The sequence below is a fragment of the Streptomyces sp. Ag82_O1-12 genome, from assembly GCF_900182715.1.
Lineage (GTDB): Bacteria > Actinomycetota > Actinomycetes > Streptomycetales > Streptomycetaceae > Streptomyces > Streptomyces massasporeus.
In genome coordinates, this window is record NZ_FXUW01000001.1 from 8,169,156 (window position 1) to 8,224,739 (window position 55,584).

53 protein-coding genes and 4 pseudogenes (1 of these 57 cut by a window edge) are annotated in these 55,584 nt (G+C 70.6%); 26 read left to right on the forward strand and 31 right to left on the reverse strand.

Features of this window, described 5'->3' with window-relative positions:
• Positions 1-47 precede the first annotated feature (47 nt).
• The 5 genes from QOL88_RS37230 to QOL88_RS37250 all read left to right on the forward strand — a co-directional run bounded on the left by QOL88_RS37230 (position 48) and on the right by QOL88_RS37250 (position 3,930).
• Positions 48-482, forward strand: a complete 435-nt coding sequence (locus tag QOL88_RS37230) for a hypothetical protein (RefSeq protein ID WP_097222596.1) — start codon at positions 48-50, stop codon at positions 480-482.
• Entirely contained in the window at positions 479-1,315 is an 837-nt protein-coding gene (locus tag QOL88_RS37235) for a hypothetical protein (RefSeq protein WP_283445919.1), read from the forward strand. The genes QOL88_RS37230 and QOL88_RS37235 overlap by 4 nt, the downstream gene beginning before the upstream one ends.
• Positions 1,316-1,353: 38 nt before the next feature.
• Positions 1,354-1,875: a roadblock/LC7 domain-containing protein gene (locus tag QOL88_RS37240; RefSeq protein WP_097222597.1), complete on the forward strand. Its 522-nt coding sequence runs from the start codon at positions 1,354-1,356 to the stop codon at positions 1,873-1,875.
• 57 nt (positions 1,876-1,932) lie between these two features.
• The gene (locus QOL88_RS37245) at positions 1,933-2,307 is read left to right on the forward strand and encodes a roadblock/LC7 domain-containing protein (RefSeq protein WP_031110827.1); all 375 of its coding nucleotides are present in this window, start codon (positions 1,933-1,935) and stop codon (positions 2,305-2,307) included.
• 108 nt (positions 2,308-2,415) lie between these two features.
• Positions 2,416-3,930, forward strand: coding sequence for an FAD-dependent monooxygenase (locus QOL88_RS37250; RefSeq protein WP_097222598.1), 1,515 nt, complete (start codon positions 2,416-2,418; stop codon positions 3,928-3,930).
• Between the two features lie 32 nt (positions 3,931-3,962).
• Here QOL88_RS37250 and QOL88_RS37255 read toward each other — a convergent pair whose 3' ends face one another.
• The 5 genes from QOL88_RS37255 to QOL88_RS37275 all read right to left on the reverse strand — a co-directional run bounded on the left by QOL88_RS37255 (position 3,963) and on the right by QOL88_RS37275 (position 10,250).
• Positions 3,963-4,457 carry a lamin tail domain-containing protein gene (locus QOL88_RS37255; RefSeq protein WP_097222599.1) on the reverse strand — a complete coding sequence of 165 codons (495 nt, stop codon included), beginning with the start codon at positions 4,455-4,457 and terminating at the stop codon, positions 3,963-3,965.
• Positions 4,458-4,614: 157 nt separating this feature from the next.
• Entirely contained in the window at positions 4,615-5,979 is a 1,365-nt protein-coding gene (locus tag QOL88_RS37260) for an FAD-dependent oxidoreductase (protein ID WP_097222600.1), read from the reverse strand.
• Between the two features lie 128 nt (positions 5,980-6,107).
• Positions 6,108-8,843 carry a SpoIIE family protein phosphatase gene (locus QOL88_RS37265; protein WP_179879068.1) on the reverse strand — a complete coding sequence of 912 codons (2,736 nt, stop codon included), beginning with the start codon at positions 8,841-8,843 and terminating at the stop codon, positions 6,108-6,110.
• Between the two features lie 248 nt (positions 8,844-9,091).
• Entirely contained in the window at positions 9,092-9,637 is a 546-nt protein-coding gene (locus tag QOL88_RS37270) for a hypothetical protein (protein ID WP_097222601.1), read from the reverse strand.
• Between the two features lie 28 nt (positions 9,638-9,665).
• A complete protein-coding gene (locus QOL88_RS37275; protein WP_097222602.1) occupies positions 9,666-10,250 on the reverse strand; it encodes an ATP-binding protein in 585 nt (194 codons plus the stop codon).
• Between the two features lie 229 nt (positions 10,251-10,479).
• Between QOL88_RS37275 and QOL88_RS37280 the strand changes: the two genes are divergently transcribed.
• Positions 10,480-10,710 carry a DUF397 domain-containing protein gene (locus QOL88_RS37280; protein WP_097222603.1) on the forward strand — a complete coding sequence of 77 codons (231 nt, stop codon included), beginning with the start codon at positions 10,480-10,482 and terminating at the stop codon, positions 10,708-10,710.
• Positions 10,711-10,863: 153 nt separating this feature from the next.
• On the forward strand, positions 10,864-11,778 hold the full coding sequence (locus QOL88_RS37285) for a helix-turn-helix domain-containing protein (RefSeq protein ID WP_097222604.1): 915 nt from the start codon (positions 10,864-10,866) through the stop codon (positions 11,776-11,778).
• 54 nt (positions 11,779-11,832) lie between these two features.
• On the opposite strand, the gene QOL88_RS37290 is transcribed toward QOL88_RS37285, so the two are convergent.
• From QOL88_RS37290 to QOL88_RS37300, 3 genes and pseudogenes are all read right to left on the reverse strand, one after another.
• Positions 11,833-12,660, reverse strand: a complete 828-nt coding sequence (locus QOL88_RS37290) for an SAM-dependent methyltransferase (protein ID WP_097222605.1) — start codon at positions 12,658-12,660, stop codon at positions 11,833-11,835.
• Positions 12,661-12,874: 214 nt separating this feature from the next.
• The gene (locus tag QOL88_RS37295) at positions 12,875-12,964 is read right to left on the reverse strand and encodes a hypothetical protein (protein ID WP_257028108.1); all 90 of its coding nucleotides are present in this window, start codon (positions 12,962-12,964) and stop codon (positions 12,875-12,877) included.
• A pseudogene (locus QOL88_RS37300) lies at positions 12,956-13,245 on the reverse strand (family 1 glycosylhydrolase); the annotation flags it as partial. The pseudogene QOL88_RS37300 and the gene QOL88_RS37295, both read right to left, overlap by 9 nt.
• Before the next feature lie 119 nt (positions 13,246-13,364).
• Here QOL88_RS37300 and QOL88_RS37305 point away from each other — a divergent pair.
• From QOL88_RS37305 to QOL88_RS37315, 3 genes are all read left to right on the forward strand, one after another.
• Positions 13,365-15,047 carry a tetratricopeptide repeat protein gene (locus QOL88_RS37305; RefSeq protein ID WP_097222606.1) on the forward strand — a complete coding sequence of 561 codons (1,683 nt, stop codon included), beginning with the start codon at positions 13,365-13,367 and terminating at the stop codon, positions 15,045-15,047.
• Between the two features lie 237 nt (positions 15,048-15,284).
• A complete protein-coding gene (locus QOL88_RS37310; protein WP_097222607.1) occupies positions 15,285-15,458 on the forward strand; it encodes a CsbD family protein in 174 nt (57 codons plus the stop codon).
• A 505-nt stretch (positions 15,459-15,963) separates the two neighbouring features.
• The gene (locus QOL88_RS37315; protein WP_097222608.1) at positions 15,964-19,140 is read left to right on the forward strand and encodes a glycoside hydrolase; all 3,177 of its coding nucleotides are present in this window, start codon (positions 15,964-15,966) and stop codon (positions 19,138-19,140) included.
• 48 nt (positions 19,141-19,188) lie between these two features.
• Here the strand turns inward: QOL88_RS37315 and QOL88_RS37320 are convergent, their stop codons facing one another.
• Positions 19,189-20,634, reverse strand: coding sequence for a glyceraldehyde-3-phosphate dehydrogenase (locus QOL88_RS37320; protein ID WP_097222609.1), 1,446 nt, complete (start codon positions 20,632-20,634; stop codon positions 19,189-19,191).
• A 160-nt stretch (positions 20,635-20,794) separates the two neighbouring features.
• On the opposite strand from QOL88_RS37320, the gene QOL88_RS37325 reads away from it, so the two are divergent.
• The 4 genes from QOL88_RS37325 to QOL88_RS37340 all read left to right on the forward strand — a co-directional run bounded on the left by QOL88_RS37325 (position 20,795) and on the right by QOL88_RS37340 (position 25,566).
• On the forward strand, positions 20,795-21,673 hold the full coding sequence (locus QOL88_RS37325) for a hypothetical protein (RefSeq protein ID WP_097222610.1): 879 nt from the start codon (positions 20,795-20,797) through the stop codon (positions 21,671-21,673).
• Positions 21,674-21,852: 179 nt separating this feature from the next.
• Positions 21,853-22,290, forward strand: coding sequence for a Fur family transcriptional regulator (locus QOL88_RS37330; RefSeq protein WP_031111199.1), 438 nt, complete (start codon positions 21,853-21,855; stop codon positions 22,288-22,290).
• 106 nt (positions 22,291-22,396) lie between these two features.
• Positions 22,397-24,616 carry a catalase/peroxidase HPI gene (gene katG, locus QOL88_RS37335; protein ID WP_097222611.1) on the forward strand — a complete coding sequence of 740 codons (2,220 nt, stop codon included), beginning with the start codon at positions 22,397-22,399 and terminating at the stop codon, positions 24,614-24,616.
• A 164-nt stretch (positions 24,617-24,780) separates the two neighbouring features.
• Positions 24,781-25,566: a carbonic anhydrase gene (locus QOL88_RS37340; protein ID WP_097222612.1), complete on the forward strand. Its 786-nt coding sequence runs from the start codon at positions 24,781-24,783 to the stop codon at positions 25,564-25,566.
• Between the two features lie 45 nt (positions 25,567-25,611).
• Here QOL88_RS37340 and QOL88_RS37345 read toward each other — a convergent pair whose 3' ends face one another.
• Both QOL88_RS37345 and QOL88_RS37350 read right to left on the reverse strand, forming a co-directional pair.
• A complete protein-coding gene (locus QOL88_RS37345; RefSeq protein ID WP_097222613.1) occupies positions 25,612-27,009 on the reverse strand; it encodes a Tat pathway signal sequence domain protein in 1,398 nt (465 codons plus the stop codon).
• Between the two features lie 116 nt (positions 27,010-27,125).
• Positions 27,126-28,844 carry a VanW family protein gene (locus QOL88_RS37350; RefSeq protein ID WP_097222614.1) on the reverse strand — a complete coding sequence of 573 codons (1,719 nt, stop codon included), beginning with the start codon at positions 28,842-28,844 and terminating at the stop codon, positions 27,126-27,128.
• Positions 28,845-29,061: 217 nt separating this feature from the next.
• On the opposite strand from QOL88_RS37350, the gene QOL88_RS37355 reads away from it, so the two are divergent.
• The 3 genes from QOL88_RS37355 (at position 29,062) to QOL88_RS37365 (ending at position 32,091) form a co-directional block, all read left to right on the forward strand.
• A complete protein-coding gene (locus tag QOL88_RS37355) occupies positions 29,062-30,327 on the forward strand; it encodes a glycosyltransferase family 4 protein (protein WP_097222615.1) in 1,266 nt (421 codons plus the stop codon).
• Positions 30,328-30,344: 17 nt separating this feature from the next.
• On the forward strand, positions 30,345-31,241 hold the full coding sequence (locus QOL88_RS37360) for a transferase (protein WP_257027998.1): 897 nt from the start codon (positions 30,345-30,347) through the stop codon (positions 31,239-31,241).
• A 190-nt stretch (positions 31,242-31,431) separates the two neighbouring features.
• Complete coding sequence (locus tag QOL88_RS37365; protein WP_097222616.1) at positions 31,432-32,091, forward strand: YceI family protein; 660 nt, start codon at positions 31,432-31,434, stop codon at positions 32,089-32,091.
• A 15-nt stretch (positions 32,092-32,106) separates the two neighbouring features.
• Here the strand turns inward: QOL88_RS37365 and QOL88_RS37370 are convergent, their stop codons facing one another.
• The 6 genes from QOL88_RS37370 to QOL88_RS37395 form a co-directional block, all read right to left on the reverse strand.
• On the reverse strand, positions 32,107-32,604 hold the full coding sequence (locus QOL88_RS37370) for a molybdenum cofactor biosysynthesis protein (protein WP_097222617.1): 498 nt from the start codon (positions 32,602-32,604) through the stop codon (positions 32,107-32,109).
• 37 nt (positions 32,605-32,641) lie between these two features.
• Entirely contained in the window at positions 32,642-33,640 is a 999-nt protein-coding gene (locus tag QOL88_RS37375) for an MASE1 domain-containing protein (RefSeq protein WP_097222618.1), read from the reverse strand.
• Between the two features lie 60 nt (positions 33,641-33,700).
• Positions 33,701-34,531, reverse strand: a complete 831-nt coding sequence (locus QOL88_RS37380) for a PP2C family protein-serine/threonine phosphatase (RefSeq protein ID WP_097222619.1) — start codon at positions 34,529-34,531, stop codon at positions 33,701-33,703.
• Positions 34,532-34,636: 105 nt separating this feature from the next.
• Positions 34,637-35,461: a DUF817 domain-containing protein gene (locus tag QOL88_RS37385; protein WP_179879070.1), complete on the reverse strand. Its 825-nt coding sequence runs from the start codon at positions 35,459-35,461 to the stop codon at positions 34,637-34,639.
• A 27-nt stretch (positions 35,462-35,488) separates the two neighbouring features.
• A complete protein-coding gene (locus QOL88_RS37390) occupies positions 35,489-36,103 on the reverse strand; it encodes a hypothetical protein (RefSeq protein ID WP_097222620.1) in 615 nt (204 codons plus the stop codon).
• Between the two features lie 19 nt (positions 36,104-36,122).
• On the reverse strand, positions 36,123-37,121 hold the full coding sequence (locus tag QOL88_RS37395) for an inorganic phosphate transporter (protein ID WP_097222621.1): 999 nt from the start codon (positions 37,119-37,121) through the stop codon (positions 36,123-36,125).
• Positions 37,122-37,259: 138 nt separating this feature from the next.
• Here QOL88_RS37395 and QOL88_RS37400 point away from each other — a divergent pair, with 138 nt between their 5' ends.
• The 3 genes from QOL88_RS37400 (at position 37,260) to QOL88_RS37410 (ending at position 40,111) form a co-directional block, all read left to right on the forward strand.
• On the forward strand, positions 37,260-37,859 hold the full coding sequence (locus tag QOL88_RS37400) for a DUF998 domain-containing protein (RefSeq protein WP_097222622.1): 600 nt from the start codon (positions 37,260-37,262) through the stop codon (positions 37,857-37,859).
• Between the two features lie 92 nt (positions 37,860-37,951).
• Positions 37,952-39,169 carry a glycoside hydrolase family 64 protein gene (locus QOL88_RS37405; protein ID WP_257027999.1) on the forward strand — a complete coding sequence of 406 codons (1,218 nt, stop codon included), beginning with the start codon at positions 37,952-37,954 and terminating at the stop codon, positions 39,167-39,169.
• A 270-nt stretch (positions 39,170-39,439) separates the two neighbouring features.
• Positions 39,440-40,111, forward strand: a complete 672-nt coding sequence (locus QOL88_RS37410) for a hypothetical protein (protein ID WP_097223367.1) — start codon at positions 39,440-39,442, stop codon at positions 40,109-40,111.
• Between the two features lie 34 nt (positions 40,112-40,145).
• On the opposite strand, the gene QOL88_RS37415 is transcribed toward QOL88_RS37410, so the two are convergent.
• The 7 genes from QOL88_RS37415 to QOL88_RS37445 form a co-directional block, all read right to left on the reverse strand.
• On the reverse strand, positions 40,146-40,937 hold the full coding sequence (locus tag QOL88_RS37415) for an ABC transporter permease (RefSeq protein WP_097222624.1): 792 nt from the start codon (positions 40,935-40,937) through the stop codon (positions 40,146-40,148).
• Positions 40,934-41,950 (reverse strand): ATP-binding cassette domain-containing protein, encoded by a 1,017-nt coding sequence (locus tag QOL88_RS37420; protein WP_097222625.1) that lies wholly within the window; start codon positions 41,948-41,950, stop codon positions 40,934-40,936. Before QOL88_RS37420 ends, QOL88_RS37415 begins: the two co-directional genes overlap by 4 nt.
• Positions 41,951-42,039: 89 nt before the next feature.
• A complete protein-coding gene (locus QOL88_RS37425; protein ID WP_097222626.1) occupies positions 42,040-42,882 on the reverse strand; it encodes a DUF4097 family beta strand repeat-containing protein in 843 nt (280 codons plus the stop codon).
• Positions 42,883-42,979: 97 nt separating this feature from the next.
• Entirely contained in the window at positions 42,980-43,498 is a 519-nt protein-coding gene (locus QOL88_RS37430; protein ID WP_097222627.1) for a toxin-antitoxin system HicB family antitoxin, read from the reverse strand.
• Between the two features lie 290 nt (positions 43,499-43,788).
• Positions 43,789-44,214, reverse strand: coding sequence for a DUF6003 family protein (locus QOL88_RS37435; protein WP_097222628.1), 426 nt, complete (start codon positions 44,212-44,214; stop codon positions 43,789-43,791).
• Between the two features lie 69 nt (positions 44,215-44,283).
• Positions 44,284-45,663: a Fic family protein gene (locus tag QOL88_RS37440; RefSeq protein WP_097222629.1), complete on the reverse strand. Its 1,380-nt coding sequence runs from the start codon at positions 45,661-45,663 to the stop codon at positions 44,284-44,286.
• A gap of 70 nt (positions 45,664-45,733) precedes the next feature.
• Positions 45,734-46,573, reverse strand: coding sequence for a restriction endonuclease (locus QOL88_RS37445; RefSeq protein WP_097222630.1), 840 nt, complete (start codon positions 46,571-46,573; stop codon positions 45,734-45,736).
• 583 nt (positions 46,574-47,156) lie between these two features.
• Between QOL88_RS37445 and QOL88_RS39060 the strand changes: the two are divergent.
• Positions 47,157-47,309, forward strand: a pseudogene (locus tag QOL88_RS39060) (phosphatase); the annotation flags it as partial.
• Between the two features lie 288 nt (positions 47,310-47,597).
• On the opposite strand, the pseudogene QOL88_RS37455 reads toward QOL88_RS39060, so the two are convergent.
• From QOL88_RS37455 to QOL88_RS37470, 4 genes and pseudogenes are all read right to left on the reverse strand, one after another.
• Positions 47,598-47,843: pseudogene (locus QOL88_RS37455) on the reverse strand (hypothetical protein); the annotation flags it as partial.
• A gap of 307 nt (positions 47,844-48,150) precedes the next feature.
• Positions 48,151-48,690, reverse strand: coding sequence for a DUF4232 domain-containing protein (locus QOL88_RS37460; RefSeq protein WP_179879071.1), 540 nt, complete (start codon positions 48,688-48,690; stop codon positions 48,151-48,153).
• Between the two features lie 215 nt (positions 48,691-48,905).
• Positions 48,906-49,737, reverse strand: a pseudogene (locus QOL88_RS37465) (hypothetical protein); the annotation flags it as partial.
• Complete coding sequence (locus QOL88_RS37470) at positions 49,629-50,792, reverse strand: epoxide hydrolase family protein (protein ID WP_097222632.1); 1,164 nt, start codon at positions 50,790-50,792, stop codon at positions 49,629-49,631. The gene QOL88_RS37470 and the pseudogene QOL88_RS37465, both read right to left, overlap by 109 nt.
• Positions 50,793-50,895: 103 nt before the next feature.
• Here QOL88_RS37470 and QOL88_RS37475 point away from each other — a divergent pair, with 103 nt between their 5' ends.
• Complete coding sequence (locus QOL88_RS37475; RefSeq protein WP_097222633.1) at positions 50,896-51,453, forward strand: CGNR zinc finger domain-containing protein; 558 nt, start codon at positions 50,896-50,898, stop codon at positions 51,451-51,453.
• Positions 51,454-51,492: 39 nt separating this feature from the next.
• Here QOL88_RS37475 and QOL88_RS37480 read toward each other — a convergent pair whose 3' ends face one another.
• Positions 51,493-51,621, reverse strand: coding sequence for a hypothetical protein (locus tag QOL88_RS37480; protein ID WP_257028001.1), 129 nt, complete (start codon positions 51,619-51,621; stop codon positions 51,493-51,495).
• 42 nt (positions 51,622-51,663) lie between these two features.
• Complete coding sequence (locus QOL88_RS37485; protein WP_097222634.1) at positions 51,664-52,635, reverse strand: helix-turn-helix transcriptional regulator; 972 nt, start codon at positions 52,633-52,635, stop codon at positions 51,664-51,666.
• Positions 52,636-52,773: 138 nt separating this feature from the next.
• Between QOL88_RS37485 and QOL88_RS37490 the strand changes: the two genes are divergently transcribed.
• The 4 genes from QOL88_RS37490 (at position 52,774) to QOL88_RS37505 (ending at position 55,441) form a co-directional block, all read left to right on the forward strand.
• Positions 52,774-53,169 carry a RidA family protein gene (locus QOL88_RS37490; RefSeq protein WP_097222635.1) on the forward strand — a complete coding sequence of 132 codons (396 nt, stop codon included), beginning with the start codon at positions 52,774-52,776 and terminating at the stop codon, positions 53,167-53,169.
• 71 nt (positions 53,170-53,240) lie between these two features.
• Positions 53,241-53,726, forward strand: a complete 486-nt coding sequence (locus tag QOL88_RS37495) for a DUF488 domain-containing protein (protein WP_097222636.1) — start codon at positions 53,241-53,243, stop codon at positions 53,724-53,726.
• Between the two features lie 153 nt (positions 53,727-53,879).
• Positions 53,880-54,629: an SDR family oxidoreductase gene (locus QOL88_RS37500; protein WP_097222637.1), complete on the forward strand. Its 750-nt coding sequence runs from the start codon at positions 53,880-53,882 to the stop codon at positions 54,627-54,629.
• A gap of 200 nt (positions 54,630-54,829) precedes the next feature.
• A complete protein-coding gene (locus QOL88_RS37505; RefSeq protein ID WP_097222638.1) occupies positions 54,830-55,441 on the forward strand; it encodes a TetR/AcrR family transcriptional regulator in 612 nt (203 codons plus the stop codon).
• A gap of 30 nt (positions 55,442-55,471) precedes the next feature.
• Here QOL88_RS37505 and QOL88_RS37510 read toward each other — a convergent pair whose 3' ends face one another.
• On the reverse strand, positions 55,472-55,584 hold the final stretch of the coding sequence (locus tag QOL88_RS37510; protein ID WP_097222639.1) for a nuclear transport factor 2 family protein. The gene runs 286 nt beyond the window's last position; 113 of the gene's 399 nt are visible here — the last part of the coding sequence; the start codon falls outside the window, past its right edge — the gene reads right to left on this strand; it ends in the stop codon at positions 55,472-55,474.

Consider the following 55,584-nt stretch of genomic DNA (forward strand, 5'->3'; position numbering starts at 1 on the left):
CGTGCTCACGTTCGCGGGAACGGCCGTGCAGGGGGAGGGGGTTCGGCGTGCCCGGAATCGACGAGAGCCTGCTGGAGGCCATGCGGCTGCCAGGTGCTCGAGGGGCGTCGGTGGTCGACTGGATCAGTGGTCTTGCGCTGGGCGCGGTGGGCGACGCACCCGGTGGTGACGCGGAGGCGACGGCGGCCGAAACCGCCGAACTCGCCCGGCTCGCCACCGAGAGCGGCGTCCTCGCCCTCACCGGCGGCGACGACGCCACGGGGGAGACCGCCGGCGGCGGCCTCGGCGGGCCGTCCGGCAAGGAACCCCCCGTACAGGACCTGATCATCACGAACGCCGACTCGTACCACCTGCTCAGGTTCGTCACCACGACCTTCGACAGCACCGTGTTCGTGCACTTATGGCTCGACCGCGGCGAAGGGAACCTCGCCCTGGCCCGCATACGGCTGGCCGAGATGGCGGACCGGCTGGTGCTCGGATGACCCTGTCGACCCCGGCGTTGCGCACGGACGAACCCGCCTCGGCCCTGCTCGGCACACTCGCCGCACAAGGCGCCACCGGTGCCCTGTCCACCGAGACGGGCATCGTCTACCTCGCCGAGGGACGCGTCGTCCATGTGGAGTCCGCCGTCACGCCCGACCTCGGCGACCTGCTCACCCACAGCGGTGCGCTCGCCCCGGACGGCTGGTGGGAGGCGATCGACCAGGCCGGCCGCCGCTGCCGTGTCGGACGGCAGTTGGTGGACAGCGGCCACCTCGCCGCCGGCGCGCTGGAACTGTGCCACTTGGGCACCCTCTTCGACGCGGCGTACTTCGTCCTCGCCCACGACGGGCCGGCGCTCCGGTTCCGTCCCGGAGCCGCACACTGGCTCGGCGCGGTCCGGTCCGTGCCGGTGGACACGGTCCTGCGCGAGTCCAGACGCCGCCGCGAACTGCTGCACCGCATATGGCCCGAACCCGCCGTCGACCGGGCGCCGCTCGCCCGGGTGCCCGGGCCGGACGCCACGGATCTGCCGGCCCGCCGCGGCCGGACCCTCGCCCAGGTCGACGGTGTCCGCACCGCCGCCCAGATCGCGACGGCCCTCGCCTGCCGCACCTTCCACACCCTCGTGGAACTCCGCCGCCTGGCCGCGGCCGGGCTGGTGGCTCCCGTGGCCCCGCGCCTGCCTGGCCCCTCCTCAGCCCCGTCCCCAGCCCCAGCGTCCGCCCCCGCCATCGTGTCCGCCGAGCCGGGCCCCACCCCTCGTCCCCCCGCGCCGGACGAGCCCGACACCGCACTGCTGCGACGGCTCCTGCACGCCTTGGAGGCACTGTGATCCGCGCGCGAAGACAGCGTGCCGAAAGGAGACTGCTCATGGCCGTCGAGACCGACGTCCTGGACGAACTGCGTCGGCTCCGCACCCGCATACCCAGGCTGACGGGCTCCCTCGCGGCCACCGTCGACGGACTCGTCCTCGCCCACGACGTGCCGGACACCGAGCCCGAGGGACTCGCGGCGCTCACCGCCGCCGCGCTCGGCGTCGCCTACCGCATGACCGACGCCGCCTCTCGCGGAGACTTCCGCGAACTGCTGGTGCGGGGCTCCGGAGGCTACGTCGCGACCTACGCCGCCGGAACCACCGCCGTGCTCACCCTCCTGGCCGAGGACCGGGTCAACGTCGGCCGCCTCCACCTCGAAGGCCGTCGCAGCGGAGCCCGGATCGCCGACCTGCTGGCCACGCGCGTGGGCCCGGGCACCGGCCGCCACGCCGACCGGCCGGCGCCCGAAGAACACCTCGCCACGGTGGCCCCGGCCACGGACCGGCCCATCGGCACCCTCCCGGTACGCACCCCGCAGCGGCCCACGCACCAGCCACGCCCGCAGACCGGCAGCTGAGCCACCCGAACGTCCTGACCCACCGAAGCAGAAGACCGAAGGAAAGGAACCGAGCGCATGGCCAACACGGAGACCGCGCTGAAGGAATGCCTGAGCTCCATCGACGGAGCGACGGCCGCCGCACTCGTCGACTACACCAGCGGCATGGCCCTCGGCACCCTCGGCGGCACCAAGGACTTCAACCTCGAAGTCGCCGCCGCGGGCAACACCGACGTCGTGCGGTCCAAGCTGCGCACCATGGAGCACCTGGGACTGAAGGAGGAGATCGAGGACATCCTGATCACCCTGAACACCCAGTACCACCTCATCCGTCTCCTGAAGGGGCGCGGAGGCAGCGGACTCTTCCTCTACCTCGTGCTCGACGGGAGCCGGGCCAACCTCGCGATGGCCCGCCACCAACTGCGCCGGATCGAAGCCGACCTGGAGGTCTGAGACCAGTACACCGGACGGGGGCCCTCCGCCACGCACGCGTCGCGGAGGGCCCCGGCACGCCGCACGGCGACGACATGCGCGCGACCGGCCGCGTCTACGGTGTGTGTCATGACGGCACCCCTGGATGTGCTTGTGGTGGGCGCGGGCCCCACCGGGCTCGCACTCGCGGCCCAACTGCGTTCCTACGCGACTCCGTTCCGGATCGTGGACCGCTCGCCGGCCCGGGCCCGGGAGTCGCGCGCCCCGGCGATCCAGCCCCGCACCCTGGAGATGCTGACCCCGTTCGGCGTGACGGACGACCTCGTCGACCGGGGCAACGCGACGGTCGGACTGCACCTGCACCTGCCCCGACGGGTGTTGCGCGTGCCGGTGTTCGACGTCGGCTGCGACGACACGCCGTACCCCTACCTGCTGTTCCTCCCGCAGTCGGAGACGGAAGCCGTGCTGTCGGCTCATCTGGCCGCCCGGGACGTGACGGTGGAGCGGGGCACGGAGCTGCTGACCGCCGAACCGGAGGGCGACCTCGTCTCCTGCCGTCTGCGACACGAGGACGGCACCGAGGAGACCGTGGCTGCCCGCTATGTCGTCGGCTGCGACGGCGCACACAGCACCGTGCGTACCCGGGCGGGTATCCCCTTCGAGGGGTACGCCTATCCGCAGACGTTCCTGCTGGCGGATCTGGAGGCCGACGGACTGGAGCCGGGTGCCGCGCACACGTACATGACCGCGGCCGGGCTGCTGTTCTTCTTCCCGCTGGGCACTCCGGCCACCTGGCGGATGATCGCGATGCACCCGCCGGGCGCTCGCGTCGGCGAGGTGACGCTGGACCTTCTCCAGCGGATCGCCGACGACTGGACACCCGACAAGCCGGTCCTGCGCGATCCGGTCTCGATGACGAGCTTCCGCATTCACAACCGCGGCGCCGCCCACTACCGCAAGGGTCCGTTCTTCCTCGCCGGCGACGCGGCGCACATCCACAGTCCGGCCGGGGGACAGGGCATGAACACCGGCATCCAGGACGCCCTCAACCTGGGCTGGAAACTCGCCCACGTCTGCCGCGGCGCCGCACCCGAGGAGTTGCTGGAGACCTACGAGGCGGAACGCGCCCCGGTCGGCCACGGCGTCCGCCGCCTCACCGACCGCGCGTTCACCGTCGGTACGAGCGGCCACCCCGCCCTGCGACTGGCCCGGACGCGTCTCGCCCCGCATGTGGCCCCGCTGCTGCTGCGCGCGACCGCCGCCCGGGCACGCCTGTTCCGTACGGTGTCCGAACTCGCCATCCACTACCGCCGCGGCCCCGCCTCCAGCACCGGACCGCACCGTCCACGGCAGGGGCCACGCGCCGGAGACCGCCTGCCCGACACCCCGGCCGGACTCCAACGACGTATCGCCGGACCGGGCTACCACCTCCTGCTCACCGGCCCCGACCGCGCCTGGCCCGAAGACCCGTCGCTGGGCGGACGCCGCGACCTGGTGAGCGTGCACCGCCTCGGCACGCGGAGCCCGTGGCCGGACATCACCCACGCGCTCGTACGACCCGACGGCTACGTGGGATACCTGGCGCGCGGCACCGACCTCACGGGCCTGCGCGCCTACCTCGACCACTGGCTGCCGGCCCCTTAGACGAGGGGCCGGCAGCCAGTTCGGCGAAGGGATCAGCCGTGGTAGGTGATGTACCCGTTGTGGTCCGCGTCGGAGCCGTTCCTGGTGTACGAGTGCACGTCGGCACGGCTGCCTGACGGCTTGTACACGTAGATCGTGTCCTTGTCGTTGTTCCACATGAAGTTGCAGTTGTCGCGGTAGACGACGTTCTTCGTGTCGGAGTCGGACCCGTTGCCGCCGCGCAGCTTCACGTAGTCGCCCGGCTGAAGGGTGTGGCTCGCGGTGAAGGTGAACTTGTTCCCCGCGGCGTCCTTCACGACGTACCCCTTGAGGTTCACCGTCGTGGAGCGCGAGTAGTTCTTGATGGTCAGGTACTCCTCGGCGGTGTTCCCGCCCGAGCAGCGGTTGGAGTCGCGGCCGGGAGCGTCGTACTGGATCCCCCGGATCTTCAGCGCGGAGTCGTACTCGGCGGCCTGGGCCGGAACCGCCGACAGGGCGGTCAGGGCCCCGGCGGCGACGGCCGTGGTGGCGACAAGGCGTATACGCATTGGACGTTCGTCCCCCCTGCATGGCCTTCAGATGAAGGCGATGTGATGGTTCGGTGAAGCATCCGGATCGTACACGGTTCAAGTACACGAAAGGGCGGGTCCGGTGACATTGCCACCGAACCCGCCCCGCGGAAGGTAAAACGTCAGGTGTGAAGCGTCAGGCGCCGCTGGCCCGCAGCATGTCCTCGCGCTCGACGATCTTCACGCGCGCGCGGCCCTCGGGCTCACCCAGAGCCTTCTCCGCCGCGTCGAGCCGGTACCAGCCGTCCCAGGTGGTGAAGCGGATGTCGCGCTCGGCGAGGAACGCGTCCACGGCCTCCGGGGCGGGGGTCGCGGGCGTGTGCAGCCGCTCGTTGCGGTAGTCGTCGAGCAGGTTCGCCACGGTCTCGTTGGCGTCGCCCTTGGTGTGCCCGATGAGGCCGATGGGGCCGCGCCGGATCCAGCCGGTGACGTACGTGGACTGCAGGTGCTCGCCCGACTCCTGCACGACCCGGCCGCCCGCGTCCGGGACGGTGCCGGAGTCGATGTCCCAGGGCAGCTTGGGGAGTTTGTCGGACAGGTAGCCCACCGCGCGGTACACCGCGCCCACGTCCCAGGTGTGGAACGTGCCGGTGCCCTTGACGTTGCCGGTGCCGTCCAGCTCCGTGCGCTCGGTGCGCAGACCGACGACCTTGCCGTCCTCGCCGAGGAGCTCGACCGGGGATTCGAAGAAGTGCAGGAAGAGCTTGTGGGGACGGTCGCCGATGTCGCGGATCGCCCAGTTCTCCAGGGTCTTCGCCACCATGTCGGCCTGCTTGTTGCCGCGCCGCGTGGTGATCGAGCCCTCGTCGTAGTCGATGTCCTCGGGGTCGACGATGACCTCGATGTTGGGGGAGTGGTCCAGCTCCCGCAGTTCCATCGGGCTGAACTTCGCCTGTGCCGGGCCGCGCCGGCCGAACACGTGGATCTCCTTGGCCCGGTTGGCCTTCAGGCCCTCGTGGACGTTCGCCGGGATCTCGGTGGGCAGCAGCTCGTCCGCCGTCTTGGCCAGGATGCGCGCGACGTCCAGGGCGACGTTGCCGACGCCGAGCACGGCGACCTTCTCGGCCTCCAGCGGCCAGGTGCGCGGCACGTCGGGGTGGCCGTCGTACCAGGACACGAAGTCGGCGGCGCCGTACGAGCCGTCGAGGTCGATACCCGGCAGGGAGAGCGCCCGGTCGGCCGTCGCACCGGTGGCGAAGATCACGCCGTCGTAGAACGCGCGCAGGTCGTCCAGGCCGATGTCGGTGCCGTAGTCCACGTTGCCGAAGAGCCGGATCTGCGGTTTGTCGAGCACCTGGTGCAGGGCGGTGATGATGCCCTTGATCCGCGGGTGGTCGGGGGCGACGCCGTAGCGGATCAGTCCGAACGGCGCCGGCATGCGCTCGAAGATGTCGATGGACACACCGGGTTCGGCGGCCACCTCGGACTTGAGCAGGGCGTCGGCGGCGTAGATCCCGGCGGGGCCGGATCCGACGATGGCTACCCGCAGGGGGCGGGGCATGGTCAGGTTCCCTTCGAGCGGCGACAAGCGATCTCGACGGGAAGCCTAAACTAAGGCATGCCTAAGTCGGTACGAGGGTCCAGTCTATGAGCTCATAAGGCTACTTTATGGGTAGTCCCCAGTGGCGCTTATGGCAGGGGCTGCTCCGCCCAGATCACCTTCCCCGCGGGCAGGTAGCGCGTCCCCCAGCGTTCCGCGAGCTGCGCGACGAGGAACAGGCCCCGCCCGCCCTCGTCCGTCATGGTCGCGTACCGCAGGTGCGGTGAGGTGCTGCTGCTGTCGAACACCTCGCAGATCAGATTGCGGTCGCGCAGCACCCGTACCCGCATGGGGCCGCCGCCGTACCGGAGCGCGTTGGTGACCAGCTCGCTCAGGATGAGCTCCGTGCTGAACGTCAACTCGTCCAGGCCCCACTCGGTCAGCTGCCGGCTGACCGCCGCCCGCACCTCGCCCACGGCCGCGGGGTCGGCCGGCACCGGCCACTCGGCGACCTGGTCGGCGGCCAGCGCCCGGGTACGCGCGACGATCAGCGCGATGTCGTCGCTGGAACGGGCCGTGAGCTGCGAGTCGAGCACGACCCGGCAGGTGTCCTCCGGAGACTCGTCGGCCCGGCCCAGAGCCTCGCGCAGCATCTCCAGGCCGACGTCGATGTCCCGCTCCCGGTCCTCGACCAGCCCGTCGGTGTACAGGACCAGCCGGCTGCCCTCCGCCAGCTCCAGCTCCGCCGTCTCGAACGGCAGACCACCGAGCCCCAGCGGGGGACCGGCGGGCACGTCGGCGAACTCCACCGTGCCGTCCGGGTGGATCAGCGCGGGCGGGGGATGCCCGGCCCGCGCGACGGTGCAACGCCGGGAGACCGGGTCGTAGACGGCGTACAGACAGGTCGCGCCGGTGACCGGGGCGCTGCCCTCGTCCTCCGTCTCGTCCTGGTCGATGCGGCCGACCAACTCGTCCAGCAGGGCGATCAGTTCCTCGGGCGGCAGGTCGAGGGCGGAGAAGTTGTGCACCGCGGTGCGCAGCCGGCCCATCGTCGCCGCGGCGTGCAGCCCGTGGCCGACGACGTCACCCACCACGAGCGCGACCCTGGCCCCCGACAGCGGCAGCACGTCGAACCAGTCGCCGCCCACCCCCGCCTGCGCGGGCAGATAGCGGTAGGCGACCTCCAGGGCGCCCTGCTCGGGCAGGTTGCGGGGGAGCAGGCTGCGCTGGAGGGTCACCGCCATGCTGTGCTCGCGCGTGTAGCGGCGTGCGTTGTCGATGGAGACGGCGGCCCGCGCGACCAGCTCCTCGGCCAGGGCCAGCTCGTCGGTGTCGAAGGGCTCCTGCTTCTCGTAGCGCCAGAAGCTGACCACGCCCAGCACCAGGGCGCCGGCCCGCAGCGGCACGGTGATCAACGAGTGGATGCCGTACGTGACGATCTGCGCGGAGCGCTCCAGGTCCTGGGCCTGCCAGCCCGGGGCCTCGCTGAGCCGGGGCTCCAGGACCGGGCCGCCGGTGGCGAGGCTGCGGCCCTGCGGGGACGACTCGACGAATCTGATCCGCTCGCCGACCGGGTAGAGCGGCGCGTCCTTGCGGATCCCGCTCACCGCCGTCCGGCTGAGCGCCGCCGCCGCGGTCGGCTGCCCTCCGCCCAGCACCGCGTCGAACAGGTCCACGGTGACGAAGTCGGCGAACCGGGGCACGGCCAGCTCGGTGAGTTCCTCGGCCGTGCGGGTCACGTCCAGGCTGGTCCCGATGGCCACTCCGGCGTCGTAGAGCATGTTGAGCCGCTCGCGCGCGGTCTCGGCCCGCCCGGACAGGGCCCGCAGCTCCGTGGAGTCGCGCAGGGTGGCGACGCTGCCGGGCGGGACGCCCGCACGGTCCGTGGTCCGCTGGTTGATGGCGAGGAGCCGGTCCCCGACCAGGTGCACCTCGTCCGTGGCGACACGTCCGGAGGCCAGCAGGTCGGCGGTGCCCGGGTCGAGACCGAGGCTGAGGACGTGCCGGCCTTCGGCGTCGGCGGGCAGTCCGAGCAGGCGGTGTGCCTCGTCGTTGGCGAGCAGCAGGGTGCCCCCGTCGTCGACGATGAGCACGCCCTCGCGGACGGCGTGCAGCACGGCGTCGTGATGTTCGTACATCCGGGTCATCTCGTGCGGCCCGAGGCCGTGGGTCTGACGCAGCAGCCGCCGGCTCACCAGCGCGGCACCCGCCGTCGCCAGGGCGAGCGCCACGGCGGCGGCCGCGAGCACGAGGGGCAGCTGCTGGTCGGCGGTGCCGCCGACGTTCTTGGTGGTGATCCCCGCCGAGACCAGCCCCACGACCCGCCCGCCCGGGTCCTTCACCGGCACCACGGCCTGGACGAGCGGGCCGAGCGTGCCCTCGATCTCCTCGGTGAACGACTCCCCGGCCAGCGCCGGGGCGATCGTCCCGACGAACTTCTTGCCGATACGGTCCGGCTTGGGGTGGGTGTAGCGGATCCCGTCGGTGTTCATGACGACGATGAAGTCGACCTGCGACGCCTCGCGGGCGGCCTCGGCGCGCGGCTGGAGCACGGCGGTGGGATCGGGGCTCTGCAGCGCCGCGGCGGTGCCCGGCGCGTTCGCGAAGGTCTCCGCGACGGCGAGCGAGCGGTTGCGGGCCTCCTGCGTCGTGTCGTGCCGTACCTGGAGCACCAGCGCCACCACGGCCGCCACGACCAGCAGCAGCACGATCACCACGACGAGCAGGAACACCTGTCCGGCGACGCTGCGTCCGCCCAGCACCGACCGCAGCCCCGCCACCGGTTGCCACCGCGACGAGCCCGCCTCCCGCCGCTGCCGTGTGGACGGCGCAGCGCCGGGCCGCAGGGGCGATCGAGTCCCGGATCGACCCAAGAGTCGGACCATGTGCCATGTCTACACTGCCCGGCCCCGGGAGGCGAGGGGCATCACCCATGGTGGCAGGGGGTCCTCACCGTTTCGTCACGTCTGCGGGCGTGCACGGCCGCCCTGCCCACCGAAAACGTACGACAGCTTCAGGCGCCCGGCGAGCGCGCCGAGGGACTCACTCGCCCAGCGGGCCGGCGGTCCCCAGGGTCACGCGCCCATCCACCGGGCCGGCGGTCCTTACCTGCCCGGCGACCGTCCCGACGGCCTCACGCGCCCAGCGAACGCGCCAGCTCGGACGTGGCCCGGGCGATCTCGCCGTCCTCGTCCGCCATCAGCCGGCCGAGCTCGTCGCGCCGGGCCCGCACCGCCTGGCGCGCCGCACGCTCCCACACCACCGGATTCTCCCGGTGGTTGAGCAGCTTCGGATAGACGGCCGCGGTGCTCTCCCACTGCCGGGCGTCGGCGATGTTCTTGAGCAGCCCGATGATCTGGGCCCGGCAGGTCACCTGCGGCAGCTTCGCCAGCTCCCACAGGAAGGGAACCGTGGCCGCGGTCGCCTGTTCGACGACGAAGCCGAACTGGCAGATCCGTTTCCGCAGGTCGTCGAGGGCGGAGCGGGCGGTGTCGGCATCACCCCGGGCGATGCCGTCGAGGAGGTGGGGAATGGCCGCCGCCGAGCCGGTGGAGTCCTGGATGTCGCCCCACGGCACGCGGTCCAGTGCCGTGAGCGGCGTCTTCCGGGCCACCCCGCTCGGGGCGTCGGGGCGCTCGGGGCGCTCGCTGCTCGGGTGTTCCGTCGAAGCGCTGCGCATGGCGAGGGGCCTTTCCGCGGCAGTCGTGTCAAAGGGGTGGACAGGGTGTGGCCGGCCGGGTCGACAACCTGGCCCAGACCGTCTTGCCCGCAGGGGGAGTGGGGGCCCAGCCCCACTCCTCGGACAGGGCGTCGACGATGCAGAGCCCCCGGCCGTGCTCTTCCAGCGAGACGCCGGTCGGCGCGTACACGGGCGGGTGGTCGTCGGCGTCGGCGACCGTGACCAGCAGATGGGTGGGGTCCAGGAGGAATCCGAGCCGGATCTCCGGCACACCCGGGCATCTTCGCGCCGCGTGCGTCGCGGCGTTGGCGGTGAGCTCGGTGATGACGAGCGTCGCGTCGTCGCAGCGGTGGTCGAGGGACCAGCCGTGCAGGGTGTCGCGGGTGAAGGACCGGGCTCGTGCGAACCCCTCCCGGCTGCACTCGACACGCAGCGCGGTCGAGGCGGACAGGGCACCCGAGAACTGCGGCAGTGTCTTCGGCACCGAGGGCGGGCTCCCGTATGACGGGAGCGTGTGCGGGCCGGCCGGCGAGGACTGGCCCGCCCCGGGAACGCCCGCGTGCGCCGCAGCCCCACTCGGCGGCCGGAGCACGTGCTGCGCAGGTGATGACACGGCATCTCCCCGATGCGACGTCAGGACGGGGCGCCAGCCCGGGGGTTGACGCCGCAGCTATTATCCACGCTGAAGGCGCTCGCGTGCAATTGCACGAGAAATTGCGTGAGAATCAAGCCGTTGTGGGTACGCAAGCCGGGACGAGTGCGGTCGAAGGGACGCGGCCGGGCTCGGACGAACGGCCGGCACACCCTGTGCGGCGGAGAACGAGAACAGCAAGGAGACTGCGGTGCCATCAGTGCGCAACGGAGTGCAGGCAAGCTCGTTGGAAGCCTGCTGGATGAAGAGCCGGCACAGCAACGCCGAGGGCAACTGCGTCGAAGTCGCCCCCCTCGTCGACGGCGGGATCGCGATGCGCAACTCCCGCGACCCCGACGGACCCGCCCTCGTGTACACGTCGGCGGAGGTCGCGGCCTTTCTGGCCGGAGCGAAGGACGGCGAGTTCGACCACCTGTTGTGAGGGGGTGGTGACGGCCCGCCCGCGGCGCGACGCTCTCAGGGCGAAGCGGAGCCCAACTCCCTACTTCTGCGGGGGCGCTGCGGGCGGATGCGTGAAGGCCCGGTGAAGTGCGATAGTGTAAGTCGCCCTTGTGTCGGTCTGCTGGGAGTCAGGATGTCCGCCGCGTCGCATCGCATCTCCCGCCTGGAACCCTATCTGGACAGGCCCGAGCCCGCGCCGACTCTGCTGAAGATGCTGGTCGGTGTGCAGCTCGCCGGCTTCCGTGAGGACGCCCGGCTCGCCCAGGACCAGGCGGCGCGCGCTGTCGGGTTCAGTGCCGCGAAGTTGTCCCGCATCGAGTCCGGCAAGGGCCGCCGCCCGCCGACGGAGAACGACGTCCGCGCGCTGCTGGAGCTGTACGGCACCGACGACTACGAAGCCTCCGTGCTGCTCAAGCTGCTTCAGCGGGCCGGGGAGCCGGGCTGGTGGCAGCGGTACGACAAGCGGCTGATGCCCGAGTGGTTCGACCGGCTGGTCGGGCTGCAGGAGGCCGCGGCCACCATCCGTACCTTCGAGATCCAGTACGTGCCCGGCCTGTTGCAGACACCCGCCTACACCAAGGCCGTGGTGCAGCGTGGCCTGCCCAACGCGCCGGCCGGTGAGGTGGAGCGGCGCGTCGAACTGCGCAGGCACCGCGCCCGGTTGCTGTCGCGGACCGACGCCCCGCAGCTGTGGGCGATCATCGACGAGTCCGTGCTGCTGCGCGTCCTCGGCAGTATCGAGGTGATGCGGGAGCAGCTCGCGCACCTCGTCGAGATGGCCGGGCGTTCCCACGTGACCTTGCAGATCGTGCCGTTGAGTGTCACCAACGCCTCGGCACCGGCCATTCCGATCACGTATCTGCGCTTCGGCGGCCTCGATCTCCCCGATGTGGTCTACCTGGAGCACATCAAGAGCGCGAACTTCCTCGAGGACCGCGACGAGACCGAGGAGTACCGGATCGCGCTGGACCGGCTCGCGGACGAGGCGCTCCAGCCGCGTGACTCGATGGAGCTGCTGCGGCAGACGATGGAGCAGCGCTACCCGTGACGCACCGATGCCTCGCGTGGGACGACGACCGTCCCACGCGAGGCATCGGCGTGGTCACTTCTCCAGGGGGATCCGCCCGACGCCGCCGAACTCGATCCACTCGTGCGTGAGCTGACGGGGCGCCACCTCGGTGTCCGGGCGCCAGGTGGACACCTCCACGAGCCCCGGCTCCAGGATCTCCAGCCCCTCGAAGTACGTCGCCACGTCCTTCGGTTCGCGCACGCGGCCCCAGTTGCCGTGGGTCGCCTGGTCCATGAAGTTCGTGACGAAGGCCCGGACCTCCGGGTCCTCACTGACCAGCTGGCACATCACCATGAAGCTGCCGGGCGCCAGCCGTTCCCGTACGCGGCGGGCCACCGCGACCGGTCCGTCCGTGTCGCTGTCCGGGATGCAGTGGAAGACCGAGTTGAAGAGCACGCACACCGGCTCGGAGAAGTCGATCAGCCGCTTGGTGTCGGCGTGCCCGAAGATCTGGTCGGTCTCGCGCAGGTCCGCGTGGATGACGGTCGTCCGCTCGTCCTGCTCCAGCAGCGCACGGCCGTGGACCAGCACCATCGGGTCGTTGTCCACGTAGACCACGCGGGTCGTGGGGTCGATGCGCTGGGCGACCTGGTGCACGTTGTCCTGTGTCGGCAGGCCGGATCCGTGGTCCAGGTACTGGCGGATGCCGTACTCCTCGGAGAGGGTCTTCACGACCCGCTGGAGGAAGCGCCGGTTGTTCAGGGCGAGGCGGCGCGTGCTCGGCACGACCTTGTCGAGTTCCTCGCACGCGGCGCGGTCGGCCGCGTAATTGTCCTTGCCGCCCAGGTAGTGGTCGTACATGCGCGCTGCCGTCGGCACGTTCGCGTCGATCTCGGTGGACAGCTGCTTCTCGGAGTGCATTGTTCCCCCTGCAAGGTGCCGCGCCAACGGACTGGCTGGACAGGAAGTACATCCTAGGGAGCGGGAGTTGGGCGGTGCCAGCCCACTGGCGAAGGTGCCCACGATCGAACGACAAGATGGTTGCCGATCGTGCCGCATGTGTGCTGTATGTGACCATTCGGCAACTTTGAGTCACCGGTATCCGGACGGGGTACTCGAAGACTCGCCGGCACAGTCACCGTCGCTGCGCGGCGATCAGTGACCGGTACCAGTGGTAGCCGTCCTTGGGGGGCCGCTGCTGCGTGGCGTAGTCGACGCGGACGATCCCGAAGCGCTTGTCGTAGCGGAAGGCCCATTCGAAGTTGTCACAGGCGACATCACCGGTGTCCCCGTTCGCCACCCGCCCCGGGGTGTGGCTGTACGTGTCCCGGATGGACGGCCCGCGCCCGTCCTCCCGCACCGCCCCTCGATCTGGTAGGAGGCGGTCGCGGCCCCGAACACGAAGCCGGGCGGAAAGCTCGGGAAGTCAGTCGTGCCCTCAACCAGCACCGGGGGCAGCCCCGGTGCAGCCCGAGGCGATCGAGAGCGGCGCGTGGGGAGCGGCATCGGCGCCCCGCGCCCGCTACGCGAACCGCTAATCTGGAAATACGTGAATTGATCGGAAGTCGAGGGCGTGTCCGTAACCGCTGTTCTCACGGCCCCGGCCGCATTCCCAGGAGAAACTCATGGGCGACTATTACGATCTCGGCACCTACAGCCGTCCCGTCACCACGTCCTCCGCCGATGCTCAACTCTGGTTCGATCGCGGCCTGATGTGGACATACGCCTTCCATCACGAGGAAGCGGTCGCCTGCTTCGAAAAGGCGGTCGAGGCCGATCCGGAGTGCGCGATGGCCCATTGGGGCATTGCCTACGCCCTCGGCCCGAACTACAACAAGCCCTGGGAATTCTTCGACGGCGAGGAACTGGTCCAGACAGTCGAGCGCACGCACACTGCCGTGGAACGGGCCCATGAGAAGGCCGCCCGCTGCACCCCGGTCGAGCAGGCCCTCATCGGCGCACTGCGGGCCCGCTACCCGCAATCGCAGGCCGTGGAGGACTGCTCGGTGTGGAACGAGCCCTACGCGGACGCGATGCGCGGCGTCTACGAACTGGCGCCCGACGACCCGGACATCGCCACCCTCCACGCCGACGCCGCGATGAACCTCACCCCCTGGCAGTTGTGGGATCTCAAGACCGGGCGGCCGGCCGAGGGCGCCCGGACCACCGAGGCCAGGGCCGTCCTGGAAGGCGCCCTCGCCACCGAGGCCGGCGCGCGCCACCCGGGGATCCTGCACCTCTACATCCATCTGATGGAGATGTCCCCGACACCGGAGCAGGCCCTCACCGTCGCCGACCGCCTGCGCCGTCTCGTGCCCGACGCCGGGCACCTGCTGCACATGCCCTCGCACCTGGACGTCCTGTGCGGCGACTACCGCCAGGTGGTCTCCGCCAACAGCGACGCGATCGCCGCCGACGAGAAGTACCGCCGGCGGTCCGGCGCGAAGAACTTCTACACCCTGTACCGGGCGCACAACCACCACTTCAAGATCTACGGCGCCATGTTCCTCGGCCAGGCACAGGTCGCCCTCGACACCGCCGCCCAGCTGGAAACCGCCATCCCCGAGGACCTGCTCCGTGTCCAGAGCCCCCCGATGGCCGACTGGCTGGAGGCCTTCCTGGCCATGCGCGTGCACGTCCTGATCCGCTTCGGCCGCTGGGCCGAGATCCTCGAACTGCCCGCCCCCGCCGACCCGGAGCTCTACGCGACGACCGTCGCCATGCGGCACTACGCCCGGGGCGTCGCCCTCTCCGCGACCGGCGAGGTCGACCGGGCGGAGGCCGAGCGCGAGTTGTTCCGCGCGGCGGTGGGCCGGGTGCCCGGGACGCGGATGCTGTTCAACAACACCTGCGAGGACATCCTCGCCATCGCCTCCGCCATGCTGGACGGCGAACTCGAATACCGCAGGGGCCGACACGACCTCGCCTTCGCCGCCCTGGAACGCTCCATCGAGCTGGACGACAACCTGCCCTACGACGAGCCCTGGGGCTGGATGCAGCCCACCCGTCACGCCTACGGCGCGCTGCTGCTGGAACAGGGCCGCGTGACGGAGGCGGAAGCCGTCTACCGCGCCGACCTCGGCCTCGATGACACCCTGCCCCGACCGCTCCAGCACCCCGGCAACGTCTGGGCGCTGCACGGATTCCACGAGTGCCTGCTCCGGACGGGCAGGACCGGCGAGGCGGCCCTCGTGGCCCACCAGCTCAAGCTCGCGACCGCGCTGGCCGACGTACCGATCCACGCGTCCTGCTACTGCCGCCTGGACACCACGCCCGGCCCGCAGGCCGCCGACGGGTGCTGCCACTGACCTCAGCGGATCACGGCCGGTACAGGCCCGCCCGCTCCAACGCCCTGGTCATGGCGGGCCGGTCCCGCTGCCGTCGGCGTCGTCCAGATGGAGCCCCTCGCCGTCCTCCGGGCTCGTTGATCATGATCGGGGAAAGGCCCTCACGGACCGGACACCGGCGCGGCACGTTTGAGCTGCCCTTTCAGGGTCACTCGTGGGGTGACCCCGTAGTCGGACACGACTTGGAGTGAACGAACCGTGGCTGGAGAGCAGAAGGGCAAGGCCAAGGCCGAGCAGGCCAAGGGCAAGGCCAAGGAGACGATCGGCCGTGCGGTGGGCAACGAGCGGCTGACGGCAGAGGGCCGGGCCGAGCAGTCGAAGGGCGACGCCCGGCAGGCCAAGGAGAAGACCAAGGACGTCTTCAAGCACTGAGGTCCTGTGGCGGTGCCGCGTCCCCTGGCGGACGCGGCACATTGCCATGCCATCCGGCAGATCGAAGCAGATCCGTCGGCCATCCGGCAGATCGAAGGAGATCCGCCCCGCGTGCCGTGAGTCGCAGCCGGTCTCACGGTGATCGCCCAGCACATGGACACGCCGAGCGGGCATCACGTCCGCTCCGCCACCGACACGGGCCCCGCCTCGCCGAAAAGGGCCGTGCCCTGTGTCCTCACGCATGTCGGCACGGTGGGCGTCGCGCAACCAGGACGCCGATCGGCGCCTCGCGTGTACACACCTCCGGCTTGACCGAACCGGAGTCCTTGAGGGTCGGCAGATTCGCCTCCCCCTCCCTCGTTCGTCGCAGTCTCTCTCCTCCTTCGCGTGCGGCAGCGTGCCGGTTCCCAACTCGTCCCACCTCTTGACGTGTTGATTGCCGTCCTAAAACATTCGGGAAGCTCGATTGGTTCTGCGCGGTTCTGTTCGCTCCCGAAGGGAATCCATGTCCAGCAGACATCGCCTCGCCCGGACGGCACTGGCGATCACCGTCCCCCTGGCACTCGGCGCGGGCCTCGTGACCGTGCCTCCCGCCGCCGCTGCCGCCGATCCGCCCGCGAGTGCGGTGACGGTACGGATCGACCCGTCCTACCGGCAGCAGGAGTTCGAAGGATGGGGGACCAGCCTCGTCTGGTTCGCCAACATCACCGGCCGCTACCCCGAACCCATCCGGCAGAAGCTCGCCGACATGTTGTTCGGCGAGGACGGGCTCCGCCTCAACATCGCGCGCTACAACATCGGCGGCGGCAACGCCCCCGACGTCCGCAAGGACTACATGAAGACCGGCGCGACGATGGACGGCTTCTGGAAGGCCCCCGCGGGCACCACCAGGGAGGACACCGACTGGTGGAACCCGGACGACCCGGGGCACTGGGACTGGTCCGCCGACGCCGGCCAGCGCTGGTGGGTGGACCGCGTCAAGAGCAAGGTGACCCGCTGGGAGGCTTTCAGCAACTCGCCGCCCTGGTTCCAGACCGTCAGCGGCTACGTCTCCGGCGGCTTCGACGCCAACACGGACCAGATACGGGCGGACCGCGTCGACGACTTCGCCACCTACCTGGTCAAGGTCACCGACCAACTGGAGAAGAAGCACCGCATCACGTTCGACACCATCGCCCCGCTCAACGAGCCCAACACCAACTACTGGGGCACCCAGATCGGCGCCGACGGACAGCCCACCGGCGGCCGCCAGGAGGGCGCGCACGCAGGCCCCGAACTCCAGCAGAAGGTCGTCCTGGCCCTGCACCGCGCGCTGAAGAAGGCCCGGACCCGCGCCACGATCTCCGCGATGGACGAGACCAACCCCACCACCTTCGTCCGCAACTGGAACGCCTACGACCCATCCGCCCGGGCCGCCGTCGACCAGCTCAACGTGCACACCTACGGCACCGGCATGCGCACCAGCGCCCGCGACAGCGCCAAGGCGGCTGACAAGCCGTTCTGGATGAGCGAGGTCGAGGGCACCTGGGGGACCGGCACCGACTTCACCGGTATGGAACCGGGGCTCGGCATCGCCACCCGGGTCGTCGAGGACATGCGTGAACTGGAGCCGTCCGCCTGGGTGTTGTGGCAGCCGATCGAGGACTCCATCCCCCAGGCCCAGGCCGGCAAGAACTGGGGCAGCATCCACATCCCGTTCAACTGCACGGCGAAGGACACCCTGGAGACCTGCCCGGTCAAGGCCAACACCAAGTTCGACACGCTGCGCAACTTCACCCACCACATCCGCCCCGGCGACCACTTCGTCAAGGCCGACGACCCCTCCAGCGTCGCCGCCGTGCGGGGGTCCGGCCGCGGAGCGACGGTGGTGCACGTCAACAACGGCACGAGCCCGCGCGCGGTGACCCTGGATCTCTCGAAGTTCCGCCGGGTCGCACCCGGCGCCACCGTGACCCCGGTCGTGACCAGCGCCTCCGGCGCCCTCGTCCGCGGAACGCCCGTCAGGGTCGAGGACCGCTCGGCCACCGTGACCGTCCCCGCGAAATCGGTCACCACCCTCCTCGTCGACGGCGTGTCAGGCACCGCGAAGGACGCCGCGCTCGTCCAGCCCGGCCACACCTACCGTCTCCAGGGCGCCCAGAGCGGCAAGTCCCTCGCCCCGTCCGCCGACGGCAACGGCGTCGTCGTCCGTACGTCCGACCCGGCCGCCACGTCGCAGCTGTGGAGCGTGAAGCGGCTGACCCGCGGCGAGAGCAACCGCGAGCGCTATGCCCTCGTCAACGCGGCCGACGGCAGGCGCCTGGCCGTACGCGACAACGAGGCCGTACTCGAGGACGGGGACACGCCGGCCGCACAGTGGATCATGTCCACCACGGGCGACGGCACCTGGACCTTCGTCAACGCCGCTACGGGCCGCCTCCTCGACGTCGTCAACCAGTCGACAGCGGACGGCGCCCGCGTGTCGGCCCTCCTCCCGACCTCCAACGCGAACCAGCGCTGGGGCGTGACCGACGAGACGGTCCTGCGTACACGACCCGCGACAGCGTTCACCGTCCCCGGGCGCGTCCCGGAGCTGACCCGCACCGTGACGCCCGTCTTCCGCGACGGCGCCCGGGGCACGCTCCCGGTCGAGTGGAGGCTGCCCTCCGAGTCGCGCTGGAGCAAGCCCGGAACGGTTCGCGTGAAGGGCAGGGCCACCGACGCCCTCGGCCGGGTCGTCCCGGCGGAGGCGGTCGTCACCGTGGACACCATCGCCTCGACCCTCCCGGCCCGCGCCAAGACCTACACCGGCGGACAGCCCGACCTTCCCGACACGATCACCGGCGTGGGACGGCACGGCGGGACGGCCGACCTCCCGGTCACCTGGGAGGCCACACCCGAGGGCGCGTTCGGCGACACCGGCGTGGTGACCCTGCGCGGCACGGCCCGGGTACCCGGCGGGGAAACGGCCGCGGCGACCGTACGCGTCCAGGTCACCGCGCCGAAGGAGACCAACTCGGCGCGCGACGGGGGCGTCACGGTCGGCGCGACCTACACCGAGAGCGGCTACTCCGCCGAGGGTCTGCGCAACGGCACCACGTCCGAGAAGGCCTGGTCGAACTGGAAGTCCGGCACGAAGAACCCGTCCGACACCATCACCTTCACGCTGCCAAAGGCGCGCGATCTGACCCGGGTCGTGACCCACTTCCACCGCGACGGCACCAACGTCAGTTTCGCGGAGTCCCTCAAGGTGCAGGTGCGCGGCGCCGACGGCACCTGGTCCGACGCGAGCGACCAGGTCGCGGTCGGCACCGAGGGGACGCCCGTGGCCGACGTCCCGGTGCGTGCCACCGGCCCGGTGACGGGTGTGCGCGTGGTGATGACGGCCCGTCCGGGCGGCTACATCACCCTCGGCGAGATCGAGGTCTTCGCCAAGGCACCGGGCGTGACCGCCGACGCCGCGGCCGCGTCGATCGCGGTGGACGGCGAGTCCCTGAGCGGCTTCGAGCCGGACCGGACGGCCTACCGGGTGGCGGTCGGCCGCCCGGACCGCGCCGAGATCACCGCCACACCGCGTGACCCCTACGCGAAGGTGACGGTCCGGCGGGACACGGCCGGCGGCAAGAAGGCCTACATCGTGTCCGTGACCAGCGAAGACGGCTCACAGGAACGGGAGTACCGGATCGAGCTGACCCGTCGGTGACACACGAAAGCGCGGGGCCCGCACGCCCCGCGCTTTCGTCTTCCGGGGTCAGACCGCCGGGGCCGGGTACGTCGGGTACTCCACGCCGGAGACGTGCTGCACGACGCGGATGACCTGGCACGAGTAGCCGAACTCGTTGTCGTACCACAGGTAGAGGATCGCGTTGTCGCCGTCGACCTTGGTCGCGCCGGCGTCGACGATCGAGGCGTGGCGCGAGCCGATGAAGTCGCTCGAGACCGCGTCGGGAGCCGTGGTGAAGTCGATCTGGCGCTTGAGCGGCGAGGTCAGCGAGACGTCGCGGAGGTGGTCGAGGACCTCCTCGCGGGTGGTCTCGCGGCCGAGCCGCAGGCTGAGGATCGCGATCGAGACGTCCGGGACCGGGACGCGGATCGAGCTGCCGGTGATCGGCGCCTTGAGGTCGGGCAGCGCCTTGGCGACGGCGGAGGCGGCACCGGTCTCGGTGATGACCATGTTGAGCGGCGCGGACCGGCCGCGGCGGTCGGCCTTGTGGTAGTTGTCCAGCAGGTTCTGGTCGTTCGTGAACGAGTGAACCGTCTCGACGTGGCCGCGCTGGACCCCGAACTCGTCGTCCATCGCCTTCAGCGGCGGCACGATCGCGTTCGTGGTGCAGGACGCGCAGGACAGGATCTGCTCGTCCGGCTTGATCGTGTCGTGGTTGACGCCGTGCACGATGTTGGGGACGTCACCCTTGCCGGGCGCGGTCAGCACGACCTTGTCGATACCGGGGCGCAGGTGCTGGGACAGGCCCTCGCGGTCGCGCCACTTGCCGGTGTTGTCGATGAGAATGGCGTTCTTGATGCCGTACGCCGTGTAGTCGACCTCGGACGGGTCGTTGGCGTAGATCACCTTGATGGCGTTGCCGTTGGCGACGATCGTGCTGTTGGCCTCGTCGACGGTGATCGTGCCCTGGAACTGGCCGTGGATCGAGTCGCGGCGCAGCAGCGAGGCGCGCTTGACGATATCCTGCTCGCCGCCCCCGCGCACGACGATGGCCCGCAGCCGCAGACCGTTGCCCGAGCCGGACTTCTCGATGAGCAGGCGGGCCACGAGCCGGCCGATGCGGCCGAAGCCGTAGAGGACGACGTCCCGGCCCTCGCGGCGCTCGATCTTGTTGGTTCCCGTGGCACCGGCGACGGCCTCGGCGGTGAACTCCGCGATCGACAGGCCCCGGTCGTCGGCCTGGTAGGCCTCGGCGAGCAGGCCGATGTCGATCTGGGAGGGGCCGAGGTCGAGCGTGGTGAGGGTCTGCAGGAACGGCAGGGTGTCGGTGACCGACAGCTCCACGCCGGCGATCTGCCGGGCGAAACGGTGGGTCTTGAGGATGCTCACCACCGACTTGTTCACCAGGGAGCGGCTGTGCAGCAGGACCGTCACGTCCTGCTCACGGTGCAGCTTCCCGATGATCGGGATCATCGACTCCGCGATCTCCTCGCGGATCTTCCAGTTGGTGAACGAGTCGTCGTTGACAGTCACGAGTCCATCTTTCGAGCTAGGCGGCGCTCATATGTTAAACCGTCGATTTCCCGATCTTGAAGGGGGGACCTCCGACCCCCGTTCCGCGGACGCTCCGCGCGCCCCTGAGGGCAGGGCTTGAGACGATCGAAAGCGGATCTTCCGTGCGAAAGGGGTGCCCATGGACTACGACTCCGTCGCCGACGAGCTGTACGCCCTGCGCCCGGAGGAGTTCACCGCCGCCCGGGCCTCCGCCATGGCCTCCGCCCGCACCGCCGGAGACCGGGAACTCGCCGAGCGCATCCGCGCGTTGCGCAAACCCAGCCTCGCCGCCTGGGTCAGCAATCTCCTGGTCCGCGGCAGCCCCGGGGAGGTCGAGCCCCTGCTGCGCCTGGGGGAGGGGCTGCGGCAGGCCCACCAGGACCTGGACGGCACGCAGCTGCGCGAGCTGAGCCGTCGGCAGCACGCGCTCATCCGCGCCCTGTCCCTCCAGGCCCGGCAGCTCGCCAAGGAGGCCGGCCATCCGATCGGCGAGAGCGTGCAGCGCGAGGTCGAGAACACGCTGCACGCCGTCCTGGCCGACCCCGAGGCCGCCGAGGCCTGGGCGGGCGGCCGCCTGGCCAAGCCGCTCAGCGCGGCCGTCGGCTTCCCCGCCACCGCCGAGGGCGCCCGGCCGCAGCGTCCCGCGCCCCCTCCCACGCCCGCCCCTTCCCGGCCGGGCAAGAAGGAGAGCGAGCAGCAGCGACGCAAGCTCGCCCAGGCCCGAGAGGACGCCGAAGCCGCCGAACGCGAGCTACGGGAGCTGCGGGACGAGGCGGACGCCGCGGGCCGGGAGGCGACGGAGGCGAAACGGCAGATGGACGGCCTCCAGCGACGCGTCGAGGAGCTCACCGGCGAACTGGAACAGGTCAGGGGCGAACACCAGCAGGCCCGCTTCGCCGAGCGGGCGGCCCGGGAGCGGGCGCGCACGGCCGACCGCCGGGCCCGCGAGGCCGGTCGCAAGGCCGCGACTGCCGCCGCCCGGCTCGAACGCCTGACCGCACCCTCGTCGGACGCGTGACCCGCTGACCGACACGGCGGTGCGCGCCCCCTCCGGTGTCCGCCGGGACGCCATCATGGCGACTGTGACTGAGCTCACAGCCCGTAAGTAAGCCGCCCCACAAAGGCTCCACGCGCGACACCAAAATTGAACCGTTCGTTTTCTTGAACCGCTCGTGTTTGTGTGGCTAGGTTGGACGCATGACCGCATCCGGGAACCCGACCACAGCCGAGGAGCTGCGCGGTGCCGGCCTGAGGGTGACGGCCGCCCGCGTCGCGCTGCTCGAGGCCGTGCGGGACGGTGACCACCTCGGCGCCGAGGCCATCGCCTCCGAGGTGCGCGGCCGTGTGGGCCACATCTCCGTCCAGGCCGTCTACGAGGGGCTGCACGCACTCACCGCGGCGGGCCTCATACGCCGCCTCGACCCACCCGGCAGCCCGGCCCTCTACGAGGGGCGGGTCGGTGACAACCATCACCACCTCGTGTGCCGGTCGTGCGGAGCCGTCGCCGACGTCGACTGCGCGGTCGGTCACGCCCCCTGCCTGACCGCGTCCGACGACCGCGGCTTCGCCGTCGACGAGGCCGAGGTCATCTACTGGGGCCTGTGCCCCGCCTGCTCCACCGCCCGCAGCAACTGAGCACGTGATCCCCCCGAGCGTTCCCGAGCACACCTGATCCACCCGAGCGTTCCCGAGCACGTGATCCACCCGAGCACCGTGATCCACCCCGTCCGGAAGGATTTCCATGACTGAGAACCACGACGCGATCGTCACCGACTCGAAGACGGAGGAGGCGGGAGGCGGTTGCCCCGTGGCCCACGGCCGCGCCCTGCACCCGACCCAGGGCGGCGGGAACCGCCAGTGGTGGCCCGAGCGGCTCAACCTGAAGATCCTCGCCAAGAACCCCGAGGTGGCCAACCCCCTCGGTGAGGACTTCGACTACGCCGCGGCGTTCCAGGCCCTCGACCTCGCGGCCGTGAAGCGCGACATCGCCGAGGTGCTCACCACCTCGCAGGACTGGTGGCCGGCCGACTTCGGCAACTACGGCCCCCTGATGATCCGTATGGCCTGGCACAGCGCGGGCACCTACCGCATCAGCGACGGCCGCGGCGGCGCCGGCGCCGGCCAGCAGCGCTTCGCCCCGCTCAACAGCTGGCCGGACAACGGCAACCTCGACAAGGCCCGCCGCCTGCTGTGGCCCGTGAAGAAGAAGTACGGCCAGAGCATCTCCTGGGCCGACCTCATGATCCTCACCGGCAACGTCGCCCTGGAGCAGATGGGCTTCGAGACCTTCGGCTTCGCCGGCGGCCGCGCGGACGTCTGGGAGCCCGAGGAGGACGTGTACTGGGGCCCCGAGACCACCTGGCTCGACGACAAGCGCTACACGGGTGACCGCGATCTGGAGAACCCGCTCGGCGCCGTCCAGATGGGCCTCATCTACGTCAACCCCGAGGGCCCCAACGGCAACCCGGACCCGATCGCCGCGGCCCGCGACATCCGCGAGACGTTCCGCCGCATGGCGATGAACGACGAGGAGACCGTCGCCCTGATCGCGGGCGGTCACACCTTCGGCAAGACCCACGGTGCCGGCCCGGCCGACAACGTCGGCGCCGACCCCGAGGCCGCCTCCATGGAGGAGCAGGGCCTGGGCTGGCGCAGCACCTACGGCACGGGCAAGGGCGGCGACGCCATCACCTCGGGCCTCGAGGTCACCTGGACCAGCACGCCCACCCAGTGGAGCAACGGCTTCTTCAAGAACCTCTTCGAGTTCGAGTACGAGCTCGAGCAGAGCCCGGCCGGTGCCAACCAGTGGGTCGCCAAGGACGCCCCGGAGATCGTCCCGGACGCGCACGACTCCGCGAAGAAGCACCGTCCGAAGATGCTCACCACGGACCTGGCGCTGCGCTTCGACCCGATCTACGAGCCCATCTCCCGCCGGTTCTACGAGAACCCGCAGGAGTTCGCGGACGCCTTCGCCCGCGCATGGTTCAAGCTGACCCACCGTGACATGGGCCCGAAGTCGCTGTACCTCGGCCCGGAGGTCCCGGCCGAGACCCTGGTCTGGCAGGACCCGCTGCCCGAGGCCGAGGGCGAGACCATCGACGGCGGCGACATCGCCACCCTCAAGACCAAGCTCCTCGAGTCGGGTCTGTCCGTCTCGCAGCTGGTGTCCACCGCGTGGGCCTCGGCGTCCACCTTCCGCGGCAGCGACAAGCGCGGCGGTGCCAACGGCGCCCGTATCCGCCTCGAGCCGCAGCGCGGCTGGGAGGTCAACGAGCCCGACGAGCTGGCGCAGGTCCTGCGGGTGCTGGAAGGCATCCAGCAGGAGTTCAACTCCGGCGCCAAGAAGGTCTCCCTGGCCGACCTGATCGTCCTCGGCGGCACCGCCGCCGTCGAGAAGGCCGCCAAGGAAGCCGGCTTCCAGGTGGAGGTCCCCTTCGCCGCGGGCCGCGTGGACGCGACGGAGGAGCAGACCGACGCCGAGTCGTTCGAGGCGCTCGAGCCGACCGCCGACGGGTTCCGCAACTACCACGGCAAGGGCAACCGCCTGCCGGCCGAGTTCCTGCTCCTGGACCGGGCGAACCTGCTCACCCTGAGCGCCCCCGAGATGACCGTCCTGGTCGGTGGCCTGCGTGTGCTCGGCGCCAACCACCAGCAGTCCCAGCTCGGCGCCTTCACCAAGACGCCCGGCTCCCTGACGAACGACTTCTTCGTCAACCTGCTCGACCTGGGCATCACGTGGAAGTCGACGTCCGAGGACCAGACCACGTTCGAGGGCCGCGACGCCGCCACCGGCGAGGTCAAGTGGGCCGGCTCCCGCGCCGACCTGGTCTTCGGCTCGAACTCCGAGCTGCGCGCCCTCGCCGAGGTCTACGCGAGCGACGACGCGAAGGAGAAGTTCGTCAACGACTTCGTCGCGGCGTGGGTCAAGGTCATGAACCTGGACCGGTTCGACCTGGTCTGATCACCCCCGCATGACAGGACGCCCGGGCCGGCTGGCCCGGGCGTCCCGCTGGTTGCCTGAGGGACCGTCAAAGTCCGTTCAAGGTAAGAACATCACTTACCCAACTCTCACCATGAAACGGCAAGGATCCCGGCCGACCGCGCATTCGGGCATACGTTCTGGCCGTGAACTCACATGCCGCCTCCCACAGAGGCACCGGCCCCGAACCGCACCCCTTCGCCGGTGCACGGCCGACCACCGACGGCACCGCCCGCCGCACCCTGCTGCGCACCGCGCTGACCGGGGCCGCGGCCCTCGGCGCGGGCCTCGGAGCCACCGGCACTGCCACCGCCGCTCCCGCCGGCCCCGGCACCGCAGCGCCACGACCCGGCACCCCGGACGAGGCCCTGAGGGAGCTGGCCGCGGGCAACCGCCGCTGGCGCACCTACCGGGAACGCCACCCGCACGAGAACCCCGCCGTCCGGCGGACGTTGGCCACCTCCCAGCACCCCTTCGCGGTCGTGCTCGGCTGCATCGACTCGCGCGTACCTCCGGAGCTGGTCTTCGACCAGGGACTGGGGGACCTGATGACCGTGCGCACCGCCGGTGAGGCGCTGGACGAGGCCGTGCTCGGCAGCGTCGCCTACGGCGTCCTGGAACTCGGCATACCGCTGGTCGTCGTCCTCGGCCACCAGTCGTGCGGCGCGGTACGTGCCGCCGTGGCGGCGGAGCAGTCGGGGGAGCACCTGCCGGCCCACATGCAGTACCTGGTCGACCAGATACGCCCGGCCATAGACCACGGCCAGGAAGGGGACGCCAGGATCGACGCGACCGTGAGCGCCAACGTTCGGCTCGTACGCTCCCGGCTGGCCGCGGAACCCGAACTCGCCGCCAGGATCGCCACCGGCAAGCTGGCGATCGTCGGCGCCCGCTACGAACTGACGACCCAGGCCGTGAACCGCCTCGCCTGAGCCCCCGCCCGGTCCGCCGCACGCGGCAGCGGACCGGGCACCCCGTCACACCCGGAGCGGATTGAAGCGAGCCGCGGCCATCAGGTACCAGGCGGTCGCGCCGGTGTGCCGGTACGGGTAGTAGCCGAAGCCGAACCCCGTGTCCAGCGGGCTGCTCGCGGACACCACCCCACCGCGCTCGGGCAGTTCCCCGCCTCCGACGGTCTGAGTACCGCCCAGCAGGTCCTGGGCCTGTTCGATCGAGTCGAGCAGCCGCCGCGCGCGTGCCTCGTCACCGCGGGCCCCGCGGTCGCGCAGGGCGAGCGCGAGATGCGCCGTCCCCTCGAACCACACACCGTTGCGGTCGGGCTCGGGCCGGCCGTCGGCGATCGGCGCGCCCTCGTTCGCGAGCAGGCTCGCCGAGCTGAACGTGACGCCCTCGTACGACTGCCCCGCGGGCACCGTGCTGTTGGTACGCCCCGAGTGATCCAGGACGGCCAGCTCCGCCGCCGCCCAGTCCAGCGAACGGGAGCAGCCGCGGCCGCGGGAACCGAACGCCAGATGCGTCCAGGTCTGCGTGTCCTCGGGAATCGGGGACCTGTTGACCGTCACGCCGTCGTTCGTGCCGGTGTAGAAGAAGCCCCCCGACGGCTCCCACATCCGCTTCACGAACGCCTCGGCCCGGGCTCGCCGCTCCCGCCACACCCGGTCGCCCGTGAGCAGGGCGAGCCGCCCGAAGAGGCAGACCAGATCGGTGTTGTGCTCGGTCGAGGTGAACGGGAGCTTCTGGTTCGCCCCGTCGACCCCGAACTTGTAGCCGCCGAGGGGCTCGTCGGTCCGGCCGGTCCGTTCGATCCAGTCGCCGATCCGGACAGCCCCGGTGAGGAAGCGGCGCGCTCCGGTGCGGCGGGCGAGGGCGCTGAGCGCGATGCCCGCCCAGGCCATGTCGCCCACGGCGGTGCCGGTGAAGCCGAACTGTGTCCCGACGTTGGCGGTGCCGTCCGACCGTACGAAGCCGTCGGGCTGGAGCGAGCCGTCGTAGAAGGTGTACGGCCCGGTGTTGTAGGCCTGCCGGAGCCTGCCGTCGTCGTGGGCCGGGTCGTGCCCCTGGGCGTAGAGCAGGGCGTCGCCCAGGGCCTTGGCCCTGGTCAGGCCGGCCGGGGTCCGGGCGGCGAGGTGGGCGAGGACCGCGAGGGCGTTGTCGTAGGTGAACGCGGTGCTGAACAGACCGGCCTGGTCGGTGTAGCTCTGTGTCAGGCGGATGCGGCCGTGGTCGGGGTAGGCGTCCATGGCGGCGGCGAGGAAGGCGTGCCCCCGGGCCGGGCCCGACGAGGGGCGCGCACCGGCGGAGCCGGCCGCGTGGGCCTGGCCCGTGCCTGCGCCGGTGAGCCCCGCGGCACTGATGCCGAGTCCGGCGCCGATGAGCGAACGCCGGCTGAGGGCCGGGCCGTGTCTGCCAGTCATGGGTCTCCCTTGAGAGCGCTCTCAATCAGTGGCCGCTCATTGTGCTGGCGCTCCGGGGCGGGGTCAACGGCCCGGTCGGAAGGGAGAGTTGCCGGGGAAGACGAACGAGGAGTGGATCACTCGCAGACGATCTCGTCACGCGGCGTGTAGTGCGTGCGGTACGGCTCCCGCTTCACTTCCCGGCCGTCGTCGTAGAACACCCGCTCCACGGTGACGTCGAACCCTTCGAGCGGCGTCTGCGGCACGCACTCCTTGTCGTCGCTCACCTTCTTCTCCGGCTTCGTCACGTTCTCGCGCGGACCCGTGACCGACTTGATCTCGTCGTATGCGCGGGTGCCGAGGAAGGACACGGTGACGGAGGTGTCCGTGGACTCGGCCTGGATGTAGATGGCCTTGCCGGAGTCGTTGGTGAACCGCAGGTCCAGGCTGCCCCAGGCGACCGTCGCCTCGCGGCCCTCCGGGTAGCGCTCGATGTAGAACGAGTGCGCTCCGTGCTCCACGGGCTTGACCCCGGCGAAGAACAGGGCGTTGTACAGGGTTGTCGCCACGGACGAGACCCCGCCGCCGGACGCCTTCTGGAACCTGTCGTCGAGGATGATGATGCCGTCCATGAAGCCGTTGGCCACGGTGCGCTCACCGACGGTCCGGTTGAAGCTCCAGGTCTCGCCCGGATCGACGACGGAGCCGTTGATGAGCTGCACGGCCCGGCCGATGTTCTTCGTGCGGTACTCGGCCGGTTCGAAGTTGACGGTGAAGGAGGACATCTTCTCCGTCAGCCCCAGCTCCGCGGCGTTCTCGCGGGTCACCTCCGGCTGGGTCCGGCGCACCTCCACCTCTCCGCTGCGGTCGGCACCCGACTGGGTGAGCAGCGGCAGCACGGCCTTGCCGAGCGCCTTGTCACTGACCGACCGGCCCACCGTGGCGTCCTCGGCCACCACGGCCTTGTCGCCTTCCGGCCGCAGCTTCGCGTTCTCGGCGGTCGTGGTGATGGCGTCCAGCGGGCCGGCCACGGCGGCTTCGGCGCGCAGGCCCTTCGCGTCGAGCTCCGGTCTCAGTGCGCCGCTGCTGTCCGGCCGCATGGTCAGATGCTCGCCCAGTGGCTCCTGGCCGACCGTGAACCGCTTGCCCGCGGCGGTGAGCGTGACGGGGCCCGACATGGCCGGTTCCGCGAAGCCGCGCACCGCCTGCCGCACCTCGTCGGCGGTGACCTTCGGCCGGGTCTCGCGGGTGGGCAGGGGAGTGGCCGTGCCGGCGTGCCCGTCGAGGAAGGAGGCGCGCAGGGGCGCGACCGCGGCGTTCACGTCCAGCGCGTACCCGGTCCGCGGCGCGACGCTCTTCACATGCCCGTCGTCGAACGCGACGGCGCCGTCCCTGACCTTCTGGTCGAGCCCTTTCGCCAGCTCCCCCAGGGCTGCCCGGGCCTTGCCCTCGTCCAGGTCGACGACGGGTTCGATGTCGCCGCCGGAGCGGAAGAGCCCGCCGAACACGCTGAGCGGATCGGCGCCGGTGCGCGCCGCCCGGTCGACGGTCTCCTGGACGTCGTAGGACAGGCCCGCACGCTCCGGATCGACGCTGCCGGTGCGGTCACCGACCTTCACGGGCAGCTCCCGGGCGCCGGCCGCCCCGAGCTCCCGTTCCAGCTTCCGCACCGCCTCCGCGCGGCTCAGCCCCCCGATCTCCACCCCGCGCACGGTCGTACCGGAGTCGATGTGGCCGCCGGTGAGGACCAGCCCGGCGAGGTACAGACCGCCCACCCCCACGGCCAGCGCGCCGCCGGCCAGGGCGAGGGGCGGGAGGGAGGTGTTGCGCGGGACGGAGGGTGTACGGGGGCGCATGGGTCTCCTGAAGATCGATACGAGGGTGCACCCGTGACGCGACGCTGCTGCGGGCAAACACATCCAGCTATCCACACATCGGGGGCAAACCGGTATGGCCCAGACCACTTATGTCCGAGATCATTCCGGAATCGGCGAAACCGGTCCTCCCGCCGGGCCCGGCCACAGAGTGGTAACGGCGAACAACGAACGGGGCGTTGACACGGTCTAGGCCACCATGAAGATCTCTTTCCTGATTCACAACGCCTACGGAATCGGAGGCACGATCACCACCACGTTCAACCTGGCCGGAGCCCTGGCCGAGCGGCACGACGTGGAGGTCGTCTCCGCCTTACGGCACCGCGAGCACCCCAACCTCGTGCTCGATCCGCGGGTGCGGCTGCGGGCCCTGGTGGATCTGCGCAAAGAGGCGGATCATCCGCTGCACCAGAGACCGGCGAAGGTGTTCCCGCCCGCCGAGTACCGCCACCACCAGTACAGCGAGCTGACCGACCAGCGCATCGGGGAGTGCCTCGCGGCGCTCGACGCCGACGTCGTCATCGGCACCCGGCCGGGCCTCAACGTGCACATCGCCCGGCAGGCCCCGCAGCACGTGCTGCGCGTCGGCCAGGAGCACCTCACGCTCGACAACCACTCGCCGCGGCTGCGCACGGCCCTGCGCCGCGCCTACCGCCACCTCGACGTGATCACCACCGTGACGGAGGCGGACGCCGCCGCCTACCGGCGCAAGATGTGGCTGCCCGGCGTCCATGTGGAGGCCCTCCCCAACAGCGTTCCCGACCCCGCCCTGCCGCCCGCCGACAGCACCGCCAAGGTGGTGATCGCCGCGGGCCGCCTGGTCCCGGTCAAGCGCTACGACCTCCTCATCGAGGCATTCGCCCCGGTCGCGGCCGCGCACCCGGACTGGCAGCTGCGCATCTACGGCAAGGGCGAGGAGCAGCCCAGGCTGCGGGAGCTCATCGAGCGGCTCGGGCTGTGGAACAACGTGTTCCTCATGGGGGCCGCCACCCCGATGGAGGCCGAATGGGCCAAGGGGTCGATCGGTGCCGCCGCGTCCAACTTCGAACCGTTCGGCATGACCATCGTCGAGGCCATGCGCTGCGGACTCCCCGTCGTCAGCACCGACTGCCCCTACGGCCCCGGCGAGATCATCCAGGACGGGACGGACGGCCGGCTCGTACCGGTCGGGGACCGCGACGCGCTCGCCGCCGCCCTGCTGGACCTCGTCGGCGACGACGAGCGCCGCCGCCGCATGAGCCGAGCCGCCCTGGACCACGCGCGCCGCTTCGCCCCCGAGCCCGTGGTCGCCCAGGCCGAACGACTGCTGGAGACTGCCGCCGCGGCCAGGGGCACCGGCCCGGCCGCCACCCCGCAGGGCCACGGAACCCGGAGCGCCCTGGCCGGCCGGGGCCACGCCGCCCGCGACGCCGCCCACGCCGCCGCCTCCGGCGTACTGCGATCGATACGGAAGGGACGCCGATGAGCACGCCGGAGAACGAGATGACCAGCACACACGAGCGCACGGCGGCCGGAGTGCCGCGGGACCCGGCCGGAACACCGGAAGGCGCGGCGACGAGCCCGCAGGACGACCCCCACGACACCCACCCGCGCGCCCACTGCGCGATCGGCACGGACGGGCGGATCACCTTCCGCCTCCAGCCGACCACCACCCCCCGGCCCCAGCTGCTCCTGCGCCTGCGCCCCAAGAAGGGCCGCCCCGAGACGACCCTGCACGTCCTCGACCTGGAGCCCGACCCCGACCGGGCCGACGGCCACCGGCAGGCCGTCCTGGAACCGCATCCGGCCCTCGACGAGGGCCGCTGGGACGTGTACCTGCTGCCGGAACCCGCAGCCGAACGCCGGCGGCTGCGCCCCGGCCTGCGGGACCTGCGCACCCTCGTCGACGGCCACCTGCGAGACCGTCCCTCGCCGGTCACGGTCAGGATCCCGTACGTCACCAAGGACGGTTTCCTCGCCCTCCGGGCATGGCGGCGCACCGCCCACGCCGAGGCCCGCGCCATCGGCGTCGAGGACCGGGCCCTGACGGTCACGGCCCGCCTGCACGGAGCCGAGCTCCACGAAGACGCCGGCGTGCTGCTGCGCCTGCGAGGCACCGACACCGTGCGAACCCTCCGCCCCCGGGCCGACGGCGACGCAAGGGGCTTCTCCTTCACGGCCGGCCCCGGGGATCTGACGGTGGACGGCGGGGGAGGGGGCGGGATCTGGGACGTCTTCGTCCGGCCCGCCGCCGACGCACCGCCGATCAGGGGCGCCCGGCTCCTCGACGACGTGGCGGACCGCAAGCACGTGCACGTCTACCCGGCGATCGAGGCGGACGGATCCGCTTTCCGCCCGTACTACACCGTCGACAACGACCTCGCGATAGAGGTGACGTAAGACCGATTCCCCGAAATGCCCGAAATGAAAATCCCGGGAGTTTCGGATGGTCGTTTCGGTGATGCGCCGCGACTGCCATGTGTGGATTTTGTGCAAAGCGGCGGCATTAGGGGGCACGAGTTCGCTCTCAACAGCCGCACATCGGGAGGGGACTTGCGGCCATAACCAAAGTCAAGTACCTAGATGAATCATGAACCTGTTCAACCGCGTTGTGCCGTCCCGCCGGCAGGCACCGCTCCCCCCACAGCGCCCCACCGGCGCACCGGCGTCCTCCACCGCCGTGCTGCCGGACCCCAACCTGTCCACTCTGTCCGGTGAATGGGTCGTCGACCCCGCGCACAGCAGGATCGGCTTCTCCGTCCGGCACGCCATGGTGACCACCGTGCGCGGTTGTTTCCTGGAGTACGAAAGCCGGCTCTACTTCGACGCGCACGACCCCGCACGGTCACGGGCCGACATCACCCTGTTCACCGCCAGCGTCGACACCGGAGTGGAACAACGCGACGCGCACTTGGTCGGTCGTGACTTCCTCGACGCCGCCACCTATCCGCGTATGCGTTTCACCAGCACAGCGGTGCAGCAGACGGGCGCCGACCTGTTCAGCATGTCGGGCGAGCTGACCATCAAAGGCGTCTCCCGACCCGTGGTACTCGACATGACGTACATCGGAAATGTCACCGACCCCTTCGGCTATGACCGGGTCGGCTTCGACGGCACCACCACCATCAACCGCTCGGACTGGGGCCTGACGTACAACAGCAGGCTCGCCGAGGGCGGGGCGATGGTGAGCGAGAAGGTGCGGCTGCAGCTCGACATCGCAGCCATCCGCACGCCACCGTCGGGCGGCTGACCGCCCCGGGGCGCCTCACGACCCGGCGTCGGGCCCGGCCACGACCCTGAACGTGGCCGGGCCGAGCGTGAGCACCCCGTCGCTCAGCGGCGTGCACCGCACACCGCCCCGGCCGCGCAGGGCCCGCTGGGCACCCGGGCCGATGGTCACGTCCATCCAGGCGCAGGGCCGGGCGGGCCGCTTCACGGCGAACTCCACCGGCCCGGCGCCGCAGTCGAGGGAGATCGTCGCCCCGACACAGGAGTCGATGTCGACGCCGCGCAGCAGGATGTTCCGGCGGGTGTGCCGCAGGTCGGCGTCGGCCGGGAGGCTCTCCGAGGCCATGATGGTCACCGCCGCGTTCCGGTGGGCGGGCCGGGCGTAGTAGCGGTCGCCGACCAGTCCCAGCCCGCGCCGTACCTCCACCCGGGTGACCCGCTCGTCGGACGGGCCGGGGGAGGGGCCGTCCGACGGCCGTCCGGCCAGCCGGTGCGCGGGCGACACCAGCAGCTGCAACACCTCCACCTGGGTCATGGCGCCACCCTACGTCCCGGTAACCGGGGGGCGGCCGTCACTCCTCCTGTCGTGGCCCGAGCCCGCCGTCCTCCACGGGGGCCCGGCCGTCCGCGTCGCCCGCGGTGAGGTGTTCCAGGACCTCGACCAGTTCCTGGCAGGCGCGCTCCACGGACCGCCGCGTGTGGATCTGCTCGGTGATCACGGCGGACAGGATCAGGGCGGTGAGCGCCATCGCCCCGTTGAAGGCCTGCAGCTTCATCATGACCTCGACGCGGCCGAGCCGTTCGAACGGCCCGACCCGGTCGGTCGCCGCCACCGTGGTCATGACCGAGGCGAACAGGGCGCACGTCATGCTGCCGGCCAGCTGGAACCGCAGAGCCGCCCAGATCAGCAGGGGGTAGACGAGGAACAGCAGACTGACCGAGCTGTACGCGGCCAGCGGCACGAGACAGCAGGCGATGACCGCGAGCCCCGCGGCCTCCTTCCAGCGCGACCTGGGCAGCGGAAGGCGTACGCGGGACAGCAGGAGCAGCACCGGCGTGACGATGAGCACGCCCATCGCGTCACCGACCCACCAGGCGAGCCACACCGCCCAGAAGCCGGGCCATTCGATCCTGTCCGTGGCGATCAGGATGCCGGCGCCGGTGGTCGAGCTGATCAGCATGGCGGTGAACGCGCCCAGGAACACCAGGGCGAGACCGTCCCGCAGGCGCGCGAGGTCGGTCCGGAAACCGGCGCGGCGCAGCAGCAGGTACCCGACGACCGGCGCGGCCGTGTTGCCCGCCAGGACGACGAGCGCCGAGGGCGTCAGGGTGGTGAGGGACAGGATGACGAAGAAGGCGCCCAGAGCGATCCCGGGCCAGCAGCGCAGCCCGAAGAGCAGCAGGCAGGCGACCGAGACTCCGGTCGGCGGCCAGATGGGGGTGACGACGGAGCCCTCGACGACCAGTTCCCGCAGCAGCCCCAGCTGCGCCGACCCGTAGTAGCAGGCGGCGACGGCCGGCGTCTGCAGAGCGACGACCACCGGTGTACGCAGATCCTGGCTACCCACCACAGCAGCCATGAGACACCGGGGCCGCCGGGTCGGCGAGGCGGGAGCGGGCGTCGTGCCGCCCTATGGCTGAGCGTCCGGCCCGTCGAGGCCGACCACCAGGACGGCCGCGTCGTCGTCGTGCCCCACGCGCTCGGCCCCCTTGATCACGGCGGCCGCGAGCGCGTCGACGTCCATGCCCGCCACGGCCGCGATGCCCGCGAGTCGCGTCACCTGGTCGAGGCCTTCCTCCAGACGCATCGAAGGGCCCTCCACGACACCGTCCGTGAGCAGCACGAACATGCTGCCCGTGGTGAGTTCGTAGCGGGTGACCGGGTACGGCGTCCCCGCCTGTACGCCGAGGGGCGGCCCGCCCTCGTCCTCGGTGAGAGCGGACTTCCCGTCGGCGGTGGCCCAGACGCAGGGCAGATGCCCGGCCCGGGCGCTCTCCAGTACGCCGGCACACGGGTCGAGCCGCATGAACGTGCAGGTGGCGAACAGGTCGGAGCCCAGGGACAGCAGCAGATCGTTGGTCCGGGCCAGAACCTCGCCCGGCTCGCTGGTGACCGAGGCCAGCGCCCGCATCCCGGCGCGCACCTGCCCCATGAAGGCGGCGGCCTCGATGTTGTGGCCCTGGACGTCGCCGATGGACAGGCCGATCCGGCCGTCGCCCAGCGTGAAGGCGTCGTACCAGTCGCCGCCCACGTTGAGACCGTGGCACGCGGGCGTGTACCGCACGGCCAGGTGCAGCCGACCGGCGAGGGGCAGGTACCGCGGGAGCATGCCGCGCTGCAGCGCGATCGCCAGTTCGACCCGGGACCGCTGCATCTCGGCCTGCGCACGTGCCTGAGCGGTCAGGGCCCCGAGCCTGGTCAGCAGCTCGTCGCCGTCGTCCGTCGTGCCGGTGCGGGACATGGATCACTCCGGCGAGGATGGCCACGGTGGGCGACGACCCGACAGGTCAAATCACCCGATTTATGTCCATAGGATGATACTCAGGCGAACGCCTCCGCGACGACCTCAGGCTCCTCGGGGGCTCTGGAGGCCCTCCCGCACCTCCGCGGAATCCCTATGCCGCCCCACCGCCGCCAGCACGAACGTCACGCTGATCAGCAACGCCCAGGCCCCGAACTTCTCCACCCCCACCGGCTCCCAGCCGTGCTGCTGATACGGGTAGCGCCAGGCGCCGGCCAGGGTCGCCAGGTTCTCCGCCACCCACAGGAAGAACCCGATCAGCACGAACGACAGCGCCAGCGGCATCCGCCGGCGCACCCCTCGCACCGTGAACCGCACCGACGTGCCCAGCGTGACGGCCCCGAGCAGTCCGGCCAGCACCCAGCGCGCGTCGGGCAGCCAGTGGTGGCTGAAGAAGTTGACGTATATGGCGGCGGCGACCAGGGCCGTCGCACGCGGCCGATAGCGCACGATGGCCAGGTCGAACAGGTGCCAGGCCCGGCAGATGTAGCTGCCCACGGCCGCGTACAGGAACCCGCCGTACAACGGGACGCCGGCGAACTTCAGCACGGCCGGTTCCGGGTAGCTCCAGGAACCGAGCGACACCTTCACCAGCTCGAAGGCCAGGCCGATGACATGGCAGACCGCGATGACGGCGACGTCCCGCCTGTTCTCCCACCCGCGGGCCCAGAACACCAGCGTGAGCAGCACCCCGTAGACGACCAGCAGGTCGTAGCGCGCCACAGGCAGTTCGGGGGGCAGCAGCGTGGACACGGCCACGCCGGACAGCAGGGCGATGGCGAACGCGCAGGCCCGCGTCTGTGTCCAGGCGAACGCCAGCAGCTGGCGAAGCGGTGTGGCCAGGGGGCCGGTGATGCTTGCAGGGATCATGGTGCCCTGTAGGACGACTCCGTTCGCTCAACGGTTGCAGCGAAACTCCCTGCTCGGAGCCCCGCCACCCGTGCGCTGCCGCGCTTGGGCCACGGCCTCCCGCAACAGCCCCGACAGTCGCTGATCGGCGTCCGGGGCGGAGCACAGCACGCCGATCGCCTGCTCGAGGTGACGGCGCCCCGGCCCGCGCCACCACAGCAGATCGCCGATCCGGGCCGCCGGGCCACCCGCGGGCGCGTGGGTGAGCCTCGCCGCCCTCGCGCGGCACGCACGGCCGTGCCGCGCCAGCCGCCGGGACGCGGGACGCACCAGGCGGGCCGCATCCACGACCGAGCCGACGAGCAGCGGCGCGTAGGCGCGGCCGGCGGGGCGGGCGTCGGCGAGGTCGGCGGCCAGCGGCCACAGGGCGCGCCGGGCACCGTCACCGACGCTGTCGTTGACCACCCGGACCAGGGCCGCGAGCGCCGGGTGTGTCCCGGCCGGGCTGTCGGTGAAGCGGCCGGAGGACAGCAGGGCGGCGGCCTCCATCAGGCAGGCGCCGTCGTCCGGGTGCAGGTGGGCGAAACGCCCGGGCACCGGAAGGCTGTCCGGGACTCCGGCAGGGGACTCGACGGACGCCCTGCGGTTGGGAAGAGCGGTCATGGTCGGCCTCCGGCTGTGATCACAGACCGGTGACGGTGTGCAGCAGGAGATACAGTGCCGCCGCCGGGATTCCCGCGCCGGGGAACGTGAGGATCCAGGCGGTACCGATCGAACGAGCCACCTGCCAGCGTACGTCGGAGAAGCGCCGCGTGGCACCGGCACCCAGAATGGCCGCGGTGATCGTCTGTGTGGTGGAGATCGGCGCCTTCACCAGGAACGCGGTCGTGTAGAGGACGGCCGCGGCAGCCGTCTCGGCGGCGAACCCGCGCGGCGGATCGAGATGCACGATGCGCCGTCCCAGGGTGGTGATGATGCGACGCCCGCCGGTGTACGTGCCGGCGGCCATGGCGAGCGCCACGGCCGCGATCACCCACACCGGCACGGAGAAGCCCTCCTGCCAGCCGGCCGTGACCAGCGCCAGCACGATGACCCCCATGGTCTTCTGCGCGTCCTGCAACCCGTGCCCCAGCCCCATGGCCGCGGCGGAGACGGTCTGTGCCATGCGGAACCGCCGCGTGACGCGCCGGGGCGTCGAACGGCGGAACACCCAGAGGATGCCCGTGTGCAGCAGATAGCCGAGCACCACGCCGACCAGCGGGGACAGCAGCATCGGCAGGACGACCTTGTCCAGGATGCCCGACCACTGCACCGTGGCGGACGCGGCGAGCGCGGCACCCACCAGCCCGCCGATCAGGGCGTGCGAGGACGAGGTGGGCAGCCCCCGCCACCAGGTGAAGACGTTCCACCCGATGGCGCCGAGGAGCGCGCACAGGACGAGCAGCAGCCCCGAGGTCGCCTCGGGCGCCTCGATGATGCCGCTGCCGACGGTCTGGGCGACCCCGGTCCCCAGGAAGGCGCCGCAGAAGTTCATCACCGCGGCCATGGCCAGTGCGACCCGCGGTGTCAGCGCCCTGGTGGAGATCGAGGTGGCGATCGCGTTGGCGGCGTCGTGGAAGCCGTTGGTGAAGTCGAACGTCAGACCCACGATGATGATCAGCACCACGAGGGCGAGCTCCATGCCTGATCACCTTTCGACGCGCGGTCGCACGGTTCCATCGTGCGCTCCACGAGCCGATCGGGCCGTGCGGCTACGCCACGCGGTGCGGGCGATTCGAAGGAACCCTGAGAGGCGGACACGCCGCTTTACGGTGTTCTGATGCGATCTGTTCCTCCATGGGTGCTGGTGTCATCCGGGTGTGCGCCGGTCTTCCTGATCATGGGCTGGCTGGTGGCGGCATCGCTCCAGGGACACCCCTACGATCCCGCCGCCCAGACGATCAGCGTCCTGGCGGCCCCGGGGAGCAGCGGTTCCTGGGTGATGACGGCGGCGTTCATCGGATTGGGCTTCTGTCACCTGCTGACCGCCTGGGGCCTGCGCCCGGCCGCGACGGCGGGGCGGATGGCCCTGGCGGCCGGAGGCGTATCGGCACTGGCCGTGGCCGTGGTCCCGGCACCGAGCAGCGGCGGCTCACTGGGCCATGGTTCCGTGGTCGCCGTGGGGTTCGCCGTCCTCGCGGCATGGCCCGTCCTGGCGGCCAGGGCCGGAACCGCCGTGCCCTGGGCCCTGCGTCCGTTCCCGTCCCTGGGGGCCACGGCGGTCATGGCGGTCGGAGCGGCCTGGTTCCTGGTCGAGTTGCACCTTCATGGCGTGGCCGGTGTGGCCGAGCGTGCCGTGACGACCCTTCAGTCGGTCTGGCCCCTCGTGGTGGTCCTCTCCTGCCTGCGCGCATCCCTGCGCGATGGGCACCCGAGCTGACCGATCACTTCCGGTCTGTTGACAGGTACGGACCAAAGCGCAACTCTGAGAGCGCTCTCAACTATCGACCGACTGTCGAACGGAGGCAGAGCGTGTTGCGAACTCTCAGGCGCCGGGCCACGACCGCGAGGCTGTCCCTCGCCATGGCCCTCACCGCCGCCCTCGCCGGCTCGCTGCTGGCGACCGGAACGGGTGCGCCGGCCCATGCCGCCGTGCCGGCGACGATCCCTCTGAAGATCACCAACAATTCGGCCCGCGGCGAGCAGTTGTACATCTACAACCTCGGCACGGAACTCTCGACCGGCCGGCAGGGCTGGGCCGACGCAGGCGGCACGTTCCATCCCTGGCCGGCGGGCGGCAACCCGCCGACGCCCGCCCCCGATGCCTCGATCACGGGCCCGGCGGCAGGGCAGTCGGCAACGATCCGCATGCCGAAGTTCTCCGGCCGCGTGTACTTCTCCTACGGCCAGAAGCTGGTCTTCAAGCTCACCACCGGCGGTCTGGTCCAGCCCGCCGTGCAGAACCCGACCGACCCCAACCGGAACATCCTGTTCAACTGGTCGGAGTACACACTCAACGACTCGGGCCTGTGGATCAACAGCACACAGGTCGACATGTTCTCCGCTCCCTACGCGGTGGGAGTGCAGCGGGCCGACGGCAGCACCGCGTCGACCGGCCGGCTCAAGCCCGGCGGATACAACGGCTTCTTTAACGCCCTCCGAGGGCAGCCGGGAGGCTGGGCGAACCTGATCCAGACCCGCCCCGACGGCACCGTGCTGCGCGCCCTGTCACCGCTGTACGGCCTGGAGACCGGCGCCCTGCCGGCCACCGTCATGGACGACTACATCGACCGCGTCTGGCAGAAGTACGCCGGCTCGACCCTGACGGTCACCCCGTTCGCCGACCAGCCCGGCACCAAGTACTTCGGCCGGGTCTCCGGTGGCGTCATGAACTTCACCAACAGTGCCGGGGCCGTCGTCACCAGCTTCCAGAAGCCGGACGCCTCCTCCGTCTTCGGCTGCCACCGACGGCTGGACGCCCCCAACGACCAGGTGCGCGGCCCGATCTCGCGCACCCTGTGCGCCGGATTCAACCGGTCCACGCTGCTGGTCAACCCCAACCAGCCCGACGCCGGTGCGACCGACTTCTACAAGGACAACGTCACCAACCACTACGCCCGAAAGATCCACGCCCAGATGGCGGACGGCAAGGCGTACGCCTTCGCCTTCGACGACGTCGGCCACCACGAATCACTCGTGCACGACGGCAACCCGCGCCAGGCCTACCTCACGCTCGAACCGCTCACCTGACCGGCCTTCCGCACGCCGTCGGCACCACGATCCGATCGTGGTGCCGACGGCTTTGTGTTGCTGACCTGCACGCTGTTCTCAAAACAATCCGAAGCGCACGAAGTTGGCCCTTCATCAGTTTCCGAATCAATTACAACTTTACGATCTCTTGGTGTAGTTGGGCTGTCGATTACGTGAGCCTCATTGGCATCACGCGGTGACCGCAACCCCTGCCGGAACAAGGGCCATTGCGGTCGCTTTCCCCCCCACGCAATGGTGAGAGGCACCAAGATGACGATGAACCACGCCCTGCGGTACGGCAGCCGCACGCTCGCGTTGACGGCGACCGCACTCGGGGTGATCGCGGCGGCCGTGCCGGCCGCGGCCGAGGAACAGCCCACCGCGGAGCAGATCATGGCCGACTGCGCTTCCGGTGAAGGCAAGTGCAGTTTCAATTCCCCGGAACTCGGCAAGGCCTATCTCGGTGAGCCCCGTCAGGTATCCGAACTGCTCTTCAACTGCACCGATTCGGCCGCCTCACAGTCGATGTCCTGGGCCGACACCGTGGGCTCCTCCCATTCGGTGGGCGGATCTGTCACCGTGGGCGGTGGCATCGAGGGCATCATCACCGCCAGTGTGACCGCGACGTACAACTACACCTGGCAGAGCTCGCACACCGAGACGAGTTCCTTCACCGTGTCCGTGAAGCCGGGGCAAGTGGGCTGGATCTCCCGCGCCCAGGTGATGCGACAGATATCCGGCACGTGGCAGACCCACTACGACGACCCCAAGTGGGGCCACTACTACTGGTTCGTGCCCGACACGGTCACCGGCCCGGCCCCGAACGGCACGGACGGCAAGCACAGCGCGGTCGTGGTCAAGTCCCGCAAGATGACGGCCGACGAGAAGAAGCTGTGCGACGGCGGCTCCACGGAGAACAAGGTCTTCACCCGCAGCCGCTGAGCCGGCCCCGTCTTGGCAGTGGGGCCGGCCGTGGCTACTTCGGGTCGCGGTCGAAGAGCGATTTGGACCAGAGGTGACCGAGCGCGGCCAGCCCCACGCACCAGACCACCGCGAGCCATCCGTTGTGGCCGATTGCGGTGCCGAGCAGCAGACCGCGCAGGGTCTCGATGGCCGGGGTGAAGGGCTGGTACTCGGCGATCGGCTGGAACCATCCCGGCATCGCGTCGACCGGCACGAAGGCGCTGGACAGCAGCGGCAGGATCATCAGCGGCATGGCGTTGTTGCTGGCCGCCTCGGCGTTCGGACTGGACAGGCCCATTCCGACGGCGATCCAGGTGAGCGCCAGGGACATCAGGACCACCAGCGCGAAGGCCAGGATCCACTCCAGTGCGGTGGCGTCGGTGGAGCGGAAGCCGATGGCCACGGCGACGGCGCCGACGAGGGCCACGCTCATCGCGCACTGGATCACGCTGCCGACGACGTGCCCGACGAGTATCGAGCCGCGGTGGATCGCCATCGTGCGGAAGCGGGCGATGATCCCCTCGTTCATGTCCATGGAGACGGACACCGCGCTGCCGATGGTCGTGCCGCCGATGGTCAGCATCAGGATCCCCGGGAACAGATACGCGAGGTACTCGGACCGGCCCCCTCCGCCGCCCTCGATACCGGCGCTCATGGTGTCACCGAAGATGTAGACGAAGAGCAGCAACAGCACGATCGGGCTCAGCAGCAGGTTCAGGGTGAGGGACGGATAGCGGCGCACGTGCAGGAGATTGCGGCGCAGCATGGTGGAGGAGTCACGCAGGGCGAGGGAGAGGGCGCTCATCGGGCAGCCTCCTCGGGCTGATTCGGCTGGTTCGGCTGGTTTGGCTGGTTGGGCCGGTCGGTGGTCAGGGCGAAGAACACGTCGTCGAGGTCGGGGGTGTGCATGGTCAGCTCGTCCGCCTCGATGCCGGCCGAGTCCAGCCAGTCCAGGATCGAGCGCAGTTCGCGCTGACTGCCGTCGCTGGGGATCTGGAGGGCGAGGGCTTCGTCGTCGCGGGTGACCTCGCGTAGGGCGGTGGCGGCGTTCCGGTAGGCGGTGGGGTCGGTGAAGCGGAGCCGGACGTGTCCGCCGGGGACGATCCGTTTGAGTTCCTCGGCGGTGCCTTCGGCGGCGAGGGTGCCGTGGTGGAGGACGGCGATGCGGTCGGCGAGTTCGTCGGCTTCCTCCAGGTACTGGGTGGTGAGGAAGACGGTGACGCCGGTGGTGACGAGGTCGCGGATGATCTGCCACATGGTGTGGCGGGCGCGGGGGTCGAGGCCGGTGGTGGGTTCGTCGAGGAAGATGATCCTGGGGTCGCCGACCAGGGTCATGGCGATGTCGAGGCGGCGTTTCATGCCGCCGGAGTAGGTGGAGGCGGGCTTCTTCGCGGCGTCGGTGAGGTCGAAGCGCTCCAGCAGCTCGGCGGCGACGCGGCGTCCCTCGCGTTTGGGCAGGTGGTGCAGGTCCGCCATGAGGAGCATGTTCTCCTCGCCGGTGATCAGGCCGTCGACCGCGGAGAACTGACCGGTCACCCCGATCGCGGCCCGGACTCCGTCCGGTGACGTGGCGAGGTCGTGGCCCGCGACCTGTGCCTGTCCGCCGTCGGCTGTGATGAGGGTGGAGAGGATCTTCACGGCGGTGGTCTTGCCGGCGCCGTTCGGCCCGAGCAACGCGAACACGGACCCGGCCGGAATGTGGAGATCGAGGCCGTCGAGGACGGTCTTGTAGCCGTACGACTTGCGCAGACCCACGGCGGAGACGGCGGGAGCCGACGCGTGGCCCTGACTGGATGTGGACATGACAGATGAAGGCATGGAGCCCTCCCGTTCGAAGGCTGAAGTGGACTAGGGGTGGCGCCGGTTGAGGGAGTGGTGCTCAAACCTGGGCGCGACGGGACTGGTGCTCAGGCCTTGGCGCGACGGATGTCGATATTGCCGTGCTTGGTGCGGGCGCGGACCCGGACGGTGTCCTCGGCCTTCTCCGGGGCTTCGGACGTGGTGAGCGTGTTGCGCACCTGTCCGGAGACCGAGCTGACGTCGAGCCAAGCGGCCGTGCCCTCGCGGACGCCGATGTCGATGGCGCCGTAGCTGGTCTCCAACTGGACGGTCCCGCGGGCCACTTCGCCCACTCGCAGGGTGCCGTGGGCGGTGGTGGCGGTGACCGCGTCCTCGGCGCGCCGGATCTCGATGTCACCGTTGGCGCCGCTGACCCGCAGCTCGCCGGTCGCGACGTCGACGGTCGTGGTGCCGTGCGAGTTCTTCAGGACGGCGGGGCCGTCGACGAGGCCGACGCGCAGACTGCCGGAGCTGGTGGTGATCTCCGCTGAGCCGTCGACCCGGTCCACGGTGATCGAGCCGTGCGACGCGGTCAGCTTCAGCGGGCCGGTCGCGTCGAACCGGACGTCGCCGGACGAGGTCTTCACGCGGACCTCGCCGAGTCGTCCCTCACCGAGCACCTGGGTCCAGGAGCCAGTCGTGTCGACGTGGGAGTCCGTGGGCAGTTCGACCGTCACATCGACGGTGCCGGTGCGACCGAACAGGCTGGACTTGGGCGTCCTGACGGTCAGCGCGCCGCCCGCGTACGTGACCTCGGTCTGGTCGGCCGCCCGGACGTCCAGGTCCTTCTGCGGGTCCCGGGGGCGTACCTCGACGACGGTGTCGACGCGGTCGCCCGCGGTGAACTGGACGGACCCGGCCTCCACGTGGGCCGTGGCGGAGATGGGTTCAGGAGTGTCGAAAGAAGGCATGGCTGTCCCGTCCTCTTGGGTCTTCGGAACGTCCCCGCTGGTGGGACGTGGTGTCGTGAGGTGCTGTGGATGAGGTGCCGCGGGCCGCCGGTCGCGGTCAGCGGACCCAGCCCGTGAAGCTCTGTCCGAGGCTCTGGGTCTTCTCCGCCGAGCGCGGCCGGGTGTCGCCGTCGACCGCGGCCGACACGGCGCGGACCAGCCACGCGTTGACGGAGAGGCCCTCGCGGGCCGCGGACTCCTCGGCGCGGGCCTTGAGGTGGGCCGGCAGGCGCAGGTTGACGCGGGCGGTGCCGCCCTCGTCGCCGTCGGCCGGAGCGGAAGCCCTGGGCGGTTCGACGGGCGCCGCCGGCTCCACGGAGGCGCCGCCGTCGGCCGGGGGTGGTGTCACCACGAAGTCGGGGTCGAGGCCGCGCAGGCGTACGTCGACCGAACCGGGGGCGAGCTCACGGGTGATCTCGTCCATCGCGGCGGAGAGCACGTGGAGCATGGTCAGCCGGGTCGCCGACTCCAGGGGGGCGGTGAGCCTCTCGGCCAGCTCTCGCGCTTCATCGCCACCGGCTTCGGCGGCCACCGCGAGTTCGCGGCGAAGGGTCTCGACGTACGGGGTGAGGTCCATGGCGCCATAGTGGCACCACTATGGCGCCATGCGCAAGGCTCTACGGCTCTCCTGTAGGTCGTGACCCCGCGTCGAACCTTCCTGCCTGCGAAAACGTGATGGCGACGTCTTGAGGCATTGTGGCGTCATCGCCCGGGTGGTGCCCGCATGGGCGCGAGATGGCGCCATGTGGCACCACGTGGTGCCACGCGGTGGGCGGGCACACTGATCGGCCCCGCCCGGTGATGCTCGCCCGGCGGGGCCGAATGGTGGAACGGATGCGGCGCATGGGGCGCCCGCGCCCTTCGTCGTCAACTGCTCGCGGCAGCGGTCACCGTCGCGGGATCCACCCCGGTCAGTTCGACGACGCGGTGCGGTGCCACACCGGCAGCCAGTGCCCGACCGATCAGGCCGTCCCGCCCGTCGGCAGAGTCACGGTAGGCGAGCAGTTCCTCCTCGACCCGGGCCAGCGGCTCCGGCACCAGGTGGTGGCGGAGGCGGACCAGTTCCTCCTCGCTCAGCGGAACGGGCAGTCGTTCCGCCCCCTCGGGCACGGCCGCCCGCTCCTCCGGCGGGAGCAGGCGCAGATGCGGAGAGGTCGGCGTGCTTCCCTGGGCGTCGAGCCAGGCGCGTACGGCGGGAGTCTCCATGCAGGCGAGTTCACCGACGGCGGCCGGCACCACGCCGAGCTGCGCGGACGCGTCGTCGAGCAGGAACAAATAGGCGTCGTCGGTCATCCTCGGCTCCTTCGCAACAGGGTGTTGGTCGACATCCATTACCCCGCCGCGCCCGGATTAGCGCCGGAGTCACGGCACTCGATCGGGGGAAACGGCACGGCGCCGGGTCTCGGTGATGTGCGTGTCGATGTACCCGGCGAGGGTGAGTGCGTCCCCCGGCTCGTCGGCCTGGAAGGTGACGCGGCGCAGCAGGACGACCCCGTCGAGGGCGATGCCTTCGCGGGCGAGCACGAAGATCAGCGCGAGGAATGCGGCCCGGGCGTTGCCGTCGTCGAACGGGTGGAAGAAGCAGACGTCGAGGTAGGTGCGTGCGGCGCGAGCGGTCAGGGGGAGGGGCCGTGCTGCGTCGTATGCGCTCTCGGCCAGGCAGGCATCCAGGCGGGCTCGGATGTCCGGGGCGATGCCGTAGCGTTCCCGGCCGCCCTTCGCGAAGGCCGGGCGGCTGCGTAGGGGTGGCAGCTGTGAGGTGCCCAGGACGTGCCGCTGCCAGCGCCGCAGCAACTCGAAGTCGAGCTGGGCGTCGCGTCCGGCGTCATCGCGAAGGAGTTCCAGGGCGGTGAGCAGACCGTCGGCCCGGGCCGGGTCAAGGGCGCCGTCGAAGCCGCGGATGTCCTCGGCCACGCCGTCCTGACGCGGGGTCACCGGTCCCTCCGCGCCGCTGTCCGGGGCCCGCTGCCACGCCACGGTCTCGCGCACCGCGAGCCAGCTCTCGAGGTGGTCCGGGACCGGCTCGGCGGGTCGCGCCGCCCGGTCCGCCGGCCGCAGGGACCCCGCGAGCCGCTCCGCGACATCGTCGACCAGCGCGGCATCAGGGCCGGTCCAGCTCAGGAACCGCCCGCCGATCGCCTGCCCGACCAGTTCCTCCGCGACGTCGGGTGCGACGGCCCAGCGGTCGAGGAACCAGGTGAGCACCTGGTGGCAGTGCCCGTGCCAGCCGCTGCCGCACCCCGTGCGGTCGGTCACCTGGAGGATGAGGTTGCGGGCCGCGCGGTCCCACAGCAGCCGGTCGTCCTCGACGGTCGCCAGATCCAGCGGGTACGCGTCGATCCATCCGGCGAGGCTCTCCAGCCACGCGCGCCATTCGCACAGCGCCGCGACCACGCGGGTGAGCGTCTCCTGGGGAGTGGTGATCGAATCGCGCGGGCAGCACCAATGTCCGACGGGCCCTCCGTCGAAGTCCCCTTCGTCGTGCGACCAGCGGAAGCCCGCGGCCCAACGGCCGTAATGCTCCACCAGCGCCTGCGACATGGCATCGGCCCACAACCGTGCCTCGCCCCAGCTCCAGGCGCTCATCGCCGGATCGGCGAAGGGGACGTCCGGCCTGCGCGGCACGCACCGGGACGGGCCGAGCGAGCGGACCACCCTCGCTGCCGACGCGGCGTCGAAGGGGTGGCGGGCCGGATCCACCTCGTCCCAGCTCAGCACCCCAGGGGCCAGCTCACATATCATCGCGCAAGCCTGCGTGTCCACCCGCAGCCCGATCAAGCGAATTACCACCGAGCCGGGCAGCGCGTACCGCTCAGAACCCGGCGCCGGCCGGCTCGCAGCCTGCCGCCCCGGCCGTCCCGGCCTCCGGGGCGACGTCCCAGGGCCGCGGTCCGGTGCCGTCCGTCCACGCCTCCAGGGTCTCCCCGTCCACGCACAGGATTCCGCACTGCTCGGCGTACTCCAGTGCGGGCGCTGTGAAGTCACTGGTGGTGACGAGCACGGCGACGTCGGCTTCGTGCACGGTGAAACATGTGCCGCCGAAACGCTGGAGATCCTGGGAACCGACCCGGTGGGACTCGTCGTAGCGCTTGCACTGGACGACGATCCGGCGCCCGTCGGGCGTCACCGCCAGGACGTCGGCGCCCAGGTCCCCGGCGCCTCCCACGACCTCGACGCCGGAGCAGCCGTCGCGTTCGCAGAGTGCGGCGATCGCCTCCTCGAACTCCTCCGGAGTCAGGGCGGCGTGGTCGAACTCCTCCGACGTCGGGGCGTCGTGGTCGAACTCCTCCGGCGTCAGGGCGTCGTAGTCCACCGTGACGACCTCGACTGCCGACCGCCGACGGGAAACCGCGGGAGCCTCCAGTTGCTCGGCCGCTTCCCTGGCCGCCTCGTCGAGCGCGGCCGCGGCCCGACGCGCCACTCCCGCCACGCGCCACCGGCGCCGCAGCCCCAGACAACCTGCGACACCTATCAAGACCAGCACGAACACCCAGGCCGGACGCCGCTCCACAGCGCCCGCCGCCACGCGGGCGGCGAGGCCCAGGACGCTCACGACCACCGCGAGGAACACGAAGAACAGGGCAGTCGACCGAAGGTCGAAGCGGTAACGGCGGCGCTTCACAAACGCCGTACGAGGCGCAGGCACTGTCACGACATCCCCCCTCTTGGGACAACAGCAAGATCACTCCCACCGTCTGCCCAAGATCAACGCCTTCACCGCTCCGGCCGTCATCACCGCTCTCTGATGCGCCACCACCACCAGCGCCCTGCGGTCCACTCGCTCGCCCGACCCGGATCCGGAAGGGTGCGGCGCTCGAACTCCGCGTCGATACGCGCCACCAGGCGACCGAGATCCACGCGGGCCCCTCCGGGCAGATACCGCAGGACCTCGTCCAGGTCGTCCCGACCGTCTTCGATCTCGATGCCGGGACTTTCGTAAGGGCCGCTCAGATAGCGTCCTGGCTCTCCGAAGGCCCGCTCGAAGCGGCTGAGAGCGACAGCGACGGCGCCGGGCCACAGATACTCGGCCTCAACACGCCGAATTGCGGCCCGAGTTCGAGCCGACACGGAGGGAATCCGGCGTACCGGCAGGTGCTTGGGTGGCCGCCACCGCTCGGCGCGGACGGCCTTCGGACGCCTACGCGGCATTGCCCTTTCGGATCAGAATCATGTCGCGATTCTGACACGGCCGATGCCTCGGTGAGCTGTCCCGAATGGTCTGCCGGACGCGTGGCATGATCGACGTGGTGAGCAACCAGCGTCGGGTCTGGGGAACGTGGGCGCAGCGGTACGGGCTGGATCCGGACGAGGTCTACCGGGTGGCGCTGCGGACGGGGCCGTTGGAGACGTTCGCCCGGGTCGCTGCGGACCGTGACGGCGTGCGGTGCGGGTGCCGGTGCCCTGCCGTGTGATCGTGGACGCCGCCGCAGTCGAGGAGGGCAAGCCCCCCGGACTACCGCCGTCTGAACGGGCCCCTGGTGCTCTGACCGGATGGGTTTGCCGGGTTGATGGGTGAGGAGTACTTCGGCAAGCAAGCAGGACCTCTACCTCGCCAGCCTGAACCCCGTGGCGACCGTCTCCTGCACGCCATCCGCACACCGCCATGGCCGAGAGCCGTCCTGCGCGGGTGGACGACCCCCGCGGTGTTCAGCGGCCTTCGCGGGGCCGAAGCCGGATCATGACGCGGCGGATGCAGGCGCGCCCGTGCCTGATGTCCGGTCCCGACAGGCGGCGCGGCGGATCAGGAGTACGTGGTCGGTGACTTCGGCGGTGCTCCCGTCCGGGCCGGTCGCGATCCGGCAGGGTGCGTCGGCCCGCTCGACCGTCCATGTCGCCGGGTTCAGATCGATGCCGGCGGCGACCTCCAGCGGGCTCGGGTACCGGAGGTCGGGATCCTGGTTCCATGACCATGGCGCGGTCGATCTGCTGCTCATCAGCCCTCCATGTGCCGGCGTGCCCTCAGTCTCGCGCCAGGACCCGTACGGCTCGGCACGGGATGTTGCGGTTACGGCAAATGGCCTCCGCGGTCGAGCAACGGCTGCGCCCCCGGCCGACGGGATGTCCGTCGGCCGGGGGCGCGCTGGTGGTCGGCCCGTCATCGGGGGAGAGGGGGTGGTGCCGCCCCGCTCCTGGTGCTACGGCCGCCATGGGGGAGGGGCTCTGGTGCCGCCCCGCCCCTCGGTGGTACCGCCGTCATCGGGCTCGGTGCGCGATGCCCGGCGTGCGGCGTCAGTTCGCGAAGGGGACGGCGTCGGCGGGGTCGGCGTGCCAGTTCGTGGCGACGGGCCGGTCGACCGTGGCGGTCTCGGGGAGCGCCAGGGTGACGGCGTTGGTCTCGTCGCCCGCGACGGACAGGTGGAGGAAGTCGAACTCCTTACCGAAGTCGTTGTTCGTGGTCTTGGGGTTGATGCCGGCGTAGGCGGCGGTGGAGCCGGACAGGGTGACCCTGTCGCTGACCGCGTGCTCGGCGGGCGCCACCTCGGTGTCGGCGGAGGAGCCGAAGGACGCGGAGGGGAAGACGCCCTCCAGGTAGCAGGTGACGCCGGACTTGGCCTTGGCCGTGACGAGGTAGTAGCCGCCCGCCTGCGTCTTCAGACTGACCTTGAAGCTCAGGTCCTTGGTTGCGCAGGCCCGCACGGTGGCGCTTCGGCTGTCGGCCGTGGCCGTGGCCGTGGCCGTGGCCGTGCCGGCCGCGGTGGCGGTGACGGCCACCGCCGCGACTGCGGCGAGGGCGAGGCGGGCGGAGGGGGCGGCAAAGCGCGAACGCATCGAGATCTCCATGCTGCGAAGTGGACTGTCCAGCGAGCTGCTTGGACGACCTCAGCCTCTTCCGCGATCTGTCCCACCCGCCACTCAAGGCGGTCACTTCGGGACGCTGGAACGCTGAAACGGACGCTGATCAGCACAGACACGGACTGCCTGGAACGGCATGCCGGGATGCGGAGTGCGTACGGGGTCAGCTCGGCGCCCGTTCGACAGCTCAGGGGGGCGATGCCCACCGAGGGCAACCGGCTCCACTTCTGCTCCGAGAGGGCCGGCTTGGAGAAGCAACCCGTGCCGTACGAAGCGTCGAACGCGGGGCAGGAGGACGCGATCGAGGCCGGGGTGGGCTTCTTCTCGCTGCGGACCCAAGCGTCCGGTGCCGAGATCGAATTGGCGTACTCGGACGTGCTCAGCCCGCTGTGCTCGTACTCGACGAACGCCGTCGGATCGTCGATCGCGTGGAGAGTGAGGACGGGGACCGAGACCTTCCCGGTGATGTCGCCGTCGTAGGAGAGGTCCCGCACCGCCGTGGGGTCCGCGGGGTAGCGCTCGACGCCCGCGTTGAGAGCGGCGTCGTCATCGAGCCGGAGTGGACGACCCCCTTGCCGTGGATGTACGTCCGCTTCGGCTTGTGGAACTGCTCGGCGAAGAGGCGGCGCAGGCTCTCCGTGTCGGCCGCGGCCATCCTGGATCCGTGGCCGCCGCGGCGATAGGGCGACAGGAGGAGCCGGCACACGCGTAATCCTGATCCACCCTGACCGGCCGGCGTTCCAGGTCGCCGATGCTGCGCTCGGGATCGGACTCCTCGCCCAGGTCCGGTCCGCCGTGTGCGTGCACGACCAGCGAGCCCTTTCCACATCTCGGGAACGACGATGGCGTGGGTGCGGGAAACACGGACCGCATCGGGCGGCCACATGGACTGCGCGCCTCCGGGCCAGGTGTGGTCACCGGCCAGCGGCCAGCACTGCCGCGAGGCCTTCCCGCAGATCCTGGACGAAGTACTCGGGAACCTCCAGCGACGGGAAGTGTCCCCCGGATTCGGGTGACCCCCATCGGACGATCTGTCGGTACCGCTCCTGTGCCCAAGCGCGTGGACACTTCTCGACGTCGCGGGGATACATGGTGATCGCTGACGGGACGTCGACCCGGAGTTCGGGATCGAGCGAGTTGTGGCTTTCGTAGTAGATGCGGGCCGCCGACGCGCCGGTCCGTGTCAGCCAGTACAGGGTGACGTCGTCGAGAACGCGGTCCCTGGATATCGTCTCGAACGGGCTGTCCTCCGTGTCCGACCACTCGGCGAACTTGTCGAGGAGCCAGGCGAGAAGACCGACCGGTGAGTCGACGAGCGAGTAGCCGATGGTCTGCGGTCGGGTCGCCTGCTGTTTCGCGTACGCGGCGCGGTGGCGCCAGAAGTCGCGGGTCTCCTCGGCCCATGTGCGCTCGACCGCTGTCAGCCCGTCCGTCGTCGATCCGGGCGTTCCCGCCGCGAACGTCGTGTGGATACCGAGAATGTGCGCCGGGAACCTGCCGCCGAGAACCGTCGTGATATTGCCTCCCCAGTCGCCGCCGTGGGCTGCGAACGTGTCGTAGCCGAGCCTTCCCATGAGTTCCACCCATGCGGCCGCGATCTTTTCCGTTCCCCACCCGGTGGTGGCGGGCTTGTCGCTGTAACCGAAGCCCGGCAGCGAGGGAACCACGACGTGGAACGCCGGGGCATCCGCGTCTTTCGGATCCGCCAGCTCGTCCACTACATCGACGAATTCGGCAATGCTGCCCGGCCAGCCGTGGGTCAGGATCAGAGGAGTGGCATCCGCGCGCGCGGATCGGCGGTGCAGGAAGTGGATTCCCAGATCATCGATGGTCGTGCGGAACTGGCCGATGTCATTGAGGCGTTCCTCGAACGCCCGCCAGTCGTACCCGGTGCGCCAGTAGTGCACGACGTCGACGAGGTCGGCGAGCGGAACGCCCTGTTCCCATCGGGCAGGGCCGGACGCGGCGCGACGGACCGTCTCGGGCTCCGGTAGTCGCGCCGCGGCCAGCCGCGCGCGCAGATCGTCGAGATCGGCGTCGGATGCGTGGGTTTCGAATGCGTGCACGTCGCTGGGCATGGGACCTCCTGGTCGTCGTGGAACCGGCTCGGACCTGCGTGGAACCAGCTAAGGCGGTTCTAGCATGCTTCGATGTCGGCCTGCAACCGGCTAAGGTGGTTCCATGCATGATCGGTTCCCTGACTTCCGCCTCGGCAAGGTGCTGGCGACCAGCTTCACGGCGACCTTGACCGAGCGTCGCGGAGACGCTGTGGAACGTATTCCGGTGCCCCAGCGACTCGTCGACTGGCTGGCGGTGAGCGGCCTCGCCGTTGAGTCCTGCACCCCCGCCCAGCTCGAACTCGCCAGGGAACTCAGGGAATCAATTCACGCCGTCTTGACAGCGGCCGCGAGCCAGGAAGATCTCCCCGCGTCTGCGGTCCAGGTCATCAACGACCGCAGCGCTCAGGGTCGGGCCGCGGCCGTCCTGACGCCCGAGGGCGATCGGCAATGGCGACTCAGCTCGGCTTCCTGCGTGGAGGATGCCCTGGGTGTCATCGCCGCCGACGCGATCAGCATCGTCGCGGGCGAACGCGACGGGAAATTGGCCTTGTGCGCATCGCCAACCTGCCGGGCGGCCTTTTTCGACACCAGCCAAAGTCGTTCCCGCAAATGGTGTGAAATGAACACGTGCGGGAATCGCCAGAAGAAGGCGCGCTTCAACGCCAACAAGCGCCCCTGACGGCTCCTGAGGGCCGCGACTGGATGAGGCTCGCTCAGATCACCGCTTCGCCACTCGGTCCTGCTGACTCACCGCGGTGACGAGGGTGGCGGAGACATGGGCCAGGTCGGGGTCGGTGGCGATGAAGAGCGTTTCGATTATGGCCAGTTCGTGGTTGCTGCGGGCCATGGGCATTTCGTGGTGCGGTCCACCGGCTCAGGCCCCACGGGCTCAGACCCCGTCTCCGTAAAGGGAGGCGATCGCGGTGGCACGGTCGCGCAGGGCGGTGCGCAACGCCCCAGGGACCAAGACCTCCGCATCCGTGCCGAGTTGCCACAACGCCCACTCGGCGTGCCGCAGATCCTGGTACGTCACCTCCAGCCGCAGTCGGCCGTCCGGGTCGGGTGCCGCGGCGCGGACGGCGACGGCGCTGCTCATCAGGTCCTCCCGCCGCTGCGGGGCCACTCGCACCAGCACGGCGATGTGGTCGCCGGACAAGAACTGCGCGCAGCGTATCCGCCAGACCCGGTCCAGATCGACCTGGTCCGGCCGCCGTGCCGGTTCGGAAAGCTCCTCGGCGTCCAGTACCCGCGACACCCGGTACGTGCGGTCCGCGCCGGATCTCGTGGCCAGCAGGTAGCTTCGGTCGCGCACCGTGACCAGGCCGATCGGGTCCACCGTGCGCCACTGCGGCGCCTGGCCCGTCGCCGCGTAGTGGATGCGCAGTTGGTGTCCGGCGAGCACCGCGCGCCGGATCTCGGTCATCGTCGCTCCGGCCACCTCCTCCGCGGCCGGCCGGCGAGAGAGCAGGTCGGTCTCCGGCTCGACGAGGAAACGCCGGGCCGCGTCGCTCGCGGTGGCGCGATGGCTTTCGGGCAGCGCGTCGGTCACCTTGCGCATCGCCGAGGCGAGTGCCGAGCCAAGCCCGAACACCTGCTCACCACGCCCCGAACCGGCGGTCAGCAAGGCGAGGGCCTCGTCGTGGTTGAGTCCCGTGAGCTCGGTCCGGAAACCGGGCAACAGCGCGAAGCCGCCGTTGCGGCCGCGTTCGGCGTAGACCGGAACGCCGGCTGCGGACAGCGCCTCGATGTCGCGCAGCACGGTGCGGGTGGACACCTCCAGCTCGCGGGCCAGCGTGTCCGCGGTCAGCCGACCGCGCTGACGCAGCAGCAGCACCAGCGAGACCAGCCGATCGGCGCGCATGCGAGGACCCTACCGAATACATGACGAAGGGTGTCGTGATTCGTTGGCACGCTCTTGAACACCGAGGACATCGACGAAGGCGCCTGGCGCGCCGATGGACGTCGAACTCCCCATGAGACGAATGGAGCTGCTGTGGCAGTGGAACGCACGGCGATCAACCCGGTGACGTGGTCGCTGAACATGGGCTTCAACCAGGGTGAAATGGTCACCGGGCACACCCGGATCCTGTACTGCTCCGGACAGACCGCGATGGGCGGTGACGGCAGGCCCCGGCACGAGGGTGACATGGCCGCGCAGCTGGCGCTCAGCCTCGACAACCTGGAGGCCGTGCTCGCCGAGGCAGGCATGTCCCTCGCGAACCTGGTCCGGCTCAACGTCTATTCCACCGACGTCGATCTGCTGTTCCCGCACTACGGCGTACTGGTGTCGCGCCTGGGCGTCGCCGGAGTGGCACCGACCACCACGATGCTCGGGGTGACACGGTTGGCCGTCCCCGGCCAACTGGTCGAACTCGAAGGAACGGCCGTCGCGTGACGCGACCGAGCCGCCTCTGCTGTTCGTGCCGGTCCCGCCGGCACGAACAGCGGGCAGATGGGTGACCGGCGATGCGCAGGATGACGACGATCGGCGTCTACGGCTTCGACGGCGAGTCCTTTCTGCAACGCCTGCGGCAGGCTGACGTCCGCCTTCTGCTCGACGTACGTCAGCGAAGAGGCGTCCGTGGACCCGAGTACGCCTGGGCGAATTCGCACCGGCTGCAGGCGGCCCTCGCCGAGGCCGGGATCGCCTATGAGCACCATCCCGAACTCGCCCCGACCACCGAACTGCGCATGCTCCAGTACGCCGAGGACGACCGTCGAGGGGTCGGCAAGCGCTCGCGCCGCGAACTCGCTGCCGAGTACACCCGTCGCTACACCACCGAGATCCTCGACCGCGCCGACCTCGCACCGATCCTGTCGGCGCTGCCGAGCAGGGGGACCGCGGCGCTGTTCTGCGTCGAGCGCGACCCGGAGGCCTGCCACCGCTCGCTGATCGCCCGGCGCCTGGCCGAACGGCACCGCGTCACGATCGAGCACCTGCGCCCGAGGTGAGGGACGAGCCGGATACCGCGAAACCTTCTGACGCGACTGGGGCTCCCGGGCGGGTGTCCGGCGCGACAAAGGATCATGGTGAAGATGTGGACGGGCAGTTCATATCTTGCTTATATGGACTCAGCGTCCACATATCGCCCAAGGGAGAGACCCATGACCAGCACACCCCGCACCACCACCCGCCGCGTCGCGCTCGTCACCGGCGGTTCCGGCGGCATCGGCAAGGCCGTCGTGGAGCGGCTCGCCGCCGACGGCTTCGCCCTCGCCGTGCACTACGCGGGCAACAGGGCCAAGGCCGAAGCGCTCGTCGAGGAGATCACCGCGTCCGGCGGCCAGGCCATCGCGGTCAGCGGTGACGTCGCCGACGAGCAGGAGGTGGAAGCCGTCTTCGAGGCCGTCGAGACGGCGTTCGGCGGGATCGACGTCGTGATCAACACCGCCGGCATCATGGTGCTCGCGCCGATCGCCGACATGAACCTCGACGACCTGGACCGGATGCACCGCACGAACATCCGCGGCACCTTCGTTGTCGCCCAGCAGGCCGCCCGCCGGGTGCGCGGCGGTGGCGCGATCATCAACGTGTCCACGTCGGTCACCCGCACCCAGCTGCCCACCTATGCGGCGTACGTCGCCAGCAAGGCCGCCGTGCAGAGCATCGCGCTGATCCTCGCCCGCGAACTGCGCGGCAAGGACATCACCGTCAACACCGTCGCACCCGGCCCGGTCGCCACCCCGCTGTTCCTCGAGGGCAAGGACGAGGCGACCGTCGCCCACTTCGCCAAGGCCACCCCGCTGGAGCGGCTGGGCGAGCCGCGCGACGTCGCCGAGTCGGTCGCCTTCCTCGCCGGCCCGGCCCGCTGGGTCAACGGGCAGGTCCTCTACACCAACGGCGGCCTGGCCTGACCTCGAGACACCCCACTCGGGCACCGCTCGCGCGGCACTCCCGAAGGAGAAGCCCATGTCGTCCGTCGTCGTCATCACCGGTGCCGCCACCGGCACAACTCCTGCACGTCAGGGGAGCCGTGAGGACCAGCCCGGCCGGGGCGTCCGACCGTACGGCTTCCTAGACTGATCCGACCTGGAACACGCGAGGGAGGGACATCGTGACCAAGCAGGCCGAGGGCGCCGCCGAGCGCCCGGCTCGCGGTCGTGGGCGCCGCCCGGCCGACGAGGTCCGCGCGGACGTCTTCCGCGTGGTCGGAGAGGTGCTCCTGGAGGAAGGGATCGCCGACCTGACCTTCGAACGGGTTGCCCGCCTGTCGGGTGTCAGCAAGACGACGCTGTACAAGTGGTGGCCCTCCAAGGGCGCCCTCGCCCTCGACGGCTACTTCCACGCCGTCGAGGAGACGCTCGCCTTCGAGGACACCGGCGACATCCGCGCCGACCTCACCCGCCAGTTGCGTGCGTTCGCGCACATCATGACCGGTACGCCGGCCGGGCGGGTGGTGACCGAGCTGATCGGGCAGTCCCAGACCGACGAAGACCTGGCCACCGCCTTCCGCTCCCTGTACTCCTCCGAACGCCGGCGCCTGGCGGGGGAGCGGCTGATGCGCGCCAAGCAGCAGGGACAGATCCGCGACGACGTCGACGTCCAGATCCTCGTCGACCAGCTGTGGGGCGCCGTCTACCACCGGATGCTCGTCCCGGACGAGCCGGTGACCGACGACTTCGTCGTCGCCCTGGTCTCCAACCTGATCGACGGCATCACTCCGTAGACGGTGGCAGCGGACAACCCGCCGGCATGCTCACTCGGTCACCGAGTCGCCATGACGGTGGGCCACCCTCCACCGGCCCTCCTCGCGGCGGTAGACCTGGGTGGCCCGCAGCGTGTAGGTGCGCGGCACTCCGTCGACTGAGG

Coding starts and splice junctions, on each gene's coding strand:
- QOL88_RS37385 (WP_179879070.1), bottom strand. CDS start 35,461: ATGATCCCTGCAAGCATCACCGGCCCCCTGGCCACACCGCTTCGCCAG.
- QOL88_RS37415 (WP_097222624.1), bottom strand. CDS start 40,937: ATGAGCGCCCTCTCCCTCGCCCTGCGTGACTCCTCCACCATGCTGCGC.
- QOL88_RS37470 (WP_097222632.1), bottom strand. CDS start 50,792: ATGCCCAGCGACGTGCACGCATTCGAAACCCACGCATCCGACGCCGAT.
- QOL88_RS37290 (WP_097222605.1), bottom strand. CDS start 12,660: ATGCACTCCGAGAAGCAGCTGTCCACCGAGATCGACGCGAACGTGCCG.
- QOL88_RS37475 (WP_097222633.1), top strand. CDS start 50,896: ATGCATGATCGGTTCCCTGACTTCCGCCTCGGCAAGGTGCTGGCGACC.
- QOL88_RS37495 (WP_097222636.1), top strand. CDS start 53,241: ATGCGCAGGATGACGACGATCGGCGTCTACGGCTTCGACGGCGAGTCC.
- QOL88_RS37235 (WP_283445919.1), top strand. CDS start 479: ATGACCCTGTCGACCCCGGCGTTGCGCACGGACGAACCCGCCTCGGCC.
- QOL88_RS37380 (WP_097222619.1), bottom strand. CDS start 34,531: ATGTCCCGCACCGGCACGACGGACGACGGCGACGAGCTGCTGACCAGG.
- QOL88_RS37440 (WP_097222629.1), bottom strand. CDS start 45,663: ATGATATGTGAGCTGGCCCCTGGGGTGCTGAGCTGGGACGAGGTGGAT.
- QOL88_RS37325 (WP_097222610.1), top strand. CDS start 20,795: ATGGACTACGACTCCGTCGCCGACGAGCTGTACGCCCTGCGCCCGGAG.
- QOL88_RS37330 (WP_031111199.1), top strand. CDS start 21,853: ATGACCGCATCCGGGAACCCGACCACAGCCGAGGAGCTGCGCGGTGCC.
- QOL88_RS37460 (WP_179879071.1), bottom strand. CDS start 48,690: ATGCGTTCGCGCTTTGCCGCCCCCTCCGCCCGCCTCGCCCTCGCCGCA.
- katG (WP_097222611.1), top strand. CDS start 22,397: ATGACTGAGAACCACGACGCGATCGTCACCGACTCGAAGACGGAGGAG.
- QOL88_RS37265 (WP_179879068.1), bottom strand. CDS start 8,843: ATGGTCCGACTCTTGGGTCGATCCGGGACTCGATCGCCCCTGCGGCCC.
- QOL88_RS37305 (WP_097222606.1), top strand. CDS start 13,365: ATGGGCGACTATTACGATCTCGGCACCTACAGCCGTCCCGTCACCACG.
- QOL88_RS37345 (WP_097222613.1), bottom strand. CDS start 27,009: ATGACTGGCAGACACGGCCCGGCCCTCAGCCGGCGTTCGCTCATCGGC.
- QOL88_RS37240 (WP_097222597.1), top strand. CDS start 1,354: ATGGCCGTCGAGACCGACGTCCTGGACGAACTGCGTCGGCTCCGCACC.
- QOL88_RS37390 (WP_097222620.1), bottom strand. CDS start 36,103: ATGACCGCTCTTCCCAACCGCAGGGCGTCCGTCGAGTCCCCTGCCGGA.
- QOL88_RS37500 (WP_097222637.1), top strand. CDS start 53,880: ATGACCAGCACACCCCGCACCACCACCCGCCGCGTCGCGCTCGTCACC.
- QOL88_RS37355 (WP_097222615.1), top strand. CDS start 29,062: ATGAAGATCTCTTTCCTGATTCACAACGCCTACGGAATCGGAGGCACG.
- QOL88_RS37400 (WP_097222622.1), top strand. CDS start 37,260: ATGCGATCTGTTCCTCCATGGGTGCTGGTGTCATCCGGGTGTGCGCCG.
- QOL88_RS37485 (WP_097222634.1), bottom strand. CDS start 52,635: ATGCGCGCCGATCGGCTGGTCTCGCTGGTGCTGCTGCTGCGTCAGCGC.
- QOL88_RS37350 (WP_097222614.1), bottom strand. CDS start 28,844: ATGCGCCCCCGTACACCCTCCGTCCCGCGCAACACCTCCCTCCCGCCC.
- QOL88_RS37360 (WP_257027998.1), top strand. CDS start 30,345: ATGACCAGCACACACGAGCGCACGGCGGCCGGAGTGCCGCGGGACCCG.
- QOL88_RS37285 (WP_097222604.1), top strand. CDS start 10,864: ATGTCCGCCGCGTCGCATCGCATCTCCCGCCTGGAACCCTATCTGGAC.
- QOL88_RS37435 (WP_097222628.1), bottom strand. CDS start 44,214: ATGACCGACGACGCCTATTTGTTCCTGCTCGACGACGCGTCCGCGCAG.
- QOL88_RS37250 (WP_097222598.1), top strand. CDS start 2,416: ATGACGGCACCCCTGGATGTGCTTGTGGTGGGCGCGGGCCCCACCGGG.
- QOL88_RS37410 (WP_097223367.1), top strand. CDS start 39,440: ATGACGATGAACCACGCCCTGCGGTACGGCAGCCGCACGCTCGCGTTG.
- QOL88_RS37270 (WP_097222601.1), bottom strand. CDS start 9,637: ATGCGCAGCGCTTCGACGGAACACCCGAGCAGCGAGCGCCCCGAGCGC.
- QOL88_RS37260 (WP_097222600.1), bottom strand. CDS start 5,979: ATGCCCCGCCCCCTGCGGGTAGCCATCGTCGGATCCGGCCCCGCCGGG.
- QOL88_RS37255 (WP_097222599.1), bottom strand. CDS start 4,457: ATGCGTATACGCCTTGTCGCCACCACGGCCGTCGCCGCCGGGGCCCTG.
- QOL88_RS37370 (WP_097222617.1), bottom strand. CDS start 32,604: ATGACCCAGGTGGAGGTGTTGCAGCTGCTGGTGTCGCCCGCGCACCGG.
- QOL88_RS37395 (WP_097222621.1), bottom strand. CDS start 37,121: ATGGAGCTCGCCCTCGTGGTGCTGATCATCATCGTGGGTCTGACGTTC.
- QOL88_RS37480 (WP_257028001.1), bottom strand. CDS start 51,621: ATGGCCCGCAGCAACCACGAACTGGCCATAATCGAAACGCTCTTCATC.
- QOL88_RS37420 (WP_097222625.1), bottom strand. CDS start 41,950: ATGCCTTCATCTGTCATGTCCACATCCAGTCAGGGCCACGCGTCGGCT.
- QOL88_RS37365 (WP_097222616.1), top strand. CDS start 31,432: ATGAACCTGTTCAACCGCGTTGTGCCGTCCCGCCGGCAGGCACCGCTC.
- QOL88_RS37430 (WP_097222627.1), bottom strand. CDS start 43,498: ATGGACCTCACCCCGTACGTCGAGACCCTTCGCCGCGAACTCGCGGTG.
- QOL88_RS37245 (WP_031110827.1), top strand. CDS start 1,933: ATGGCCAACACGGAGACCGCGCTGAAGGAATGCCTGAGCTCCATCGAC.
- QOL88_RS37425 (WP_097222626.1), bottom strand. CDS start 42,882: ATGCCTTCTTTCGACACTCCTGAACCCATCTCCGCCACGGCCCACGTG.
- QOL88_RS37315 (WP_097222608.1), top strand. CDS start 15,964: ATGTCCAGCAGACATCGCCTCGCCCGGACGGCACTGGCGATCACCGTC.